Source organism: Nostoc sp. C96 (genome assembly GCF_059384975.1).
This window is the reverse complement of the sequence record NZ_CM182020.1, coordinates 2,710,415-2,768,085: the sequence shown is the minus strand read 5'-3', so window position 1 is coordinate 2,768,085 and position 57,671 is coordinate 2,710,415. Positions and strand designations below refer to the sequence as shown.

At 42.1% G+C, this 57,671-nt stretch carries 53 protein-coding genes (1 of these 53 cut by a window edge); 35 read left to right on the top strand and 18 right to left on the bottom strand.

All coding sequences use genetic code 11. The annotated features are described in order from the left end of the window. The 7 genes from cysE to AC504W_RS11915 form a co-directional block, all read left to right on the top strand. On the top strand, nt 1–391 hold the 3' portion of the coding sequence (cysE, locus tag AC504W_RS11945; RefSeq protein ID WP_494877889.1) for a serine O-acetyltransferase. The gene continues 371 nt to the left of window position 1, outside the view; only the last 391 of its 762 coding nucleotides appear in the window; its start codon lies off the left edge, out of view; its stop codon occupies nt 389–391. Nucleotides 392–450: 59 nt separating this feature from the next. Next, a complete protein-coding gene (locus AC504W_RS11940; RefSeq protein WP_494877888.1) occupies nt 451–684 on the top strand; it encodes an Asr1405/Asl0597 family protein in 234 nt (77 codons plus the stop codon). A 124-nt stretch (nt 685–808) separates the two neighbouring features. Next, nucleotides 809–1,006 carry a DUF2949 domain-containing protein gene (locus AC504W_RS11935; protein WP_015114101.1) on the top strand — a complete coding sequence of 66 codons (198 nt, stop codon included), beginning with the start codon at nt 809–811 and terminating at the stop codon, nt 1,004–1,006. Between the two features lie 388 nt (nt 1,007–1,394). Beyond that, the gene (nifV, locus tag AC504W_RS11930) at nt 1,395–2,528 is read left to right on the top strand and encodes a homocitrate synthase (protein WP_096576459.1); all 1,134 of its coding nucleotides are present in this window, start codon (nt 1,395–1,397) and stop codon (nt 2,526–2,528) included. Then, the gene (locus tag AC504W_RS11925; RefSeq protein ID WP_096576457.1) at nt 2,515–2,802 is read left to right on the top strand and encodes a nitrogen fixation protein NifZ; all 288 of its coding nucleotides are present in this window, start codon (nt 2,515–2,517) and stop codon (nt 2,800–2,802) included. The genes nifV and AC504W_RS11925 overlap by 14 nt, the downstream gene beginning before the upstream one ends. Continuing rightward, the gene (gene nifT, locus AC504W_RS11920) at nt 2,777–2,980 is read left to right on the top strand and encodes a putative nitrogen fixation protein NifT (protein ID WP_494877887.1); all 204 of its coding nucleotides are present in this window, start codon (nt 2,777–2,779) and stop codon (nt 2,978–2,980) included. Before AC504W_RS11925 ends, nifT begins: the two co-directional genes overlap by 26 nt. A 137-nt stretch (nt 2,981–3,117) precedes the next feature. Continuing rightward, entirely contained in the window at nt 3,118–3,657 is a 540-nt protein-coding gene (locus AC504W_RS11915) for a (2Fe-2S) ferredoxin domain-containing protein (protein WP_494877886.1), read from the top strand. A 74-nt stretch (nt 3,658–3,731) separates the two neighbouring features. On the opposite strand, the gene AC504W_RS11910 is transcribed toward AC504W_RS11915, so the two are convergent. The 3 genes from AC504W_RS11910 to AC504W_RS11900 form a co-directional block, all read right to left on the bottom strand. Beyond that, nucleotides 3,732–4,112, bottom strand: a complete 381-nt coding sequence (locus tag AC504W_RS11910; protein WP_494878636.1) for a thioredoxin family protein — start codon at nt 4,110–4,112, stop codon at nt 3,732–3,734. A 187-nt stretch (nt 4,113–4,299) separates the two neighbouring features. Beyond that, nucleotides 4,300–4,791 (bottom strand): hypothetical protein, encoded by a 492-nt coding sequence (locus AC504W_RS11905; RefSeq protein WP_494877885.1) that lies wholly within the window; start codon nt 4,789–4,791, stop codon nt 4,300–4,302. Between the two features lie 196 nt (nt 4,792–4,987). Continuing rightward, nucleotides 4,988–7,540: a penicillin acylase family protein gene (locus AC504W_RS11900; RefSeq protein WP_494877884.1), complete on the bottom strand. Its 2,553-nt coding sequence runs from the start codon at nt 7,538–7,540 to the stop codon at nt 4,988–4,990. Between the two features lie 256 nt (nt 7,541–7,796). On the opposite strand from AC504W_RS11900, the gene AC504W_RS11895 reads away from it, so the two are divergent. From AC504W_RS11895 to AC504W_RS11880, 4 genes are read left to right on the top strand one after another with little or no spacing between them, the layout of a single operon-like run. After that, the gene (locus AC504W_RS11895) at nt 7,797–8,651 is read left to right on the top strand and encodes an ABC transporter ATP-binding protein (RefSeq protein ID WP_494877883.1); all 855 of its coding nucleotides are present in this window, start codon (nt 7,797–7,799) and stop codon (nt 8,649–8,651) included. After that, a complete protein-coding gene (locus tag AC504W_RS11890) occupies nt 8,608–9,465 on the top strand; it encodes an ABC transporter permease (RefSeq protein WP_494877882.1) in 858 nt (285 codons plus the stop codon). Before AC504W_RS11895 ends, AC504W_RS11890 begins: the two co-directional genes overlap by 44 nt. A gap of 19 nt (nt 9,466–9,484) precedes the next feature. Further along, a complete protein-coding gene (locus AC504W_RS11885) occupies nt 9,485–9,964 on the top strand; it encodes a MarR family winged helix-turn-helix transcriptional regulator (protein WP_494877881.1) in 480 nt (159 codons plus the stop codon). Further along, the gene (locus AC504W_RS11880; protein ID WP_494877880.1) at nt 9,924–11,192 is read left to right on the top strand and encodes an MFS transporter; all 1,269 of its coding nucleotides are present in this window, start codon (nt 9,924–9,926) and stop codon (nt 11,190–11,192) included. Before AC504W_RS11885 ends, AC504W_RS11880 begins: the two co-directional genes overlap by 41 nt. Nucleotides 11,193–11,526: 334 nt before the next feature. Here the strand turns inward: AC504W_RS11880 and AC504W_RS11875 are convergent, their stop codons facing one another. From AC504W_RS11875 to AC504W_RS11845, 7 genes are all read right to left on the bottom strand, one after another. Further along, the gene (locus AC504W_RS11875) at nt 11,527–11,793 is read right to left on the bottom strand and encodes an NIL domain-containing protein (RefSeq protein ID WP_494877879.1); all 267 of its coding nucleotides are present in this window, start codon (nt 11,791–11,793) and stop codon (nt 11,527–11,529) included. Nucleotides 11,794–11,961: 168 nt separating this feature from the next. Then, nucleotides 11,962–12,837, bottom strand: a complete 876-nt coding sequence (gene cysW, locus AC504W_RS11870) for a sulfate ABC transporter permease subunit CysW (protein WP_103126282.1) — start codon at nt 12,835–12,837, stop codon at nt 11,962–11,964. Continuing rightward, nucleotides 12,824–13,705, bottom strand: coding sequence for a sulfate ABC transporter permease subunit CysT (cysT, locus tag AC504W_RS11865; RefSeq protein WP_494878634.1), 882 nt, complete (start codon nt 13,703–13,705; stop codon nt 12,824–12,826). The genes cysW and cysT overlap by 14 nt, the downstream gene beginning before the upstream one ends. Nucleotides 13,706–13,864: 159 nt before the next feature. Further along, entirely contained in the window at nt 13,865–15,013 is a 1,149-nt protein-coding gene (locus AC504W_RS11860; RefSeq protein WP_494877878.1) for a sulfate ABC transporter substrate-binding protein, read from the bottom strand. Nucleotides 15,014–15,435: 422 nt separating this feature from the next. Beyond that, entirely contained in the window at nt 15,436–16,902 is a 1,467-nt protein-coding gene (dacB, locus tag AC504W_RS11855; RefSeq protein WP_494877877.1) for a D-alanyl-D-alanine carboxypeptidase/D-alanyl-D-alanine endopeptidase, read from the bottom strand. 158 nt (nt 16,903–17,060) lie between these two features. After that, the gene (locus AC504W_RS11850) at nt 17,061–17,273 is read right to left on the bottom strand and encodes a hypothetical protein (protein WP_494877876.1); all 213 of its coding nucleotides are present in this window, start codon (nt 17,271–17,273) and stop codon (nt 17,061–17,063) included. Between the two features lie 8 nt (nt 17,274–17,281). Beyond that, the gene (locus AC504W_RS11845; RefSeq protein ID WP_494877875.1) at nt 17,282–20,524 is read right to left on the bottom strand and encodes a WD40 repeat domain-containing protein; all 3,243 of its coding nucleotides are present in this window, start codon (nt 20,522–20,524) and stop codon (nt 17,282–17,284) included. A 299-nt stretch (nt 20,525–20,823) separates the two neighbouring features. Between AC504W_RS11845 and AC504W_RS11840 the strand changes: the two genes are divergently transcribed. Both AC504W_RS11840 and AC504W_RS11835 read left to right on the top strand, forming a co-directional pair. Beyond that, nucleotides 20,824–22,707 carry an ArsA family ATPase gene (locus tag AC504W_RS11840; RefSeq protein WP_494877874.1) on the top strand — a complete coding sequence of 628 codons (1,884 nt, stop codon included), beginning with the start codon at nt 20,824–20,826 and terminating at the stop codon, nt 22,705–22,707. A gap of 45 nt (nt 22,708–22,752) precedes the next feature. Then, the gene (locus tag AC504W_RS11835; protein WP_494877873.1) at nt 22,753–23,037 is read left to right on the top strand and encodes a hypothetical protein; all 285 of its coding nucleotides are present in this window, start codon (nt 22,753–22,755) and stop codon (nt 23,035–23,037) included. Between the two features lie 85 nt (nt 23,038–23,122). On the opposite strand, the gene AC504W_RS11830 is transcribed toward AC504W_RS11835, so the two are convergent. Together AC504W_RS11830 and AC504W_RS11825 are read right to left on the bottom strand one after the other, a co-directional pair. Further along, nucleotides 23,123–23,356, bottom strand: coding sequence for a hypothetical protein (locus AC504W_RS11830; RefSeq protein ID WP_494877872.1), 234 nt, complete (start codon nt 23,354–23,356; stop codon nt 23,123–23,125). A 116-nt stretch (nt 23,357–23,472) separates the two neighbouring features. Continuing rightward, nucleotides 23,473–23,940: a pentapeptide repeat-containing protein gene (locus tag AC504W_RS11825; RefSeq protein WP_494877871.1), complete on the bottom strand. Its 468-nt coding sequence runs from the start codon at nt 23,938–23,940 to the stop codon at nt 23,473–23,475. Between the two features lie 243 nt (nt 23,941–24,183). Here AC504W_RS11825 and AC504W_RS11820 point away from each other — a divergent pair, with 243 nt between their 5' ends. Continuing rightward, entirely contained in the window at nt 24,184–25,221 is a 1,038-nt protein-coding gene (locus AC504W_RS11820) for a PDDEXK nuclease domain-containing protein (RefSeq protein ID WP_494877870.1), read from the top strand. 50 nt (nt 25,222–25,271) lie between these two features. Here the strand turns inward: AC504W_RS11820 and AC504W_RS11815 are convergent, their stop codons facing one another. Beyond that, on the bottom strand, nt 25,272–25,589 hold the full coding sequence (locus AC504W_RS11815) for a hypothetical protein (protein WP_494877869.1): 318 nt from the start codon (nt 25,587–25,589) through the stop codon (nt 25,272–25,274). Between the two features lie 116 nt (nt 25,590–25,705). Next, nucleotides 25,706–25,957, bottom strand: a complete 252-nt coding sequence (locus tag AC504W_RS11810) for a gas vesicle protein GvpG (protein ID WP_494877868.1) — start codon at nt 25,955–25,957, stop codon at nt 25,706–25,708. A 212-nt stretch (nt 25,958–26,169) separates the two neighbouring features. Between AC504W_RS11810 and gvpN the strand changes: the two genes are divergently transcribed. From gvpN to AC504W_RS11725, 17 genes are all read left to right on the top strand, one after another. Then, on the top strand, nt 26,170–27,339 hold the full coding sequence (gene gvpN / locus AC504W_RS11805; RefSeq protein WP_494877867.1) for a gas vesicle protein GvpN: 1,170 nt from the start codon (nt 26,170–26,172) through the stop codon (nt 27,337–27,339). Continuing rightward, nucleotides 27,336–27,683: a gas vesicle protein gene (locus AC504W_RS11800; RefSeq protein WP_494877866.1), complete on the top strand. Its 348-nt coding sequence runs from the start codon at nt 27,336–27,338 to the stop codon at nt 27,681–27,683. Before gvpN ends, AC504W_RS11800 begins: the two co-directional genes overlap by 4 nt. Continuing rightward, the gene (locus tag AC504W_RS11795; RefSeq protein ID WP_494877865.1) at nt 27,670–28,104 is read left to right on the top strand and encodes a gas vesicle protein K; all 435 of its coding nucleotides are present in this window, start codon (nt 27,670–27,672) and stop codon (nt 28,102–28,104) included. The genes AC504W_RS11800 and AC504W_RS11795 overlap by 14 nt, the downstream gene beginning before the upstream one ends. Before the next feature lie 145 nt (nt 28,105–28,249). Beyond that, nucleotides 28,250–29,020 (top strand): gas vesicle protein GvpF, encoded by a 771-nt coding sequence (gene gvpF / locus AC504W_RS11790; protein WP_494877864.1) that lies wholly within the window; start codon nt 28,250–28,252, stop codon nt 29,018–29,020. 148 nt (nt 29,021–29,168) lie between these two features. Continuing rightward, complete coding sequence (locus tag AC504W_RS11785; protein WP_494877863.1) at nt 29,169–30,992, top strand: AAA family ATPase; 1,824 nt, start codon at nt 29,169–29,171, stop codon at nt 30,990–30,992. A 157-nt stretch (nt 30,993–31,149) separates the two neighbouring features. Next, a complete protein-coding gene (locus tag AC504W_RS11780; protein ID WP_494877862.1) occupies nt 31,150–31,839 on the top strand; it encodes a GvpL/GvpF family gas vesicle protein in 690 nt (229 codons plus the stop codon). Nucleotides 31,840–32,079: 240 nt separating this feature from the next. Then, nucleotides 32,080–32,301: a gas vesicle structural protein GvpA gene (gvpA, locus tag AC504W_RS11775; RefSeq protein ID WP_073640805.1), complete on the top strand. Its 222-nt coding sequence runs from the start codon at nt 32,080–32,082 to the stop codon at nt 32,299–32,301. A 78-nt stretch (nt 32,302–32,379) separates the two neighbouring features. Further along, the gene (locus tag AC504W_RS11770) at nt 32,380–33,078 is read left to right on the top strand and encodes a gas vesicle protein GvpC (protein ID WP_494877861.1); all 699 of its coding nucleotides are present in this window, start codon (nt 32,380–32,382) and stop codon (nt 33,076–33,078) included. Between the two features lie 436 nt (nt 33,079–33,514). Next, nucleotides 33,515–34,825: a response regulator gene (locus tag AC504W_RS11765; protein ID WP_494877860.1), complete on the top strand. Its 1,311-nt coding sequence runs from the start codon at nt 33,515–33,517 to the stop codon at nt 34,823–34,825. A 107-nt stretch (nt 34,826–34,932) separates the two neighbouring features. Further along, a complete protein-coding gene (locus AC504W_RS11760) occupies nt 34,933–35,295 on the top strand; it encodes a response regulator transcription factor (protein ID WP_096576401.1) in 363 nt (120 codons plus the stop codon). Nucleotides 35,296–35,309: 14 nt separating this feature from the next. After that, the gene (locus AC504W_RS11755) at nt 35,310–35,828 is read left to right on the top strand and encodes a chemotaxis protein CheW (RefSeq protein WP_494877859.1); all 519 of its coding nucleotides are present in this window, start codon (nt 35,310–35,312) and stop codon (nt 35,826–35,828) included. A gap of 51 nt (nt 35,829–35,879) precedes the next feature. Next, the gene (locus tag AC504W_RS11750; protein ID WP_494877858.1) at nt 35,880–41,120 is read left to right on the top strand and encodes a GAF domain-containing protein; all 5,241 of its coding nucleotides are present in this window, start codon (nt 35,880–35,882) and stop codon (nt 41,118–41,120) included. A 16-nt stretch (nt 41,121–41,136) separates the two neighbouring features. Next, nucleotides 41,137–44,265 carry a hybrid sensor histidine kinase/response regulator gene (locus AC504W_RS11745; RefSeq protein ID WP_494877857.1) on the top strand — a complete coding sequence of 1,043 codons (3,129 nt, stop codon included), beginning with the start codon at nt 41,137–41,139 and terminating at the stop codon, nt 44,263–44,265. Nucleotides 44,266–44,294: 29 nt separating this feature from the next. Further along, nucleotides 44,295–44,690: a four helix bundle protein gene (locus AC504W_RS11740; RefSeq protein WP_323200729.1), complete on the top strand. Its 396-nt coding sequence runs from the start codon at nt 44,295–44,297 to the stop codon at nt 44,688–44,690. A gap of 246 nt (nt 44,691–44,936) precedes the next feature. Beyond that, entirely contained in the window at nt 44,937–45,962 is a 1,026-nt protein-coding gene (locus AC504W_RS11735; protein ID WP_494877856.1) for a chemotaxis protein CheW, read from the top strand. 199 nt (nt 45,963–46,161) lie between these two features. After that, entirely contained in the window at nt 46,162–47,415 is a 1,254-nt protein-coding gene (locus tag AC504W_RS11730) for a GAF domain-containing protein (RefSeq protein ID WP_494877855.1), read from the top strand. Nucleotides 47,416–47,559: 144 nt separating this feature from the next. Beyond that, nucleotides 47,560–49,767, top strand: a complete 2,208-nt coding sequence (locus tag AC504W_RS11725) for a hypothetical protein (protein ID WP_494877854.1) — start codon at nt 47,560–47,562, stop codon at nt 49,765–49,767. 83 nt (nt 49,768–49,850) lie between these two features. Here AC504W_RS11725 and AC504W_RS11720 read toward each other — a convergent pair whose 3' ends face one another. Continuing rightward, nucleotides 49,851–51,779, bottom strand: coding sequence for a heavy metal translocating P-type ATPase (locus AC504W_RS11720; protein ID WP_494877853.1), 1,929 nt, complete (start codon nt 51,777–51,779; stop codon nt 49,851–49,853). Between the two features lie 90 nt (nt 51,780–51,869). On the opposite strand from AC504W_RS11720, the gene AC504W_RS11715 reads away from it, so the two are divergent. The 3 genes from AC504W_RS11715 (at nt 51,870) to AC504W_RS11705 (ending at nt 54,491) form a co-directional block, all read left to right on the top strand. Continuing rightward, nucleotides 51,870–52,619, top strand: a complete 750-nt coding sequence (locus AC504W_RS11715) for a glucose 1-dehydrogenase (RefSeq protein WP_494877852.1) — start codon at nt 51,870–51,872, stop codon at nt 52,617–52,619. Nucleotides 52,620–53,101: 482 nt separating this feature from the next. After that, nucleotides 53,102–53,539, top strand: a complete 438-nt coding sequence (locus AC504W_RS11710; protein WP_494877850.1) for a hypothetical protein — start codon at nt 53,102–53,104, stop codon at nt 53,537–53,539. Nucleotides 53,540–53,858: 319 nt separating this feature from the next. Beyond that, the gene (locus AC504W_RS11705) at nt 53,859–54,491 is read left to right on the top strand and encodes a glutathione S-transferase family protein (RefSeq protein WP_494877849.1); all 633 of its coding nucleotides are present in this window, start codon (nt 53,859–53,861) and stop codon (nt 54,489–54,491) included. A gap of 76 nt (nt 54,492–54,567) precedes the next feature. Here the strand turns inward: AC504W_RS11705 and AC504W_RS11700 are convergent, their stop codons facing one another. Beyond that, complete coding sequence (locus tag AC504W_RS11700; RefSeq protein ID WP_494877848.1) at nt 54,568–55,287, bottom strand: dienelactone hydrolase family protein; 720 nt, start codon at nt 55,285–55,287, stop codon at nt 54,568–54,570. Between the two features lie 79 nt (nt 55,288–55,366). Beyond that, the gene (locus AC504W_RS11695; RefSeq protein ID WP_494877847.1) at nt 55,367–56,038 is read right to left on the bottom strand and encodes a phosphoribosyltransferase; all 672 of its coding nucleotides are present in this window, start codon (nt 56,036–56,038) and stop codon (nt 55,367–55,369) included. Between the two features lie 560 nt (nt 56,039–56,598). Here AC504W_RS11695 and crcB (AC504W_RS11690) point away from each other — a divergent pair. Then, nucleotides 56,599–56,982 carry a fluoride efflux transporter CrcB gene (crcB, locus tag AC504W_RS11690; protein ID WP_494877846.1) on the top strand — a complete coding sequence of 128 codons (384 nt, stop codon included), beginning with the start codon at nt 56,599–56,601 and terminating at the stop codon, nt 56,980–56,982. A 52-nt stretch (nt 56,983–57,034) separates the two neighbouring features. Here the strand turns inward: crcB (AC504W_RS11690) and crcB (AC504W_RS11685) are convergent, their stop codons facing one another. After that, nucleotides 57,035–57,448: a fluoride efflux transporter CrcB gene (crcB, locus tag AC504W_RS11685; protein ID WP_494877845.1), complete on the bottom strand. Its 414-nt coding sequence runs from the start codon at nt 57,446–57,448 to the stop codon at nt 57,035–57,037. Between the last annotated feature and the right edge of the window lie 223 nt (nt 57,449–57,671).

The window sequence follows — 57,671 nt, the reverse complement described above, 5'->3', positions numbered from 1 at the left end:
GGGAGACTACACGCTAATTTACCAAGGGGTGACTCTCGGCGGAACTGGGAAGGAAAGCGGGAAACGTCACCCAACTGTCGGTAAAAACGTTGTGGTTGGTTCCGGTGCGAAGGTTTTAGGGAATATTCAAATTGGCGATCGCGTCCGTGTGGGTGCAGGTTCGGTTGTGTTGCGTGATGTCCCTGCTGATTCCACGGTTGTCGGCGTTCCTGGACGGATTATCTCGCGCAAAGACAATCATCAGTCTCCCTTGGAACACAACAAACTCCCAGATGTGGAAGCCACAGTCATTCGTTCCTTACTTTCTCGCATTGAGCAACTTGAACAAAAACTCAAAAGTTACGAGTCAGTCAGTAAGTCAAAAGTTAAAAGTCAAAAGGCAAAAGAATGAAGCATAGTAACTAATTTTACACAAAATCCCAATGACTAATAACAAAGGACAAATGACTCATGACCAACAACACTTTAGGTGAGCAAATTTTACAGATTCCGTTGAGCGATCGCTGGCGAATCTACCACCGTTTGCAAGAGTTGATGATTCCTTGTGCTTGTCCCCCCGATGGTTCTTTACGGGTACAAGTCAACAGTTTACTCGCCGCAATTTTAGTCCGCAGTACCGTTATGCAATGTCTAGCTCCTCGTCAAGAATTAGTTAATTGGTTAGAACATTGCTGGTATTTATAAACCTGCGTTTGCTCACAGCAAAAAATCAGCCTCTGTAATATCGCTTGTTCTGATTTTTTCAGTCGCTTAAATTGCATTCACAACCTTTAATTCTTCTCTATACTTATCTGTTTCTGCCCTAATTATGTCCACCCGCACAAAAGAATCAAAATTCATCAATTTTTTACATACAGAAATCGAACTGACTAATGCAGATATTGCTGTAGCGCTGCGACACAAAAAATTTGATGATGCACCATTACCCATGCTGCTTTGGCAATATGGATTGGTTAACTTACAACAGCTAGAACAAATTTTAGATTGGCTGGATGAGCAGCCATGAAGGACTTTCCAATTTCCAGGCGATAGGGATTCGCCAACTTTTACTTTTTGGCATAAATGACTTGTAATTATTGGGAGATAGCACTATGATTTCCAGCTTAATTTGTGGCTTTGCCTTCTTATTAACATCCAGTCTAGTTAATACCTATCTAGGCTATCTCCTACTCGAAAAAACTTTGTCTGACAATAGTAAAAATGGCGGTTAAATTATACTGTCGTTTTGTTTTCTGCCATACAGATGCAATATCTTAATCTGGGTAATATTAAAGAATGATGAAGACAAAATATTAATTGTATTAATTTATAGCATTTACCTTTACTTAGCGTTGCGGAAAACAGTTAACGCTCCAGAAAGAATATTAAGAAAAATACCTATGAGGCTGTTTGAAATGAGTGAAATCATCATTAATGACACTACATTACGCGATGGCGAACAAGCAGCAGGTGTTGCTTTTACCTTAAAAGAAAAAGTGGCGATCGCCAAATTTCTTGATGCTATCGGCGTGCATGAATTAGAAGTCGGTATCCCAGCAATGGGAGAAGAAGAAATTCGTGCCATCTCAATCATTGCTGACTTGGGATTAAAAGCCAACCTTTTGGCTTGGAATCGTGCTGTAATTTCTGATATTAAAGCTTCCATCGCCTGTGGAGTGCAGCGAGTCCATATTGCGATTCCAGTTTCTGGTATCCAAATCGCTGCGAAATTTCATGGACAGTGGCGAGTAAGTCTGCAAAGACTCAAAGATTGTATCAGTTACGCACGCGATCGCGGTCTTTGGGTGGCTGTCGGTGGCGAAGATTCTTCCAGAGCCGATGAAAACTTCTTGTTAGATGTCGCTCTGTATGCTCAAGAATGGGGTGCATCTCGCTTTCGCTTCTGCGACACCGTAGGAGTTCTCGATCCTTTCACCACCTACAAAAAAGTTAAACGGCTTGTTTCTTGGCTGTCAATTCCTGTCGAAATCCACACCCACAACGATTTCGGCTTGGCGACAGCTAACGCACTAGCCGGAATTAAAGGTGGAGCCACATCTGTTAACACCACCGTTAATGGGTTAGGTGAAAGAGCAGGTAACGCCGCTTTAGAAGAAGTTGTTATGGCCATCAAACGCATCTATGGCTTAGATATGGGGATTAACACACCCCGTTTGTTGGAATTATCCCAACTCGTAGCCGCTGCTGCTGGTGCTGGCGTACCACCTTGGAAAGCTATTGTAGGCGAAAATACCTTTGCTCACGAATCGGGAATTCATGCACACGGCGTACTCCAAAACCCCAACACCTACGAACCCTTTGCACCGGAAGAAGTCGGTTGGGAACGACGTTTAGTCGTTGGTAAACATTCTGGCAAACATTTAGTATCTAACTTGCTTCAGCAGCATGGAATCTTTCTCAACCCCGAAGAAACCCAATCTGTTTTAGATGCAGTTCGCCAGCAATCAGTTAAGAAAAAACGTAGCCTCACAACAGAAGAACTTTTGAACTTGGTAAAAGAACAGAGGTATTCTCATGCAACCCGATGAATATGAATTAGAGTCAGAACCCGATTTTGAAGTTGGCGAAAAAGTCAGACTCCGCAAACAAATTAAAAACGATGGTACATTTCCCGGTAGAGAAATTGGCGAAATTTTAGCAAAAAAAGGAGATATTGGTTACATCGCAAGTATAGGTACTTTTCTACAACGTTCCTATATTTATGCTGTGCATTTCTTAGATAAAGGAATCGTTGTTGGTTGTCGCAAAAAAGAACTAGAATCTGCTGAGGAAAATCATGAAGGTAATGCTACGGATGAATGATGCTGGTAATTTAACAGTCTACGTCGCTAAAAAAGATTTAGAAGAAGTAGTAGTTAAACAAACAGACGGTGAAGCTGGAAAAATTCTTACCTTAGCCAATGGTTGGGAATTAGAATTCCCCGAAATACCTGATGTAGCAAATTTACCTAAAACTGTAGAAGCTAAACGCTTGGCTTAAAATTACAAGTCAAAAGTAAAGAGAGAAGGCAAAAGGTAAACACCAATTTTTCCTTCTTCCTTTTTACTCTGCATGAGCAACAACGCCCCAAAAGCTTGGGGTTAATTATTTCTTAGTGGAAATTTTGAGTAGTTAACATGGGTGACAAATATCTCAAGTTATCGGAATTGAACCTAGAAGGGCAGTTCCTAGGTTTTGCTGGTATTAAATCAGGAAAAGCTAAATATCTGCAATTAGCAATTGCTTCCGGTAATTTGCATATTAAATTACCAAAAGAATTGCGTAGTACTTTGCCATGTAGTTTAATTCCTGGTGAACAAATTCGCATTTGTGGTGTGACTAAAGTCAATACCCATACAGGCAAGATTAAAATTAAAGCACATCAAATTACACAACTTAATACTTGCCCAAATCAAGAATTATCACCGCCACCACAAGCAAAAATTATGGTGTGTCAAAAATCTGGTTGTGTGAAACGCGGCGGTAAAGGTTTATTATCAGAAATAGAAAAAACTTTGTGCGATCGCGGTTTGTTAGATAAAGTAAAAATCGAACACACAGATTGTCAAAAGCGTTGCAGTAGCGCACCTAACTGCGTTTTACAACTCGGTAAAAAGAAGTATAAAAAACTTCACCCAGAAGCGATCGCATCACTCCTAGAAAATCACTTAACCTAAGTTAAATCTTCTTGTCAAATGTATATATCACTAAATAGGGGTAAAAGTTTTACCCCTATTTATTTTTGGTGTTGTCAACTAGCGATATCTTTATTGACTTGATGATCTTTACAGGTATTATGTTTATTAATGTAGGTAATTTTAATTTCTTCAAGTGCTAAACGTAAGTCTTCCTTACCTCGAAAATCTTCTAAGCGATGTTGGATGCAGGCATTTTCTATCAATATCAAAGTCGGCAGCGATTTTAAGCGATAAGTATTACTAAGTTGGAAATTTTCATCAGCATTAATCTCAATTACTTTAATTTTTTCACTAAACTTAGCTTTAAATTGCACCACCAAAGGCCACATAATTGTACATAAACCAGACCAAGGTGCAGTAAAACATACTAATACAGGAACGTCAGATTCTAAAACTTCCTGTGTAAAACTCCTTTCATTTACCTGTATAAATATCTTTTCACTGCCAGATAATGCGGTTTCTGCTTTGGCTTCATTTGCGGGTGTATGATCTGTGTGCATTACTTCTGCAACTTCAGGGAGTAAATGTGCAACTCCGAATAATTTTCCTAAAGAAGATGTTTTCAGAAAAGCTTGTCTTTGAGTGTGAGTCATCATCTCTTTTGACCCGGCTTTAATTTCATCACTGCTCATATAGCTTTGATCCTCCCCATTGGCTTTCATGTCGCTGACAGAATTCTGCTGCTGCTGTTCGTGAGAATCTGAAGCCATATAAATCTTCTCCAGGAGTGCTACGTGCGAAACCAAGATATTCCATCTGCACTTTATCTCTGTAGTATGACACAGCTGTATCTAGAGCTTCTAAAATAACGAGAGGATCATCTGATTGTGTTTGACAAAACTTTAAAGCAACCTGTGTTGCATACCATATTAACCATTTGCCAATCGGTTCCATAAACCTCCCAGCAACATCTCCTCGACTTGTAGGGTGTGCTTCTATGTGTTCTATCTCTAAAAATCTGGGAGGAACAGAATTGGGATAAAGATATGGATAAAGACCATAATGCACTAATCCCCAAACTTGATCCTGGTAAACGAGTTTGACTATATTTTGACACTCGAAGTTAGTATTTTTCCAGAAATTCCCCCAGTTACAAGACCAATTATTTGGCATATCATCTATACTGGCTGGAGAAAGAAAAGCAATATCCTGAGCCAGTGAGTTTATTTGGACGTTTACTTGATAGCACCCAACGTGAGTCAATTAACTTTGATAATTTTTAAGCACGGTTGTAAACCCATAAATTATACCGTTAGTCAGTTAGTACTTAATAGTTATCTTTCTAGAGTATAAAAAACTATTGATTGCATCAACCCTGAGATTTAGGCATTAACTTCAAAGTTTTCGCTGTATTACCTTTAACAGTCTTACTTTCCCAAAGCATAGGATGATACTCAATTTTGCGCCAAGGCTCGACCATATCTGTATAATGCTGATGAAAAGCGTGTCCAGATTGTCCGGGAGCATGGATAGCGAGTGATTGATCCAAATTGCTCAAATCTACTATCATCCGTAGAGAAGGAATATCTGTAACTTGAAAAGATTTATCGGCTCTCCAACGATTCGCATTTACAGTTTCGCCATTACCCGCAGTTGCAAAAGCACCGCGATTAAATAATGCTTCAATTGGTGAAACTCCAGATTTACCCAATGTTGCATGGCGGAAAGTAATAGTATGCAGTTTCCCCCAATTCCATTTCTGCGGATTTTTGCTTTGAATACTTTCTAATTCTGTCACCGCATTTGTAAAGGCTTGCTGCAAAATTTGGTCGCGGTTTTCTATTTGTGGCGTTTTCCGATTATCCCACCAAAAACTATGAGGTTGAGTTGCTAAATTTTGTACTACAGCATACCAGCGATCGCTCCCATCAGGATAAAATTCATTTGGCAACTGATCATGAAAAGTAGCCGCTAACAAATGTTTCCAAAATACTTCAAATAATGCTGCTGCTGGCGATGACATTTCTAGCTGAAAATTCCAATTTATTAACAACTTTCTGGCTGTTTCTAATTGCGGGTTAGCTAAAGAGATATTCTGCAACAAGGGAACTAAAACTTGGGCATTTAAATTCTTATTATCACCTTGAATTTGCTGGACATCTTTCACAGCAATGGGTTGAGTTTGTTGGTTAATCATTTCCGTAATTCGCGCCGCCCGATAACCATAAACCCAATCGGTTGTAACTACATACGGATATTTATCTGCTACCAAATTGTTAGCTGTGGCAATATATCCTTGTTTTGGATTAAAGCTATGAGGTAACTTTTCAAAATCAATATAGCTTTGCCATTCATATTCATCCGTCCAACCAGCAACCGGATAACGCCCATCTCCCTTAGCGCGAATTGGCATTTTACCGGGCATTTGATAGCCAATATTGCCATCAATATCTGCATAAACCAAATTTTGGGCAGGTACATCAAAATCCTTCGCAGCAGCACGAAATTCTTGCCAATTTTGGGCGCGATTCATTGCCGGAATTGAGTAAGCTAATCTCGAAGGTTCTAAAGCTGTCCAACGCAAAGCCACTGCATATTGTGGCGGTAGGTTGATTGATGGCTGCGGTGGAAATTTTTGCAAATTTGGTGAAACATCCGAAAGAATTGGCCCGTGTCGAGTGTAGCGGACTGTATGCACAATTGGCAGACTCCCGGCAACTTGTATTGTTTGTGGCACAAGCCGCATATCTACCCATTTACCATTAACTTCGTACTGGTTGGGATTTTGGGGATTGATTTTCTCAATATATAAATCCATCACATCAGATTGTACGTTAGTCACACCCCAAGCAATGCGATCGCTATGACCGATAATCACCCCTAACATTCCCGCAAAGGAAAAACCAGCTACGTTATAAGGACATTCCGCACTCTTGTTTATACAATGCAATCCCACCTCATACCAAATAGAAGGAATCTGCACAGCTAAATGGGGATCATTTGCCAAAATTGGTTTCTTGGTGGCGGTACGTTGACCAGATATTACCCAGTTATTGGAACCAATACCTATTCCTGTTGCACCTATGAGTTTTTCCAACGCCTTGATTGGTGGGATAGTTGACTCTAAAGTAGAAGCGATCGCAATTGGGAAATTAGGTGGTAAATCTTCTTTGACTTTATCAACTTGATCAGTTTGCAACTCCGGCAAAATTACAGGTAAATTTTTTGGATAAGGTGGAAAAAGTTCTTCAACTTGTTTTGGTGTCAGGCTTTTCAGCAAAATAGTCCGTTCAATTTCACTTTGAAAATTCCTCCCCAAATCGTAAGCCATTACCTTACCCCAAGTTAAAGAGTGTAGAGGTCGCCAAGGTTCAGGTTTATAGCGGGGATTAAGTAACTGCAACACAGCATATTCTAAACTCAAGGCACTACCTTGATGTTCTGCCAAATAAGCATTTACTCCATCAGAATATGCTTGCAAACCTGCTTGCATTTGCCCATCAATTTGCTGAATTTCTTGCTGTACTACCCTGTCCCACCCCATTGTTCGCAGATATCTATCTGTTTCTACCTGAGACTCACCAAAAATTTCTGCCAGCCGCCCAGAACCGATATGTCGCCAAAAATCCATTTGCCAGAAACGGTCTTGGGCGTGTATATAACCCTGCGCCATGAATAAATCATGGGTGTTGGCTGCATATATATGCGGAACTCCCCATTGATCCCGCTGGACTGTCACTTCTGCCTTTAATCCAGCTAGTTGGATACTGCCATTTTCTTGAGGAAAAGAACGCCGGACAGTATAAATGGCAAATCCTCCTACCAATAGCCCCAGTAATAGCAGAGTCATTACAGCAATTTGCAGTCCTTGGCGGAACCAAGGTTTTTTTCTGCCTTTGATATATGAGTAGCGTGGATTCATGGAGGAGTTCTGCCAATTTTATTACTGGAACAAATTGTCCTGGTAATTGGCAGTTTGCGGAATTTTTCTTTTCAATCGTTTACATCCTTCATCAATAATTTTTTTCTCACGCAGAAACACGCAGAGTAAGAGTTTAAGGGAGAATAAATTCTTTCCTCCTGACCTCAAGTCAATTTTTATGCCATTAGCTATTGACAGGAATATATTGCAAACCTAATATTTAGGTTATCTAAATATAAAAGAGTACATCAAACTTGTGACAAGACTGATAGGAAAAGCAGATCGGTCGGAAACACCAGCCAGCACACCGAAACCGATTATTTTAGAAACCCAAGGACTGACACGCCATTTTGGTAAAGCTACGGCTGTTAACAACATCAGTATCTCTGTAGAACAGGGTGAAATTTTTGGCTTACTAGGGCCGAATGGGGCAGGTAAGAGTACAGTTATTAAAATGTTGACAACTCTGTTACCTCCCAGTGCAGGGAAAGCAACTTTAGCTGGCTATGAAATCACCCATCAATCGATGGCTGTCAGAAGAGTGATTGGCTATGTACCGCAAGCTCTTTCTGCTGATGGTAGCCTCACAGGTTACGAAAATCTGTTGATATTTGCCAAGTTGTATGAAATTCCTAGCAAATATCGAGAGCGATACATTAAAGAAATTCTGGCATTTATGGGTCTAGCCGATGCCACCCACCGCTTAGTGCGAAATTACTCTGGTGGGATGATTCGCAAGTTAGAAATTGCCCAATCAATTTTGCATCAACCGCAAATTTTGTTTTTAGATGAACCCACTGTCGGACTAGATCCTCTAGCACGGACTCAGGTTTGGCAATTGGTACAAAAACTTTGTAATGATTTCGGCACAACAATATTTTTAACCACTCACTTTTTAGAAGAAGCCGATAATCTTTGTGACCGAGTGGTAATTATGCAGCACGGCGAAGAAATTACCAAAGGCGCACCCAAAGACTTAAAAGCCTCACTAGATAAGCCGAATGCAACTTTAGATGATGTCTTTATTCACTACACAGGCGACCAATTAGTATCAGGAGTTAACTACCGTGACACAGCAAGAACCAGGCGTACTGCTCAACGGTTGGGTTAGAACCAAAGCTATTCGCAAGCATAATTTTATCTCTGCAATTAGTGAGTTAGTCTTCAAAACATTCGCGATCGCCGAATTAGAAATCCGCAAACTACGTCATGATCCTACTGATTTAATCGTTAGAGCCGTCCAACCAGCATTATGGTTACTGATATTTGGGCAAGTCTTCGCCAAAACTAGAGCCATTCCTACAGGCGGAAATCTGCCTTATTTAGATTTTATGACAGCAGGGATTCTCGCCCAGAGTGTATTATTTGTCGCTATTTTCACTGGGGGAATGACCCTGATTTGGGAACGGGATTTAGGGATTGTGCATAAATTCCTGGCGAGTCCTACACCCCGCGTCGCTATGGTATTAGGCAAAGCGGTGGCTTGCGGAGTCCGGTGCTTATCTCAGGTATTTATTATTTACGGATTGGCACTGTTATTAGGGGTAAAGCTCAATTTGTATCCCTTGGCAATTATCAAAGTCTTATTAATCGTTCTCATGGGTGCAAGTTGCTTTTGCATTTTTTCTCTAATTATTGGCTGTTTGGTGAAAACCCGCGAACGTATGACCGGAATTGGGCAATTATTAACCATGCCGTTGTTTTTTGCCAGCAATGCGATTTATCCCATTTCCTTAATGCCGAACTGGCTAAAATTTATTTCCCATATCAACCCCTTAACTTATGAAGTTGATGCTTTACGCGGCACAATGCTACTTAATGGCACAAGTCTCTATGGGTTTGGGTTGGATTGTACAATTCTCCTACTAACATTAATAATATTAACCCTCATCTGTGGCAAACTTTATCCACGGGTGGCGATGTAAGTAGGAGAACAACTAGCCCATGAAGCTTGATAAACCCTCACATGGTGCGACTTCTGAAGAATGTGCTGCCAAAGTAATGGAAACAGTTCCATTAGTGATGCGGTTTATTAGGAAGGAGATGCGAGCGCATAACGCCGGATTCTTGTCAATTCCCCAGTTGCGATCGCTGGCATTTATCAATCGTAATCCTGGTGGTTCACTATCTGGTTTGGCAGAACATCTCGGTGTCACCTCTGCAACAGCTTCAGCAACAATAGAACGGCTAGTACAGCGCAACTTAGTGCAACGTGAACACCATCCCCAAGAGCGACGGCGGATAGTTCTCAACTTAACTGACGAGGGAAAGTACCATCTCCAGCAATCCCTCAATCATACTCGCGCTCAAATTGCTGACATTCTCAATAGTCTGTCAGCCGAAGAATTTTCCCAGATAGAACAAGGGTTAACCTTCTTAAAAAATGTCTTCGATCAAACGGAAATTCACTCGCCAGAAGAATGAGCCTGGACAACATGATCCCTTTGCGGCTTTGAGATTTCGAGACTATAGATTATTTACCATTGGGCGTTTGCTGCTATTTACTGGCTCGCAAATGCAGACTGTAGCGATCGGCTGGGAACTTTATGAACGCACCGATTCAGCTTTAGCGTTAGGCGGTGTGGGACTCGCCCAAGTCTTACCCATTATTGCCCTCACCTTAATTGCCGGAGATTTGGCCGATCGCCGCGATCGCAAAATCACTGTTTTATCTTCAGTCATCTTACTCGCTCTTTGTTCCCTCACTTTAGCTGTACTTTCCTATACCAAGGGTGCGATATTTTTAATTTATGCTTGCTTGATGTTATCTGGTGTAGCTAGGGCATTTCTCAAACCTGCGGGTGATGCTTTGATGTGGCAGTTAATACCTGTAAGTGCCTTTACCAATGCTGCGACTTGGAACAGTAGTAGTTTTCAGTTAGCCGCCGTTATTGGCCCCGCCTTGGGTGGATTTGGCATTGCTTTGCTGGGAAGTGCCACAGGCGTATATATATTAGCTGCGATCGCGGCTTTTTTCTGTTTCTGTCTCACCGCGGCAATTAAAGAGCAACCAAATACCCGCACTAAAGAACCAATTTCTCTGCAAGCACTCTCCGCCGGGATGAAATTTCTCTGGCAGAATCAATTGATTTTAGCCGCCATTACCCTAGATATGTTTGCGGTGTTATTTGGCGGTGCGATCGCCCTACTACCGATTTTTGCCAAAGATATTTTGCGCGTCGGGCCAGTAGAATTAGGCTACCTACAAGCGGCTCCTTCCATTGGGGCGCTAATTATGGCGGTGAGTTTGGCGTATCTACCACCATTACGCAAAGCCGGCCCAGCTTTACTCTGGTCAGTAGTTGGCTTTGGTGTTGTCACTATTATTTTTGGTCTATCGCGTTGGTTTTGGCTATCTATACTTATGTTGGTATTGAGTGGCGCGTTAGATAGTATTAGTGTGGTGATTCGCCATACTTTAGTCCAAATTAGAACACCCGATCATTTGCGTGGTCGGGTGGCAGCAATTAATAGCGTATTTATCAGCGCTTCTAATGAATTGGGCGGTTTTGAATCTGGTTTAGCTGCTGCCATATTTGGCCCTATTGCAGCGGTTGTTGGTGGTGGTGTTGGCACTATTCTAGTCGTACTGGCTGTAGCTAAGATTTGGCCAGGTATGCTTAAACTTGGGGCATTGGAAGAATTGGATTAACGTGAGTTATGGCGATTAAAAACCTCTCCCTTTTTCGTCAGTAATTGAGGATATTTCAGCCCCTCTCCGCATCGGAGCGAAAAGTTTGCGCGTCCGGGTTTACCGGCGCAAAACTTTTCAAGACAGAGGGGTTGGGGTGAGGTAATAAAAAACTTGTCGAACTCATATCAAATTAAGTCAACTTATACCAAATTAAAAAATGATTGCGACAGATGGATGATCCAAAAACTTACCAATCAACCCTTACCCAATCCAAAATCCGTCTTGAAAAGTTTGCTCAAGTCGGGAAACCCGCCCACGCAACTTTTCGCAAAATCTAAAATCCAAAATGGTATTACCAGTCAGCTATTTTGCTATCGTCCCAAACTTCTAGTTGTAAACCTTGGAGATAGCTTAATCCATCCTGAATTTGTGGATCAATTCCTTTGAGTTCTAAGTCGAACCAACCATCACCTACAGCATTAGCTCTCAGAATTGCCGCAGTGATATTTACAGTCAAACCATAGTCTGAAATTAAGTGAGAAATTACAGGTTCTTGATGATAATCTTTGGGAATTCTTAGGCGTATCCGTTTAGATTTCAGGGTATCTTCACTAGCCATATCGAAATCAGCCTTTGATTAATAGAGAACAATAAAAGTGCTGAGTTACAGAAGTTTGCTCAACGCGGGTAACCCGCGCACGCAAGTTCTCGCTGAGTCTTAAGTTCCATTTCCTATGCCCTATTTTTAAGGCAGAAAGCTAAAGGTGAAAATTTCACACTTCAGACTTTATTCAACATCTTTGATGCGAGTTTTGCGTTCTAAAATTTCCTTCAGTATCAAGGTGACTACTGCTAAAAGTCCCAACAGTACTGCGGCTGAAAAGGCGGCTTCAGTTTCATACTGTTTGTAAGCATCTTCCACAAACAATGGTAAACTTTGGGTTTTGTCAGCAATGTTACCAGAAACTACAGAAACAGCGCCGAATTCGCCCATTGCTCTGGCGTTGGTCAAAATTAAACCGTAAAGTAATCCCCAACGAATGCTGGGTAAGGTGACGCGCCAAAATATCTGCCAATCTTTTGCACCCAAGGTTTTAGCTGCTTCTTCTTGGTCACTACCAAATTCCTCTAACACAGGAATGACTTCTCGCGCCACAAAGGGCATACTGACAAAGGCTGTCGCTAACACCATACCAGGAAAGGCAAAGATAATCTTAATGTCGTGGGCTTGCAGAAAAGGGCCAAACCAACCATTGCGACCGTAGAGTAAGACAATCATCAACCCAGCAACTACGGGGGAGATGGAAAATGGCAGATCGATAATACTTAAAACTATGGCACGACCAGGGAATTTATGTCGCGCGATCGCCCAAGCTGCACACAAGCCAAATACTGTATTTAATGGCACAGCAATCAACGCCAGTATTAACGTCAGCCAAGCTGCATGAAGAAAGGCAGGGTGTGTTAGGTTGGCAAAAAACGGGCCTATTCCCTTTTTAAAGGCTTGAAAAAAAACGTTAATTGCTGGGATGTATTGAATTAAGGCTAAATATGCAATAGCAATACCAATTAAAAGGGTGGGAACCCAACTATTCTGCTGTTTGGGCTTGGCTGCATTGGTATTAGACCCAGATGAGTGAAATCTTGGCTCATTTACTGTCATATCTTCTTGCCCACGCTTGTAAGAAATTAATTGCCAATAGTAGTATTAAAGAAATTGTCAGTAACACCATACCAATCACAGTAGCGCCAGAATAGTCATACTGCTCTAAGCGTTGAAAAATCAGTACTGGTGCAATTAAATCTTGATAGGGTGTGTTAGAAGAAATAATGACTGTTGAGCCATATTCACCAACCGCACGGGAAAAACCCAAAGCAATACCCGTTAAAATTGTTGGGAATAATGGTGGTAAAATCACTTTCCAAAATGTTTGCCATTGAGAAGCACCCAAACACCAAGCAGCTTCCTCAATGTCATGTTCCATTTCTTGCAGTACTGGTTGCACAGTTCTAACAACAAAAGGTAGGGAAATAAAGATCATTGCCACTGCTACACCCAACCGAGTGAAAGATACTTTAATTCCCAATGGTGCTAGAAGTGAACCAATCCAGCCATTATCGCTGTACACTGTTGCCAATGTTAAACCAGCAACGGAAGTTGGTAGGGCAAAGGGTAAGTCTACGGTGGCATCAATTATCTTTTTGAAGGGGAAGTCGTAACGCACCAAAACCCAGGCAATTAAAGTTCCAAATACACCATTAAGCAGCGCCGCTCCTATAGATGTGACAAAAGTGACGTTATAAGTAGCTAATGCAACATCGCTGGTAGCAATTTCCCAAAACCTTGCCGGAGGTTCGGTACTGGCTTTTAAGAACATCGCCACTATTGGCATAAATAACATAAATGTTAGGTATACCAAAGTAATGCGCCATGTCCAAGGCAAATGAATTAACTGATTTAGGAATTTCTTCCAGAATGGAGTTGGAGAAGCAAGATGTTGATGTGGAGATGGAGAAGAAGATACAGCCATAAAAATTTCATTGATCATTTGTCATTGGTCATTTGTCATTGGTCATTTGTCATTGAAAAATAGACTTATCTAAAAATTAGGTTTATATCCTCGCTATGAAAGCTCTGATATTTATTTACAGATAAGTCCATTGATTCTTGACCATTGACTATTGACTATTTACCGTTTCTTTTGGGCTTGAATCTTGTCAAAAACACCGCCCTCAGCAAAGAATTTCTTATCAATTTCACTCCAACCACCGTAATCTTGTACTGTGCCTAAAGTTTTGACGTTGGGGAATTTGTCTTTCACTTCTTTAGTTTGAGCAACAGTTTCATCAACTGGGCGGAATCCTAATTTAGCAAATTCTTGCTGGGCTTCTGGTGTGTAAAGGTATTTTACAAAAGCTTCGGCAACTTCACGGGTGCCATGCTTATCAACATTTTTATCAACCACAGCAATTGGGTTATCGATAGAAATATTGACATCAGGGACGATGTAATTTACTTTTTCTCCCTTTTGTTCTGCTAAAACAATTTCATTTTCGTAGTTGATTAAAGCATCACCTTGACCTTGCTTGAAAAATGCGTCAGTTGCTTCCCGCGCATCTTTAGTCAACAGCGGTACATTGTTATAAACTTTGGAGACAAATTCCGTCGCCTTTGCGTCATCTCCACCAGTTTTAATTGCTGAATTCCACAGCGCGAGAAAATTCCACTTAGCAACACCCGATGTTTTTGGATCAGCTGTAATGAGTTTTACGCCATCTTTGGCTAAATCTGTCCAAGTTTTGATGTTTTTTGGATTACCTTCACGAGTTACGATCGCCGCAACAGATTTAGAAACAATACCATTATTGGGAACTTCTTTTTCCCATCCTGGCTCAATCAGTCCGGCTTTCTGAATCTTTTGCGTATCTCCAGCCAGCGCCAAGTGAACCACATCGGCTTCCAAACCATCGATGACGGCGCGAGTTTGAGAGCCAGAACCACCATAGCTTTGTTTAAAAGTGACGGTTTGGTTATGCTCTTGCTTCCACTTTTCGACAAACTTGGGAATGATGGCTTCGTGTGCTGCTTTAGTTACAGCAAAAGAAACTAAGGTGACTTCAACGTTTGATTTGTTAGCTGCAACTGGACTAGCAGAAGGAGTTTCAGTGCCAGAATTACTGCTATTTCCACCAGAGCAGGCGGCCAGCGCCACGCTCAAAATAGCTCCTACCAATGTGAGCGATACAAAACCTTTGAGCGAATTGAGCCTGAACCGATATGGTTTGTGCTGAGTAGTAAATTGCTGCGATCGCTTCAGGGGACGCTGCCAAAAATTCATTCCGTGGCTCCTCTCAATCTACGGTAAATTGATGTATATATGGTTATATAAGATTTATGTTACTGGATATTTGCACGGATTAATTCTGTTTAATTGCAAACTCAACAAAAAATTCATATTCTCTATCGAGAATAGGGAGATTGTAGCAGTTTGGTGAGCGATTAAAAATACTTACACAAAAATCTTGGATGCTAAGAGGGGTATAAAGATGTGAGGTTTTGCTCACTCTCTATACCCCTTTGACCAAACTTGATATAGTTTGGGTTAATTGCGCCTATTTACTTTGGCAGAACCGCACTTGAAAACATATTGCGCTTACGATCGCTTTTCCTCCGCCAGGTATTTGGTACTCATGGCTATTGTTAAAATAATATTTGGTTGGGTTTGAAAACGAAACCCAACATTCTCAAAATTTTATTAGATTAACAACGCCTTAGCTGTGTTAGCAATATAACAACATCATCCATAGCTTGCCTGATCGTGCTGGCTGGTTGCTCAGATTGATTCACAATGATACTAAAAGCTAACGGCTCAAATTGTGGCGAATCTATATATCCTGACAGAGAAATTGCACCTTTTAAAGTTCCGGTTTTAGCTTGGACAATGCCTTGAGCCGATGTGTTGCGAAAACGCCCTTGTAAAGTACCACTAACTCCAGCGACAGGTAAAGAAGCCCGAAAAACTTTGGCTTCTGGTGATGCGGCGATTAATTGTAAAACTTGTACCAAAGCTTCTGGACTAATTAAATCTTTCCGCGATAGTCCTGAACCATCCACCACACTATAACTATTGGGGTTTACGCCTAATTGAGTTAATGTTTCTTGCATAACTTTTAACCCAACATCAGCAGTATTTTGATTTTCTGCTATTTGTTGTGTGTGGGCTAAAGTTCTTAATAAAGCTTCAGCAAATAAATTATTACTGTTTAAATTCATATCCTTAATCAATTCAGACAAAGGTGGAGATTCAATTGTTGCTATTTCGCGTTCATTAGTACCACCACTGGCAGTAGATGTTTGCTGCACAGAGATTCCCTCTGCTGCTAAACTTTGACGAAAGTGACGTAAAAAATTTTGTGTAGGGTCAAATACTGCGATCGCATTAATATCTGGTTGTGAATTTACAGCCAGTTGTCCTTGCAAATACAGCACAGCGCCTTTTAAGTCACGCTTAACTTCTACTAACCCTGGTTCATCTTTTTGCGCCGTGACAGAATTATTTTCAACTCGCCACTGATACGCCTCTGTAGGATCAGCCCATTTAATTTGCAGTGGTTTTCCTATAGCTTGGGGTAACACTGTTAATACAGCAGCATTTTCATTCAAAATCAAACTATTGACTGGTGCGCCATAATAAGCTTGTACATCTTCCCATTGCCAACTAGGATTTATCAAATCTCCTTGAAAATAACTATCATCAGCAATTAAATTATTGACTTGAGTAATGCCCTGTTGACGTAATTGCTTGGCTAATAGTGTTAATTGAGCATTTTTTAAACTGGGGTCTCCTCGACCAACTACACGCAAATTACCATCAGCAACTTGATAAACAGAGGTACGAATGCGAAAATCTGCGCCTAATTGCTTCAGCGCCGCAGCTGTCGTCAACAACTTAGCATTAGAAGCAGGTGTAAAGTATTTCTCAGCATCGTGGCTGTAAAGCGTTTGCGTAGAAGCTAAGTTTTTAACTAAAATTCCCCAACGAGCGCGGCTAAATAAAGGACGATTGATTGCAGAATCTATAGATGTTCTTAGTTCAGCAGGACACAGTGATTTTGTGGTAGTTGCAGGGGGAACTGGAGTTTGGGCTGTAACTGCTTGTTGGGTAATTCCAGTCTGGGTTCCCAGCAACAGTAGCAGCAAACTCAGGGAAATTTTGCGAGAAAACATACTTAAACTTCTACATTGAGAACTGACAGTTATATTATTTTGTAGTGTTTGGCGATCGCCGCAGCCAGTATACTAAACGTATTAAAATTTACTAAGGAATAAATAGCCTACTCACGCCTAAATAATTTTCAACATAAAGTACAATCTCGATCAGGCACTCAACACACTGTTCTCGATATTTTCTTTCTATATATGCGGTCAACATTTGCAAGAGTAATTACAGGTAGAGATGTTGGCAGACTTTCTTGACGTATCACTTGTTCTAAAGAATCTTCTCCCTTCATACTGCGATTCGCTATTAAGAGAATCATCTGCTTTTCTTGAGCAAATCGCCAAAACATCCTATCGCTGCTGTCTATTGAACAAATCATAGTTCAAGTTATTGATTATCTGTGTGTACTGACTGCCAAGCAAGGCGATGTTTCCAGTGTGATGTAAAATTAAGTTGAATTGCTTGATTGAAGTTCTCCAAAGCTGGTAAATAAAGTTTATCTTTTAACTTGACTGCACCTTGGTTGTTCAACTTTTTAAAGCATTGTGGATTCCATACATATTTTTGACAAGTTTGGTAGGCAATTTCTGCATCACTGCCATTTTCAGGATTTTGAAAGACTGGATGATAATTTAACCTGTTACAGCAAACTTGCAACCACTCTTGCCACCCACAGTGCCACAAGCGCGCTGTTCCATCAAGACTACCACTGGCAACCAGTTGACCATCAGGGCTAAAAACTGCGGAATTTACCCAATACTCATGTCCGCGCCAAGGTTGACCAATGGGGTTGCCTTCAATATCCCACAAGCGCACTGTAAAATCATTGCTGGCACTCACAATCCAGTTGCCATCAGGACTAAAGGCAACAGAATTGACTTCTTTTTCATGCCCGCGCCAAGGTTGACCAATGGGGTTGCCTTCAATATCCCACAAGCGCACTGTAAAATCATTGCTAGCACTCACAATCCAGTTGCCATCAGGACTAAAGGCGACAGAATTCACTTCTTTTTCATGTCCGCGCCAAGGTTGACCAATTGCGTTACCTTCAATATCCCACAAGCGCACTGTAAAATCATTGCTAGCACTCACAATCCAGTTGCCATCAGGACTAAAGGCGACAGAATTCACTTCTTTTTCATGTCCGCGCCAAGGTTGACCAATTGCGTTACCTTCAATATCCCACAAGCGCACTGTAGAATCATTACTGCCACTGATAATTAGTTTGCCATCCGGACTAAAGGCGACAGAATTCACTTCTTTTTCATGTCCGCGCCAAGGTTGACCAATTGCGTTACCTTCAATATCCCACAAGCGCACTGTAGAATCATTGCTGGCACTAACAATCCAGTTGCCATCAGGACTAAAGGCGACAGAATTCACTTCTTTTTCATGTCCGCACCAAGGTTGACCGATGGGGTTGCCTTCAATATCCCACAAGCGCACTGTAGAATCATTACTAGCAGTAATAATCCACTTGCCATCAGGACTAAAGGCGACAAAATTGACCCAATTCTCATATTTGCGTTGCGATCGCCCGATGACCCGATCTTGTAGTATTTGATCTAGCTCCCACAAACGCACAGTTTTATCGCTACCACTGATAATCAGCTTGCCATCGGGACTAAAGGCTAGGGAATTAACCTGTCCTTCATGTCCCCGCCAAGGTTGAGTTATGGGGTTGCCATCAATATCCCATAAGCGTATTGTGCGATCGCAGCTACCACTGACAATAAACTTACCATCAGGGCTAAACGCGACAGAATTTACGCGCCCTTCATGCCCGCGCCAAGGTTGACCGATGGGATTACCTTGGATGTCCCACAACCGCACTGTAGAATCACTACTACCACTGATAATAAACTTGCGATCGGGGCTAAAGGCAACGCAAATAATTTTTGCCTCATGTTTGTGCCAGGGTTGAGCGATGGCGTTACCTTGTAAATCCCACAAACACACCGTTCCGTCAAAACCAACACTGATAATAGAATCGCTATTTGGGCTAAAGGTGACGGAAATAACTCCTTCCTTCTGTCCGCGCCAAGGTTGAGTAATGGCGTTACCTTGTAAATCCCACAAACACACCGTTCCGTCAAAACTAACACTGACAACAGAATCGCTATTTGAGTTAAAGGCGACGGCAATAATTCCTTCCTCATGCCCCTGCCACTGTTGAGTAATGAAATTACCTTGTAGATCCCATAAACACAAAATTCCGTCAATACTGCCACTAACAATAAACTTGCCATCAGGACTAAAGGCTAGACAATTCACCTCTTGCTCGTGTCCCAGCAAAAATTGAGCAGTAGGATTAGCAATGATATTCCACAAGCATATAGTAGAATCACTACTGCCACTGGCAATAAACTTGCCATCAGGACTAAAGGCTAGACAACTTACCTCTTGCTCGTGTCCGCGTAAGCTATTTGCTTCTGTAGGTGTGTTCGTTGCTTCTTTTAAACTTCCCAAAACAGGAGCTAGAAGCTGGTTTGGGTATTTCTCTAGATTCTCACCCATTGTTTGAATTGCCAGTACCAAACCTTCTAGCGGTTGGACGGGAAGTAAATTCAAAACCCTAGCGGATTGTTCGCGCAGTTTTGATTCAGTCAGTGCAAGGTTTAATTTTTGAATCTCTTGTTCCTTTTCTTTCAAATGGGAATCGTACCATCCAAGACTAGGATTAAGAAATTGATTAGCTTGTTCGCTGAAATCACCAAATATTTGCTCTTTTAGTTCTTTGTAAGTCTTTGTTTGTAGAACCCGGTTTTGAATATTTTCGCTTTTCCAGAGTACATCTAGAGTGTATTGCAGAAGTGGTAAAGAATCACCTTGTTGGTGAAAATCATGAATAATTTGCTCAATTAGTCCTGGTTCACAGGTAACGCCGTTTCTAGCAGCAGGTTCAGCGATCGCTAACTTTAATTCATCATCGCTCATTCTAGTCAGTATACAACTATAGCGATCATGGATGTTCGCAAGTTGCGGATACTCACTAAATCTATCCAAAAAATTAGATTGCATTGTTAAAACAATTTTGACAGAGCTATCCTGCTGCTGGATTAATTGAAACAGATTATTAACAAATTTGTCACGTTCCGGCTTTGGAGTTTTCGTAAATAGTTTTTCAAATCTATCAATAAAAATCAGAACGCACTCATAATTTTGTTTGAGTAAAGTGACAATTTTAACTAAGGTATCTTCTCTAAAGTCTTGACTAAAGTCCGCTATTTTTAATTTTCTTGTATATGTAAAATCAAGACATTTATATAGAGATTTAAAAGGATTGCCCTCTGGCTGAAAAGTTATATTAATTAAAGAATTTTTATAATAGCCTAAATGAGGAATTAAACCTGCTATAATTAATGATGACTTGCCACTATATGCTTCTCCTAAAAGCAAAAACACATCATCTTTTTTTAAGCGATCGCTAATCTCAGCAATCCACTTCTCCCGACCAAAAAATTTGTCTTTATCTTTAATTTCAAAAGTTTTTAACCCTAAGTAGGGAGAGTCTAGTTTGAGTGGACAACGATGAATGTCCTCAGACTTACTATCAGAAAAAAAGTTGTATTCAGAAATACCTTGAACATTACATCCAATATTTATATCGCCTTCATAACTGCTAACCATCTTATCTCCTTGCCTTTGGACACCCCTGGCTAAATCTTTCCCTCAGTTATATAGCATTTCTTAATCTGTTGAGGTACTAAGTACATTGCTAATAAACTTGGCTAAACCTTTGCGTACCTCTGCGCTTTCCTCTGTACTCCTCTGCGTTTAAAAATATTGGTTCTATAGCTCACTAAACTAGGAATTGCTATAGTTCCTCGTCCAATCGTAAAAAATTAAGGTTTTAAATAGCTTTATTCAGCAAAATTACTTAAGTAAATTTCAAAAATATGTAGTAACTTTATCCTAAAACGCCGGAAATGACAAACGAGATGGAACTTTTTGATAACCTACACCTTGCGATGTTTAGCGGCAAAGGTGGAGTCGGAAAAACAACAATCTCCTGCACCTTTGCATATCGTTGGGCGCAGAAATTTGTCAACGAGAAAATTCTTTTAATCTCAACCGATCCGGCTCACTCTCTTGGAGATGTCTTACAAGTTAGCGTTGATGACATTCCTCGTCCCATAGCGGAACTACCCAATTTACTAGTAAGGGCGTTGGATGCAAAGCTTTTGCTACAAAAGTTCAAAGAACGTTACGGTCAGGTTTTAGAACTTTTAGTGGAAAGAGGTAGTTTTGTTGAAGGCGAAGACTTGCATCCAATTTGGGATTTAAATTGGCCTGGACTGGACGAGTTGATGGGTTTGTTAGAGATCCAACGTCTTTTCAACGAGCAGCAGGTTGATCGAGTAGTAGTTGATATGGCTCCTAGCGGTCATACTCTCAACTTGTTTGGATTGATGGATTTTTTAGACACTTTCCTCCACTCTCTGGAACTGTTTCAAGAAAAGCATCGGTATATTAGTAAGACCTTTGCCGGGAGTTACACACCCGACCGCGCTGACGAATTTTTGCAAACGCTGAAAGCTGAACTTTCCCAAGGTCGTCGTCTCCTTCAAGATCCTAAGCATACAGCTTGTTTGTTAGTTGCGATCGCCGAACCAATGAGTTGGTTGGAGTCAAAACGATTCCTAGAAGCCTTACAAACCATGCAGATGCCTTGCGGAGGGTTGTTTGTCAATCAAGTCCTTACCAGTGCAACTGACCGCGATCGTTACCAAGAACAACAACCGCTCATCGGTGAGTATACGGCTCTTGCTAACGGAAAGCCGATTTTTATCGTGCCGCAGCAAGATCGGGAGCCTTTGGGAATTGTAGCTCTCAGCCATCTGATCGACCAAATCCATGTTCCTCAGCTTGAACCGCCATCTCCTATCGATCTACTCCCAGTTCAATGGCCGGAAACAATTCCTCCTAGCTTTGGAGATTTTCTCACCCAAGGTCGCCGCCTGTTACTAATTGGTGGTAAAGGTGGAGTAGGCAAGACCACAGTAGCAGCAGCCATTGGTTGGGCGATGGCTCAAAAACATCCAGATCGCAAAATTCGTATGGTTTCTATCGATCCTGCTCATTCCTTAGGTGATGCCTTTGGTCTGAGTTTAGGACACGAACCGTATCAAATAACTCCTAATCTTCGAGGTCAGGAAGTAGATAGCGATCGCATTCTCGATCGATTCAGAGCCGATTACCTGTGGGAACTGGCCGAAATGATGAGTGGCGAAACCCAAACAAGCGAAGCCATTGAAATGGCCTATGCTCCTGTTGCGTGGCGCAAAATTGTCGAGCAAGCTTTACCAGGGATTGATGAAATGCTTTCCCTGTTAACAGTAATGGAATTGCTAGAGCAACAAGAAGAAGACTTGATTATTTTAGACACTGCTCCTACAGGTCATCTTCTGCGTTTTCTAGAAATGCCAACTGCACTAGCAGACTGGCTAGCCTGGATTTTCAAACTCTGGATCAAGTATCAAAATGTCCTTGGTCGTACAGAGTTTATGGGGCGTTTACGAATTTTACGACAGCGCGTAGTCAAAGCCCAAAAAGTGCTAAAAGACCCACAGCAAGCAGAGTTCATTGGAGTTACGCTTAACCAGACTAGTGTACTTGCTGAACAACATCGCTTGTTCAAATCTCTGCAAGAAATAGGTGTAAGCCAGAATTACCTTGTTCTAAACCGCTTTACTTCTACAGCCACCATTAATTGCGATTTTCCAGGTTTGACAATGGTTCGCTTACCAGCGCTTCCTCGCTCAGTTCAGCCTTTAGAACGCATCCAAGCAGCCGCCAACTGTTTATTTTAACGGCTAATTAGACTAAATACTTTCATACCCAAAGAGAAATTTATTATGCATCGCACTCCAAATCGCGGACAAATTCAAGCCAAACTTAGCTCAATGCCTCCTCAACGTTCACAAGCAAGAGTTTACTTAAATGCTTACAAAATGATGTTGGAAAAAGAGCGTTTAGAGCAGGAACTACAGAAACTCGAAGCACGCCGACATCAGATTCAGCAGCGTCTTGCTATTTTAAATAGTCAAATCATTGCTGAAGAAGACATCACCGATCAGCAAGCAAATACTGACTTAGAGGACAATACACCAAAATTCAACACCATAACATTGGAATATTAAGTACTAAGATTTCATCTGCCAATTGTTCGCAAGGAAGTTGCGAACAATTGGCTTTTAGAATCCTTACCAATCAAGCGTTTTAGTGCTATGGATAAAGCAGTTTTTTAGCTTTTTCTTTTAGTTCTTCAGGACATTCATTAAGCAAAGCTTTCTTTACATCATCTTTTAAGCTTCCTGCCTCAAGCCAATCTGTTAAATTGCACTTCCACATATTTTCATCAAAAAAACGTTTTACCCTCCCATCTTCATATAATGTATAATCATTATCTTTGTCACAAGTTCCCAGATAGACTGTACATATCTCTTTTGATTCTGTCATTTTCGTTTTACCGGATATTCTTGATGGAATCTACAAAATTTATCAAACTATTTCTGGTAATGGTAAATTAAATAAAACTTTTGCCCATATCATTCTCATTGCCTTCGCTCTCTATTTTAGGAAATCAAATCCTGTACAGAATAGTGTGAAGTATGCAAACTACCATCTAGCATAGTTGTTTTGAAAAATATAACATCAGTAAAATTTGCTTTATCTGTAATAGCACCAGTAAAGTTTGCAAGGCTACTATCTGTTTTTATAGCTTCTACTATATTCCCGATAGTTTCTTCGTAAGGACTCAAATCAGCACTGCTTAAATTAGCCTCAATAAAATACGTTGATAATAATTTAGCTCCTTTTAATTTAGCCCCTACTAAATTAGCTTTCTCAAAATTAGCTCCTGTTAAATTGCATTTATTAAAGTTAACATTAGCTAAATTAGCACCTGTAAAATTTCTATAAGAAAAATCTTGTCCAGAAAGGTCAGCATCACTAAGATCGGCTTTAAAGTTTGGATCTAAGTCCACTCTATTGTTCCACTCCTCTCCATTTTGCAGTAAGCTCAAGTGTATTTTGTTAGTCATTTTTTTACATAAAATAAGTACAATTGTACTATAATACAATTGTACAGTCAAGCATATATTGTGGGTAACTCGCCAGCTTTTACCAATAACTTTGGCTTTCAAATCACCAGATGCGATCGTATAAACTTGTGTAGACGTTAATATATTTAAATGTTTACAAGTTGACAAGTTAGATCGCAAACAAGTAGAAAGTACACTGTTGGGGCAATAATTTATCAGTAAGCTGGTAAAGAATTAACCGAAATGGACAATTATGACAATTTCTTGCGGGGGCTAAAAGAACGCATACGCAACGCCCAGGTACGAGCGGCATTATCTATTAACCGCGAATTGATATTGCTCTATTGGCAAATTGGGCGAGATATTCTTCTTCGACAACAACAACAGGGATGGGGAACAAAAGTTATCGAACGTCTTGCCAGGGACTTAAAAGAAGCCTTCCCGGAGATGAAAGGATTCTCAGCACGTAACCTGAAGTATATGCGGGCTTTTGCTGAAGCTTACCCAGATGAACAAATTGTGCAGCAGGCTGCTGCACTAATTCCCTGGTTTCATAACTGTGTAATTTTAGAGAAAGTGAAAAATAATTTTGAGCGAGAATGGTATATCCAGAAGACCATAGAAAATGGTTGGAGTCGTAATATTTTAACTCTACAAATAGACAATAGACTTTTTGAGCGTCAGGGAAAAGCTGTCAATAACTTTGATGCTATATTACCCTCTTCTCAGTCAGACATTGCTAGAGAGACTTTAAAAGACCCTTACGTTTTTGATTTTTTAACTTTAGGAGAAGCAGCACAAGAACGAGAAATAGAAAAAGAGCTTGTTAAACATATTACCCAATTTCTTTTAGAATTAGGTATAGGATTTGCCTTTGTTGGACAGCAATATAATTTAAAAGTTGGAAATGAAGATTTTTATATAGACCTGCTTTTTTATCATGTAAAATTACATTGTTTTGTAGTAATTGAACTGAAAACAGGTAAATTTAAACCTGAGTATGCAGGAAAAATAAATTTTTATCTTTCGGCTGTAGATGATTTACTTAAATCTCCTATAGACAGTCCTTCAATTGGTTTAATTTTGTGTGCAAGTAAAGATAATATTATTGCTGAGTATGCACTGCGTGATGTCAATAAACCAATTGGTATTGCTGAATGGCAAACTAAACTTACTAAATCACTGCCCAAAGAGTTACAAACAAATTTACCAACTATTGAGCAGTTGGAAGCAGAATTGGAGAATTTGTCTGTAGAAGTAGATAATGAAGAAAAGGAGTAGTAGTGTAGGTTAATCTACAATGCTTGCTCGAATATTTTTTAAACTCATCATTATACTGTGCCGCAAGCCCCAGACTCATTAATCCGAAAAGCATAATGGATTTTGCCTGGATGCTGTTTGCGACACCGTAATGAAACTACTTCTAAATCTTTATCAACAAAATATTCTCCACTATCCGGTTCAACTGCAACAAACCAGTTGTAGTGAGTTTCAATTAATTCTGATTTGACTAGATCAAAAATAGGTTTACAACGTTGGTAAAAAGCCTCGCGTTCGGCTTCATGTCGTGCTTTTTGTTCTTCATTCCACTGAATTTCGGGGAATATTCGTCCCCTACGTGCGGTACGAGTGGGTTTGGTTTCAGTCATGGCTGATTATATTCGGAATCGCGATACTTATATTTTCTCTCATCCACACATCGCAGATTCAATTCGATGAAAAAAGCCTCGCGATCGGGGGTGTAGTTCCTCCTCTGCCTCCTGCCTTACTCTTGTGTGCGATCGCGTTCTTGCTTTTCTGCTTCCAGAATTGCTAATAAAAGCGCTTCTTCCTGGATTTCAAACTCTTCTTCCGCAATTTCTCCCATATCAAAAGCAAGTTGCAGTGCAAGAAGCTGCTTGCTGAGATTTTCTTTATCATCAATTTCAGTACTTGCTTGTTCTAAAATTTTTTCCCCAAGCCATGTTACCCCCATTAATGGGCCGGTAATCGGTAATAGTAAAAAGCGCAGAACCATATTAGTTTACACCCGTGTAGATTTATTAAAGCTGTCCTCGCAAGACCGTAATCATGCTGATGACATAGATATTAAACATTACTAGTCTTGTGTTGATGCCAAAATGTGTTGGATTTGAGTCCAGTTAAGGCTTATTGACATCCGTATTTTATATATCCGATGTGCAAAAAATTACTTTTTTAGAAAATTACTATTTAGGAGGTACTTAGAGCTTGACAACAGTATTAAATGCATCTCCCCAGCGATTTGTCAATACCCCTGCTGTTCAACGCGTCGCTCAACGTGCTTTGCGCTATCTACAGTCAGGTTTTTCAGTACATTTACGTGGTGCGGCTGGAGTCGGAAAAACTACTCTGGCAATGCATCTAGCTGATTTGCTCAACCAGCCTATCATCCTCTTATTTGGAGATGATGAGTTTAAAACCTCAGATTTGATTGGCAATCAATTAGGTTATACCCGTAAAAAGGTTGTTGATAACTTCATTCACAGCGTTGTGAAAGTTGAGGATGAACTTCGACAACATTGGGTTGATGCCCGATTAACCCTAGCTTGTAAAGAAGGATTTACGCTGGTTTACGACGAATTCAACCGATCGCACCCGGAGGTAAATAACGTTTTACTTTCCGTACTTGAGGAGAGGTTGTTAGTCTTGCCAACAAACCAACATCGAGCCGAGTATATCCGGGTTCATCCCCAGTTTCGGGCAATCTTAACATCAAATCCTCAAGAGTATTGTGGAGTCCATGCAACTCAGGATGCTTTGATGGATCGTGTTATTACCATCGATATGCCTCCACCTGATGAACTAACTCAGCAGGAGATTGTAGTTCATAAAACAGGCATAGATTCTGAGAAAGCAGACAAAATCGTGCGCTTGGTGCGGATGTTTTGGAGTCGCTCTGGCTCTGGACAAGGCGGTGGATTACGTTCCTGTCTGATGATTGCTAGAATCTGCCACGAACACGAAATTTCTGTAAACTTTGAAGAGCCTAACTTCCAAGATATTTGTGCTGATGTCTTGCTTTCTCGCACGAATCAACCTCGTATGGAAGCAACTCGGCTACTGGAAGAGGTTTTGCGTGAATTGTATCATAGTACAAATACTCAATCTCAGCCAGCAGAAGAGATAATACCAGACAGCCAAAATCAGATTGTATTGGAACAACGAGTACCTTACGAGCATGAAGTCTATAACTACCTGTGCAAATCTCCGGGAAGGCGTTTCTCTGATTTGGCAGCAGAATTAGGGATCGATCGCAGTCAAATTGTGGCTGCACTCAAGTCTCTCAGAGAGCAGGGAGTATTATTGCAAATGCAAGGCACTGAACTGCCGAACATATCACAAGTGGCTTTTGATTCTGGCCATTTAATAAACAAATGAGTACTAATACTAATCGGGGAGTGATCACAGCAACTCAAGGTTCTACCTTGGCAGATATTCTCGAACGAGTTCTAGATAAAGGCATTGTGATTGCAGGAGATATTTCTGTTTCCGTCGGCTCCACAGAACTACTCAACATCCGAATTCGTTTGTTGATTTCTTCTGTTGATAAAGCCAAAGAGATTGGAATTAATTGGTGGGAGAGCGACCCCTATCTTAATAGTCAAGCTCGTTCCTTATTAACAACTAATCAACAACTTCAAGAGCGTGTTGCCAGTCTAGAAACAGAACTGCGATCGCTCAAAGCACTCAATCCTATTCATCATCAGAATGCAGGCGATTAGCAAATCAAAAGGTTCCGATTCAGGTTTAGCACCGTTGTTATTGACGGTTGTTGAACTGATACGCCAGCTCATGGAAGCTCAGGTGATTCGGCGCATGGATGCTGGCATCCTCAACGACTCTGAGTTAGATCGGGCTGCCGAAAGCCTGCGACAGCTTGAACAACAGGTTGTTAAGCTTTGCGAGGTATTTGATATTGACCCAGCGGATCTAAATATTAACTTGGGTGAAATGGGAACTTTACTTCCCCAATCTGGAGGATACTACCCTGGTGAAACCTCCAGTCAACCCTCTATTCTAGAACTCCTCGATCGCCTATTAAATACAGGTGTGGTGGTTGAAGGTGACTTGGACTTAGGACTGGCTCAATTAAACTTAGTTCATGCCAAGTTAAGGTTAGTACTCACTTCTAAACCCCTGTAATTTATTTATCTAGCTACCTAAATATAAATAACTAGATACTTTTAACACGGCTAAAATCGCTATATTCCTTCTCTGTTCCCTATTCCCTGTTCCCTGTTCCCTTCCTTAACTAGATAACTTACATTCTTCTTGGTAATACATTCTTATGAGTTACGGCTTTTACATTTATGGTATTTTGACCTTGCCTGCTCCAGAAAACTTAAATTTAGAGGGCTTAGATCGGCAACCCGTACAAATAAAAATTTTGGATGGTTTTGCAGTAATCTACTCTGAAGCACAGCAGGAGCGTTATTTGGCAAGCCGTCGTAACCTGCTAAGTCATGAGAAAGTCCTTGAGGAAATCATGCAAGCAGGCGATGTCTACGACGGGCTACGCCAACGCAATTTACTACCCGTGCAATTTGGACTTTTGGTTGCTAGCTGGGAAACGTTTTCACAACAATTAATTCGTCCTCATCAAGAAGAATTGACGCAATTGCTAGCAAAGTTATCAGGTCGCCGAGAAGTTAGTGTCAAAGTTTTTTGGGATACCGAGGTAGAAATTCAGGGATTGTTAGCAGAACACCCAAATCTCAAAACCGAAAGGGATAAGCTAGCAGGTCAACCTCTGAGTATGGAGCAGGTAATCCAAATAGGACAAGCCATCGAACAGGGAATGAGCGATCGCAAACAAGGCATTATAAATTTATTTCAAGGCACGCTCAATTCCATTGCGATCGATGTGGTGGAAAATAGTCCCCAAATGGACACAATGATTTACAACGCAGCCTATCTAATTCCTTGGGAAGCAGAATCACAATTTAGCCAACAGGTTGAAGCACTCGATCGCCAATTTGAAGAACGTTTGCGAATTCGCTACAACAATTTCACTGCCCCCTTTAACTTTGCTCGTCTGCGATTATTCAGTTCCAACTAAACAGCAATAAAAATTGAAAATCAAAGATTATTGAAACTTGGGAATTTTTGGGAAATTAAACTTTTCTTACTTTATAGCAACAAGACACAACAAGATTTTTCACCCAGTCCCCAATCCCCAATCCCCAGTCCCTATTTAAATAAAATCAATGGACGACATATTTAAAGGATTTGAACAGTTATTAGAAATTGCCAAAGCTTTAGAAGAAAAAGTAGAGAAAGGAGAGTTAAAAACTTCTATTCAAATTCGCTCTCATAATCTCAGTAGTATTCCCCGACAAGGCAGTATTCCGAGAAAAAATAGTTCCAGCCGAGTCCGATCTAATTCCACCGATGCAGCTACACCAATGGATGATGCTGATGTCACCCCCCCATCAGCTAATAAGAACTCAAAAGCTTCTTGGCAAGGTGTCGGCGGCTTGGGTGATGTTCTCAAGGAAATCAGAGAGTTAGTTGAAATTCCCCTAAAACGCCCAGATTTATTGGCAAAATTAGGATTAGAGCCTCCGCGTGGGGTTTTGCTAGTTGGCCCGCCCGGTACGGGAAAAACTTTAACAGCCCGTGTTTTGGCAGAAGAGTTAGAGTTAAACTACATTGCCATTAATGGCCCAGAGGTGATGAGCAAGTATTACGGGGAAGCAGAAGCTCGTTTGCGAAGCATTTTTGAGAAAGCAACTCGTTCTGCTCCCTGTCTGATATTTATTGATGAAATTGACAGTCTCGCCCCAGATCGCAGCCAAGTGGAAGGTGAAGTTGAAAAAAGACTAGTGGCGCAGTTGCTTGGGTTAATGGATGGGTTTGCCAAAACTGAGGGCGTACTTGTATTAGCAGCAACAAATCGTCCCGATTACCTCGATCCTGCACTGCGTCGTCCGGGACGCTTTGATCGCGAAGTTCATTTTCAAGTTCCCGATCGCAATGGACGATTGGAAATTCTCACTATTTTAACAAGTGCCATGCCCTTGGAGACTTCGGTTGATTTAGGAGCGATCGCTGATTTGGCTGTCGGTTTTGTCGGTGCAGATATCAAAGCTCTTTGTCAAAAAGCAGCCTATATTGCCCTGCGTCGTCAAGTCCCCTCGCTCAACAGTCCCATTCCTGAGAACATGACTATCATGCAGCAGGATTTTCTCGAAGCAATTAAGGAGATAAAACCCTCAGTTCTCAGGTCTGTAGCAGTTGAAGCACCAAATGTCAGCTGGGATGATATTGGTGGTTTGGATGAGGTGAAACAAAAACTTCAAGAATCTGTAGAGGGCGCACTTCTATATCCCGAACTATACGAGCAAACCAAAGCCAAGCCTCCGCGTGGGATTCTGTTGTGGGGGCCGCCGGGAACGGGAAAAACATTACTGGCAAAAGCGATCGCTTCCCAGGCTAGAGCTAACTTTATTGCTGTCAATGGCCCGGAATTACTCAGCCGATGGGTAGGAGCCGCAGAACAAGCAGTCAGAGAACTCTTTAGCAAAGCTCGACAAGCAGCGCCTTGCGTTGTGTTTGTAGATGAAATTGATACCCTAGCACCAGCACGGGGACGATTCACTGGCGATTCTGGAGTTAGCGATCGCGTTGTCGGTCAACTGCTCACCGAATTGGATGGATTGCATGAATGCCCGAAAGTATTATTAGTAGGAGCAACCAACCGTCCAGAAACCCTCGATCCTGCCTTGCTCAGAGCCGGAAGATTGGACTTACAAATCAAAATCGATCTACCAGATCGAGCCAGTCGATTAGCGATTTTAGGAGTTCACAATCTAGATCGTCCCCTGGTTGATGTCGATTTAGAAACCTGGGCGACAGTTACCGAGGGCTGGAATGGGGCAGATTTGGCTTTATTGAGCAATCAAGCTGCTTTAAGCGCAATTCGTCGCTACCGCGCCCAGGGATTAAGCGACTCTAGCCTAATTCAGATTACAAATGATGATTTCCAAGTTACATATCAGATGCTTGCTAATCAACACCAATCTGAATAGTAGACCTCTTGCAAAAGTTCTTTTTGGAAGAGGTGGGAAAAGGGAAAAGGTTAAAGGGAAAATAACAAACCTTTCCCCTCTTCCCCTTTTCCCGACTTCTGCAAGAAGTCTAGTCTCTGCCTCCTCTCAACGATAAACATTCACGCCGACCTAACTTATGTCAATATACGCCTATGCTCTTCTAGTACCGATCGCATCACCGCTTGTTCTCCCTGTAGGGATGGAAAGGAATACTGAACTCGTTTATTCTTCTGGTTTAGCCGCGATCGTAGAGCCGGAAATCTCACTGGAAGCATTACAAACGACGGATGAGCGTTTGCTTCAATCTGTATTAACCCACGATCGCGTAATTCGAGAACTTTTTCAACAAACTCCCCTTCTTCCCCTACGCTTTGGGAACGGTTTTACCTCGCAAGAAACACTGCTCAATCATCTAGAAAAGCACCAACAGCAATATCTAGAAACCCTAATTCACCTAGCAGATAAAGTTGAGTACACTTTAAAAGCTACACCCTGTAATTTGTCTGATGCGTCTGACACTATTGATGCTAAAGGAAAAGCCTATCTATTAGCTAAAAAACAACGCTACCAAACACAGCAAGCATTTCAAGCACAACAATGCGAACAGTGGGAACTCTTGAATCAGTTAATTCTCAAAACCTATACAAACGTTACCTGTGAGACTCGACAGCCAGATGTGCGACAAATCCACTTTTTAGCACAGCGCAACAATTCAACGGTCAGTACGCAGCAATTTCCCCTTTGGCAAGTACAATCATCGCGCTGGCAATTGGCACTGAGCGAACCTCTGCCACCGTATCATTTTCTCCAAAATACTCTCATATAAATTTATAAAAAATAATATTTAAAGCTTGTCAAGAAAAATCATCTCATCTTGATTTTTTCTTTTATTTTTGTTGTCTAAAAAATATTGTTAACTTTTTAGTATTTTTTTATTTTCTTTTATTTATCTTATGTTTTTGGGAACACTAAACTCAGGAAGAATAAAACACATTGTGTAAGTTTTACCTACTGCTCGCGCGGAGCAAGTTGAAACCAATAATTAGAGTTGTGAGAGGAAAAGAAAATGGCTGTTGAAAAAGTTAACTCATCTTCAAGTCTGGCTGAAGTTATTGACCGCATTTTAGACAAAGGAATTGTAGTTGATGCTTGGGTGCGTGTTTCTTTAGTTGGTATTGAACTGCTAGCAATAGAAGCTCGGATTGTTATTGCTTCAGTTGAAACTTACTTAAGATATGCAGAGGCAGTTGGTTTAACATCTCAGGCTGCTGTTCCATCTGCTGCTTAACACCACATTAAAAAAGGGAGTCTTAATTTATGGCTCCCATTTAATGTTTCTAGTTAACAAAATAGGAGATTTCAGCTGATGGCTCTCAAAAATTTATGGGAAAAAGAGCGATCGCAGCGATTGCAAATAACTGCTGAACGCCGCCAACAAGTTAACCAGTGGAAACAGCTAACTCAACAAGAATTGCAGCTGCAAGCAGATTTGCTTCATCAAGAATTGAGCAGTTTTGTTAGCAGCCTACACAACAACAGAAAGTTACAACAGCAGCAATTTCAGCAAGAGATTGTAGAACGGCAATTAGAAATATTGCAAATAAAAACAGATGTCTGCCAACGCCAGCAAGAATACCGTCAACAACGGGCAGCAAAGGCTCAGGCATTGTTCCAAGATTTGCAAAGTTTTCGGGCAACTTTACATAAAAATGTTTGGGGCGAGCGCACTCATGAACAACTAGTTGCCCCACCTCCTGCTAAAACAGAGAAATTAGTGGCAACAGTTCCAAAATGGGCAATGTCTCGTTCTGCAATTAAAACCTCTGGTTTTCGTCCTGCCGTCAATACCATGACTAGGAAAGTGCCTGCGTCAAATACAGATACTCTTAGATCCAAAGTGCAGCAATACATTCAGCAAGCTGAAGGAGCTACTCTGATAGAAATTGAAGAGGTGATAGGCTTAAGCCGGGTGCAAGCGATAGATATCCTGCGCTCCTTGATCAAACAAGGGATACTAGAACAACGCGATCGCCAATACTTTATTCGGCAACAAGCAATTTCTTAATAAACTTGATTCAAGCTGACTTTTTATATTTGCAGACTAGCAATTAGGTGATCGTTTGTGCCTTTTTTATTCAGCAGGTATAGTACACAATCGATAAGCATTAAAGCTGGTCTATGCTTTGTAGTATTCAACATTTCCATCTTTTCAAGGTCTGTATTGCAACTATATCTATACAAGCAATATTTTCAATATATGTAACATTGTCAAAGTAATATATATAACTTATTGCTAATTAGAAAAAGAGCTTAAATTTTTGTTCGAGCTTCTGACTTTGAACTTTAAAAATATTCGGATTGGAAATAACAAGTTGGGGTAGATAGATCGAGGTTTTGAACTGTGCTATTGGCGATCGCACGATGAGGTTAATAAGCTGGATTGTTTGAGAAATTCTAATCTAAATGCAAAACTCAAGATATATGAGGAGGTGCGATCCATTGTGAATCAATTGATCGAGCAACTTCAAACTAAATTATTCACAGGCAGACTGAATCTTGGAGCCAAGGACGGGCCGAGTTGGACGCTATATTTTCGTTTAGGACGATTAATTTGGCAGGCTGGCGGTTCTAATGCCGATGAGCGATGGCGACGATACTTGTCGCAGTACTGTCCTCTTCTGGATGTGGCAAAGTTGGAAGGGCTTGTCTCTCCCCAGGAAAGTTATCGAGAGTATTGCATTCTTGCTAAATTGCGAGAACAAAAATTAATCGAACAACAACAACTTGTTAGCCTGATTACAAGCTTAATAGCTGAAGTTCTGTTTGATATAATGCAGTACATTGAAGCCACAAGAATTGCCAACAATCCAGCAGGGCAGTTATCACCTACTACCGTTGTTGGTGCAGTTCCTGGGTTTCTCTTAGCTGTAATACCAACTGAGGAAGTTTTAAAACAGGCTACACAAGCCTGGCAAGAATGGCGAGATGCAGGACTGGCAAGTTACTCACCCAATGTATATCCTGTCATTGACAAACTTGAACTACTCCAAGGACAAGCATCCTTTAAACAGATTATTTCTCTAGTTGATGGCACAAAAACTTTACGAGGTCTAGGGCAAAAAACCAATCGAGATGTCTTAGCTTTGACTCGGTTCTTGATGCCATTAGTAAAAGCAGGAGCGATCGCTTTTTCACCCAGTCCAAGCCCTAGAAAGGTTGGGATTAGCCAGGAAACTGGCAACGCGTCCAGTGCAGTTAATAATCCCAATTCTTCACCCAAGACAGAAGAGAACACTGTTATCCAAACTGCACCCCCAGCGACTAGCAAACAAATTGTCAGTCCGTCTAGTACAGTTAATCATCTCAATTCTTCGCGGAAGATAGAAGAGAACACTGTTATACAAACTGCACCCCCAGCAGCAAGCAAAGCAATTATTGATGTCTCAAGACCTTTAGTAGCCTGTGTAGATGATAGTCCGGTAATCTGCCGCAGTTTAGAGGAAATTCTCACCCATCAAAATTATCGTTTTGTTGGTATTCAAGACTCATTGACGGCAGTTTTAAAGCTCATTAAAAGCAAGCCCGACTTCATTTTTTTGGATCTTTTGATGCCAAAAGTAAATGGCTATGAAATTTGTTCTCAAATCCGTAAAACTCCAAGTCTCAAAGATGTGCCGGTTGTCATCTTAACTGGGAAAGATGGAATAGTAGATCGGATGCGAGCGAAATTAGTAGGGGCAACTGACTTTTTGGGTAAACCTGTAGAGGCAGAAAAAGTTCTCAATATGCTTCACAAGTATTTAACCGTTTAGGTTAGACAAATCCGAATTTCAATCTCTTTCTCTGCGCCTGGAGCGTCTAGGCGTGAGACAAAAAAATATTTATATAGCAACACTCAACGTGTTTAGGACATTAACAGATGAAAAAAGTTCTTTTAGTTGAAGATAGTCTCACAGAATCCGAAAAGATGACACGTTTCTTAGAGCAAGGAGGATATTCAGTTTATGAAGTTCGCAGTGGTGAAGAAGCTCAACTGCGGTTAAAACAACAAAAACCTGACTTGATATTACTGGATTTGATTTTGCCAGGCCAAAGTGGATTTGAGTTCTGCCGCAAGTTGAAAGCCGATCCGATAACAAAAGCAATCCCGGTAGTGATTTGCTCAACGAAAAACACAGATGTTGATAGAACTTGGGGCAATATGAGTGGAGCCGATGCCTATTTAGTCAAACCTGTAGATGAAAATACCTTGCTCCAGACTGTTAGTAAATTTATTCGCTAAAGGAAACTGGGGCAATGGTACAGGGCAATGATAGCTTTAGAGCGCCACCCATTCTGGAAAACTCTCCCCAAGGAAACAACCAGAGGTTTTTAAGATTTCCGTTAAATGGAAAGGTAAATGGCTTACTTCCACTAGCCGATTTGCGGGGAGTAATTCAAGTTGCACTTACAGAGATTTTACCAGTGCCGCAGACCGCAGAATTCTTGTTAGGCATCATGAATTGGCGGGGAGAAGCTATCTGGATGCTTGATTTAGCAGGTTTACTGGGAGCAACTCACTGGTGTCGGCGAGAGAATGTACGCAACTCTGGTATGGCGATGCTTGTTCAAGTCCAGAATCAAACTGTCGGGCTGTTGGTAGAGCAAGTCAATACCATTGAAGTTTACGATTCCCAAGAACGGTTAGCGATTTCGGCATCGATGTTACCCGCCCGACTCAAATCTTTCTTACAGGGTTACTTTATGGATGCTCAAGGCAGCCCTTTGATGTTAGTTGACACCCATACTGTGATTCAAGCTCTTCAGTCTCTTTAACACTCTGCATTCTACTTATTAACTCAGACAACTTTAATAGCAAGAAAGATTATGGTAACGCAACCCAATCTTAGACCTAACCAACCACACTCAACTTCAAGCAACGGTCATCAGGACATCAGTAACGGGCATACCGTTGGTTTACCTACACAACAGCAAGTTATTTCTACTTTAGAAGAATTGCGAACTGAACTAGATCAAGCTGATTGGGTGGAAACAGGGCCATTGCGAGACAGAATCCGCAAGTTAAAAGAATTGGTAAGTGTGTTGCCATATCAAGACAAAGGAGATGGATTAGAGGTAGAGCAAGTACAGGCGATCGCCAGCAAAATTCGCCAATTTTCCGATCTAGATACCTTGCTTGCTACTGCTGTTATGGAGGTACAGAGCGCCCTGCAAGCCGATCGCGTCGTGCTGTATGAGTTTACAAATCCGACGCTGGGGATAGTTGTTGCGGAGGCGATGAGGGATGGCTTTACCCCAATGCTGAAGGAAAAACTGCCCGCCGTCACTTTTGGATTGGGTTCTGCCAAGGTTTGTCAACAAGAAAAATTAGTCGCGATCGCCGATACCTATACTGCAAGCTTGTCTCCTTACCAAAAGCAGCTTGTAGATCGGTTTCAGGTCAGAGCTTGTTTGAGCTTGCCAATCTTAACAAAAGATGGGGTTTGGGGTTTGTTGGTAGTGCAGCAATGTACTGCACCTCGCCAGTGGCAGAATGCGGAAATTAAGTCACTAAAATTACTCGCGCAGGAATTAGAAGCCCAACTGCAAGTTGCCGCGATTCAAGCTACATTGCAACAAGAAGTAGAAAAAGACCAAATCCTTACCGATGTAGCGAGTAAAATTCTCCAGTCCAAAGATGTGGATACCATCTTTCGCATTGCCACTCAAGAAGTGCGACAGTCATTAAAATGCGATCGCGTGGCTATCTATCGTTTCAATCCTGACTGGAGTGGGGAATTTGTTGCTGAATCTGTTGGATCTGAGTGGGTTTCTTTGTTAGAAGAACAGCGAAACAACCCTGCAATTGTCAAGAACGTTAACTATTGCAGTGTGAGGAACTTTGCAGAGGAAGGGGGATTGGTTGGGACAACCGGGCGATCGCACGATAGCTACATTCAGCACACCCAAGGCAAAACCTTCCATCGCGGACAGATTTATCGAGTCACTAATGATATTTACAGTGCTGGTTTTTCTGACTGCTACATCAAAGTTTTAGAAAGCTATCAAGCCAAAGCATATATTATTGTTGCCATCTTCCAGGGAGAAAAGTTGTGGGGCTTGCTGGCTGCTTATCAAAATTCCCAGTCTCGTCAGTGGAGAGATAGTGAGGTGCGACTGATGGTGCAGGTGGCATCTCTGTCTAGCATTGCTATTCAACAGTTGCAATATCAGCAACAACTTTATCAACGCTCTGAAGAGTCAGCCAAACTTGTTGAACGAGAACGTACTGTTTTCGGCATCATTGAAAAGATTGGGCAAGCAACGGAACTTCGTACCCTTTTCCGCACTACAACCCAAGAATTGCGGCGATTTTTAAAATGCGATCGCGCGATCGTTTATCAATTTTATCCCGACTGGAGTGGAGAAGTTATCGCTGAATCTGTGGCTAGTGGTTGGTCGTCCCTGTTGGATATTCAGGAACAAGAAACCATTCTAAAAACAGGCATGGTAACTTCCGAGCGTTGCCATGTCAAGGAGTATGGCTCCCCTGGGAAACTCGATCCCGATACATATCTCAAGGAAACCCAGGGTGGAATCTACGCCAAAGAAAGGCGCTTCCGCAAAGTCAATGATATTTATGCTGCTGGTTTTTCACCTTGCTATGTAGAAGCATTAGAAAAATTCCAAGCCAAAGCATACATCATTGTTCCCATTTTTCGCGCTGGTAAGCTTTGGGGTTTGTTAGCAGCTTATCAAAATTCTGACGTTCGCAAATGGACTGAAGAAGAGACTGGTGCTTTGTTGCAAATCGGCGAATCTTTGAGTATTGCTCTTCAGCAAGCTGAATATATCGAACAGCTACGGTTAAAAAATCTAGAAATGACCCAAGTAGCTGAAGTAGAAAACGCCATCGCCCGAATGACGGATAGAATGCTTCATTCCCAACACCCAGAAACAATTTACCGCACTACCTTGGCAGAATTGCGGCAGTTGTTCAAATGCGATCGTCTAGCAATATATCGCTTCAACGCTGACTGGGGTGGTGAATTTATTGCCGAATCTGTAGGAAGTGACTGGGTACCTTTGGTTGGCCCCGATATCAAAACCGTATGGGAAGACGAACACTTACAACAAACCCAAGGCGGACGCTATCGCAACAATGAAACTTTTGTCGTCAATGACATCTATACTGTTGGTCATGCCCAGTGCCATATCGATTTGTTAGAGCAGTTCCAGGCTAAAGCCTACACCATCGCCCCTATTTTTGCTGGCAACAAACTTTGGGGTTTGCTAGGAGCTTACCAAAATAGCAGCCCGCGCCAGTGGAATTCCGAAGAGGTGCGATTGCTGACCAAATTGGGCATTCAGTTGGGTTTAAGCGTGCAGCAAGCCGAGTACATTGAAGAATTGAAAACGAAGAATGCTGAGTTAGCGCGAACAGCAGAAGAGGAACAAGTGCTGACGGCGATGGTAGAAAAAATCCGTCAGGCACAGGATACAGACACAATTTTCGAGAATGTGCTGCCAAGTTTACGCAAACAACTACAATGCGATCGCCTAGCAGTATTTCGCTTTCATCCCGACTGGAGTGTGGAGTTTATTGCCGAATCCGTCAAAGATCAATGGTTGTCTTTAGGTGTTTCTGACATCAAAACAATTTGGATGGACGAACATTTACAAGAAACTCAGGGCGGACGCTATCGCAATCATGAAACCTTTGTTGTGAATGATATTTACACTGTCGGTCACGTTCAGTGCTACCTAGAGATATTAGAAAAAATCCAGGCCAAAGCTTACATGATTGCTCCTATCTTTAAGGGCAGCAAACTCTGGGGCTTTTTAGGAGCATACCAAAATACTGGCCCTCGGCAGTGGAAATCCAAAGATGTGCAACTGTTGCGAAAACTAGCTGTGCAAATGGGTATAGGCTTGCAGCAGATTAAGTATATCGAACAGCTCAAGAACAAGAATGCAGAGTTAGCCAGAACCGCAGAAGGGGAACGAGCCTTGACAAGGCTGGCAGAAAAAATCCGCCAAGTTCAAGAGCTAGATACGATTTTCCGCAATGCCCTACCAGAGTTGCGATCGCATTTGGAATGCGATCGTCTAGCCGTGTATCGCTTCAATCCAGATTGGGGTGGGGAGTTTATTGCCGAATCCGTAAGTCGGGAATGGGTGGCTTTGGTTGGCCCCGATATCAGGACTATATGGGAAGACGAACACCTCCAACAAACCCAAGGTGGACGCTATCGCAACAACGAGACGTTTGTGATAAATGACATTTACACTTCTGGTCATGCCCAGTGCCACATAAAAATTCTAGAGCAATTCCAGATGAGAGCTTATATCATCACCCCGATTATTGCTGGAAACAAGCTCTGGGGTTTGTTAGGAGCTTACCAAAATAGCGGGCCGCGGCAATGGCAAGATAATGAAGTCAACTTGGTAACGAAAATCGGCACGCAATTTGGAGTTGCCGTCCAGCAATCGCAATACTTACAACAAACTCTAAGCAAGAATGAGGAACTGATCAAACTGGCGGAACGGGAAGTAGCAAACGCCCGATTTTCCTATCGCCTGCCAAGTCGCTTAACAGAGATGGCCCAAAGTCATAGTAATGTTCTGGAATTTGTCCAGTTTGCCACCCACGAACTTCGGCAACTGCTGAAAGTGGATCGAGTTGGAGTTTACCGTTTTGAGCCTGATTGGTCTGGAGAATTTGTAGTTGAGTCTGTGACTGGGGATTGGCCTAAGCTTGTGGGCACTAGCCTTGCCAGAGTTAGAGATACCTATCTCCAATACAACCAAGGAGGGCGTTATGTCCGCAAAGAAAGTTTGCGGGTTGACGATATATATAGTGTCGGTCATGACGAATGTCACATCCAATTGTTAGAGATGTGGGGAACTAAAGCCTACATGATTTCTCCGATTTTTCAAGAAAATCGGCTCTGGGGGTTGATGGGAGTTTATCAAAATAGCGCATCGCGCCAGTGGGAGCAATCCGAAGAGGATGTTCTCAACCAAGCCAGCGTCCAGATTGGTCTTGCCCTCAATCTTGCAGATTACCTAACACAGGTGCGTACTCAAGAGCAGCAACTAGCAGAAGCAGCAGAGCGCGAACGCACCGCCCGCGAAAAACTCCAACAAGGAGCTATCCGCGTTCTCATGGCTTTGGAACCATCCTTCAGAGGCGATCTTACCGTTCGAGCGCCCCTATCTGAAGATGAAATTGGGACGATCGCCGATGGTTACAACACTACGATCCAAAGTTTGCGAGATTTAGTGCGACAAGTGCAGATTGCTGCTGGCAAGGTGAGTGAAAATTCCAGCAATAACACTACCTCTGTAGTGAAACTATCTGACCAAGCTCAACAGCAGGCAGAACGCCTCGAAAACGCTCTGGAACAATTACAAATGATGGTAACTTCCACCCAGATAGTCGCTGCTGATGCTCAAAAAGTCGGACAGGCGGTGCAAAGAGCTAATAACACTGTCCAAGCTGGTGATTCGCTGATGGAAAGAACCGTAGATGGCATTTTGGAAATTCGGGAAACCGTTTCGGAAACAGCCAAGAAAATTAAACGCCTCGGTGAAGCTTCTCAGAAAATCTCGAAAGTAGTGAGTCTGATTGAAAACTTTGCCACTCAAACTAATTTGCTGGCGCTTAATGCGGCGATCGAGGCTACCCGTGCCGGAGAGTATGGCAAAGGCTTTGCGGTGGTTGCAGATGAAGTTCGTTCTCTGGCTTATCAGTCGGCTAGTGCCACCACAGAAATTGAGCGACTCGTGCAAGAAATTCAAGCTGGCACTAACGAAGTTACCGAAGCAATGGAAATAGGGATTAGCCAAGTTGTCCAAGGCTCGAACTTGATCGATGAGACTCGTCATTCCCTGAGTGCGATCGTGGTAGCTACCAACGAAATTGGTGGGCTGGTACAAGGAATTACCCAAGCAGTTTCCCATCAAAGTCAGCAATCTCAGATGTTGACAGAGGCGATGATGGATGTTTCGGCGATCGCCCGCAAGACTTCAGAAAGTGCCATCCACATTTCCGAGTCTTTTGAGGAACTACGGATGACTTCACAACAACTGGAAACCAGCGTTAGCCAGTTCAAAGTTGACTAATCTCGCAAAACATGTTATGAAATCCGATTCCACAAATCAAGAGCAGGCTTTTCTTGCTGAAGCGGCAGAGTTGTTGCAAACCATTGAGCAGAATCTGATCGGTTTACTTGATGAAAAAACAATAGAAAAAGTTCATGCCTTGATGCGAAGCGCCCATACTATCAAAGGGAGTGCTGCCAGTGTTGGGCAAGAAACTATTCAGACAATTGCCCATCATTTGGAAGATGTATTCCAAGCGTTATACGCTCCAGAACTGGAAATCGATCCAGAATTGGGTGCTTTGCTTCTAGATGCTTATGAGTGCCTGCGAACTCCATTGAGTGCAGCCTTGATGGGCTTATCCTGTAATGAGGCAGAAATACTCGATCGAACTGCCTCAATCTTTGCTCAACTTCAACATAAACTAGGCGACTTTTTTGGTCGTGAAGCTCCGCTTCCCAGTTCGGAAGAACTTGGCTTTGATGTCGTAGAGTCAATCTTTTCCGGGAGTGTACTCCAGGACTTGCAACAGCTGGAAACTGACATTCAAAGCCAAGATCCGCAACAAATTCAAACAACACTCAACTCCCAAGCAGAATTTTTTGTCGAACTAGCAGCATCTTATGGCTTATCTGGATTGGAAGAAATTGCTCAGGCGACCCTAAACGCGCTCAAAGCACATCCAGACAAAGTATTGCAAATCGCTCAGGCGGCTTTAGAAAATTTTAAAGCAGCTCAAACAGCAGTACTGGCAGGCGATCGCACTCAAGGGGGAGAGATATCTCCACAATTGCGAGAATGGGCAGAAATAACTACTCCTGTCGCAGAACCGCAAGAGCAGCCAGTTGCGATCGCTACTCAACCAACACAAACGACTACAACTGAGAATCAGCCATCTCCCCTCCTCAGTGCCAGCGAAGCGGAATCAATTTGGTCGTTTTTCCCGAAGCGGACTGATAACTCCGTACCGAAAACACCGGAGGTACTGGCACCTATTTCTCAGGATTCGGTAGTAGCCCCCTCTGCCATAGAGCGGATTTTACAGTCAATCTGGATCGGAGATCCCCAGACATCCTGCCGATACTCAGACTCAGATCGGCCAGCCTCTCCACCACCACCAAGCCTCCAGGCTCAGTCATCGGCATCACTTCCCAGTATCCGAGTCGCGATAGAACAGCTCGATCGCCTCAGCCATACAATTGGGGAATTGCTAATCAGCGAAAACCAACAAAACCTGCAATCTAACCACATCCACAAAGCAGCTCAAGAGACTCTACTACAGTTTTTGTACTGTCAACAACAACTGAGTAAAGTTTTTACTTGGTCGGATCGGCATCTGCTGCTTCCCGAACGCAAGCAGCGACATATACATGGCTCTCCACGCTCAGTTCCAACTAACGAGGCACAATCCAATTTTGATGCCTTAGAAATGGATAACTATAGCGAGTTGCACATTCTCCTGCAAAATCTTACAGAAGACATGGTGCAATTAGGAGAACGGATTGAGGCTGTTAATGGCTTAGTTCAGCAATCTCGCTTCAGTCTCGGAAAGCGCAAGCAACTGCTTTCAGGAGCGCAGGAAGATTTGCTGCAAGCCAGAATGGTTCCACTGGGAACAGTGTTGAATCGATTACCCCGCCTCCTGCAACAGATGGTAGCAACTTATCATAAGCCTGTTGAACTCAAGCTTGGCGGTACGAAGGTACTGGTGGATAAAGCCATTTCTGAGCAGTTGTACGATCCTTTGCTGCACATGATTCGTAATGCCTTCGATCACGGCATTGAACCAGTAGAAACTCGCCGCCAGCAGGGTAAACCAGAAACCGGAACAATTACAATTAAAGCCTATCATCAAGGCAACCGCACTACTATTGAGGTACGGGATGATGGTCGAGGCTTTAACTGGGAATCCATTCGTCAACGAGCTATAGAAAAACACCTGCTGACTTCCGAACAAGCCGCCTACGCCTCAGAAGACCAACTGGCAGATTTATTATTTGAACCAGGCTTTTCTACCGCCAAGCAGATTGGTGAGTTATCTGGCCGTGGTATCGGCTTAGATGTCGTTCGTACTCAATTGCAAGCTTTACAAGGTTCGATTGTGGTGCGATCGCTTTCAGGGCAGGGAACCACCTTCATGCTGCAATTGCCCCTGAGCTTAACAACAGCACGCTTGCTCGTTTGTCAATCTCAAGGGATTACTTATGGCTTGCTGTCTGAAGGAGTTAGCCAGGTTTTATTACCGCAGCCAGAGCAGATTCAAGTCCAGCAATCTTTACACGGGCAAGGCAGCCAAAAATTCTGGCAGTGGGGAGAAGGGCAAAGTCAGCAACTAGTTCCCATCCGATCGCTTGCCAATTTGCTGGATTACAAATATCCTTTATTCACCCAAGACCACAATTTAAACCTAAGTCCTTTTCCAGTCAAACAACGGAACACCGTTGAACCTCTGCTGCTGTTGGAAACAGAGCATCAATACCTGTGTTTGCAAGTCGATCAGATTTTAGTCGAGCAGGAATTAGTAATTAAATCCCTCGGCAGAGTCCTGACTTTACCTAGTTACATCCAAGGCTACAGCGTCTTGGGAAATGGTAGTCTTACCCTAATCGTTGACCCGTTGGAGTTAGTTCGGCAAACTTGGGAGACAGATATGATGCCGACTTCCCCGGCATCAAGTCTTACAACTAAACTATTGCCCGCACCTGAGCCTGTTCTTACTCTAGAGGCGCAGCAATCCACAACTATGCAACCGCAGCAACAGCCGATGGAAGTCAATACAGCCGTTGCTCAACCTAACCGATTGACGGTGTTAGTGGTGGAAGATTCGGTTGTACAAAGGCAAAGTTTGGTGCAGACGCTCCAAAAAGCCGGTTATCAAGTGTTGCAAGCAGGCGATGGTCGAGAGGCGATCGCTCAACTCCTGCAACACGGTGATGTCGATCTAGTGATTTGTGACATTGAAATGCCACGTATGAATGGATTTGAGTTTTTAGAACACCATCGCCAAGACGAGCGTTTGTCCGGGATTCCTGTGGTGATGCTGACTACTCGTAGCGGCCAGAAGCACCGCCAATTAGCTTTAGCTCTAGGAGCGAAAGCTTACATGACCAAACCCTATTCAGAACAGAGCTTTCTAGCCGCGATCGCTGAATTGGTTAATGGGTAAAGGGGAAAGGGTAAAGGGGAAGGGAAGGAATGGAAAGGAAAAAAATTGAAACTTTTGAGGATTTAAAAGTATGGCAAAAAGGTATTGACTTAGTTAAGCAAATATACTTAAGGACTAAGGAAGGTGAACTGAGTAAAGACTTTGGTTTAAGAGATCAGTTAAGACGTGCAACCGTATCAATACCTACAAATATTGCAGAAGGATTTGAACGATATTCTCGCAAAGAATACTTAAACTTTCTAAATATTGCTAAAGGGTCTGCCGGTGAAGTTCGCAGTCTTTTAAGAGTAGCGTTAGAAGTGGGCTATCTAGACCAACCAACTTATACACAACTTTCTAATCAAGCTATAGAGTTGAGCCGTATGCTATCTAATCAAATTCAATCTATAAATCAGTCAATGCCCTTCGGACAGGGAAAAGGTTAAAGGGGAAAGGGAACCCCATAACTCAAGTTAGGAGCTTGAAGTAAGGATGCTTCAATTCTCGCGCAATAGTCTGGCATTGAATCTTTTTCCCCTCCATAAATAAAGTTTAGGGGCTTGCACCCTTTACCCTTTACCCTTTCCCCTTTACCCTTTCCCCTTTACCCTTTACCCTTTCCCCTTTACCCTTTCCTCTTTCCCCTTTACCCTTTCCCCCTTACCCTTTCCCCTTTACCCTTTCTATTATTTATGCTTAACACTCCCTTTCCGTTTAAGCGATTATCTGGCGCTGTGAGCGAGCGCGACTCATTACGAGTCGTTGTTTTTGCGATCGCAGACTATTTATTTGCCCTGCCAGTTGGGGCAGTTCTCAAGGTGATGGCTTGTCCCCCTATTAGCAGTACGGTTGAAAGTGGTATCGGGATGGTTGATTTGGGAGCGCAAACGATCACAATTGTGGACTTGCGCCAGAAGTTCATTCAGCAAGTACAAGGCCAACAGGCGGATCAAGTTCACTCTCCGGTTGACACTTCAGGGCGCTTCTTACTTCTGACTCAAACGCGGACTGGGGAAATTTGTGGCATTCCTGTGGACAAGCCCCCTGCCTTAATCGATATTCCTTTATCATCTGTGCGTCCGGTGCCTTGGTCTTATCGGCAAGTGGCGGAGTTAAGCTGTGTGAGCCACATGGCTGTTTTGCCTGTAGCACCAAACGAGGAACCACTCAAAGTACTTCTTTTTGGCATGAGCCAGATATTGGCTGATAAGTTGGGGTTGCCCGGAACAACCCCAACCTTGGCTCCTGGATTGACATCAGGCGAACAACGGCAAAGATTTCTCCGTTTTCCCTTGGGGAATCAAGGAAGTGGATTGCTACCATTTGGCTCAATAGTGGACATGATTCATCTCGCTAGCCAAGAAATTTCCCCAGCCCCGGCCTTACCAAGTTGGATTTTAGGTTTCTATAATTGGCAAGGACAGATGCTGCGGCTGGTTGACTTGGAACATTTGCTTGGTTATGCGCCGCTTTTGAAGCGGCAGTCACGACCAGAAAAGCCAATGGTTCTGGTTCTCGAATTGCAAAATCAGGTAGTCGGGTTTTTGGTGGCTCATGTCTACGATGTAGAGTGGCAGGATTTACAGCAAGCACAATCGGCACCAACCGACTTCTCCCCAAACAAACTACTAAATTTTGTTCGAGGTATTCTGCCAGGCGATCGCTGGATTTTAGACACCAGAGCGATCGCCCAGACATTGCAATGGCAAACCCACTGATAGGAGGCAGGGGGCAGGGGGAGGGGGGCAGGAGGAACTTAAAGGTACAAATCTCAGCCGCAAGTGGCGTGAAAGCTTCCTTACTCCTTTTCCCCGTTGGTTGAAACCTCACCCGCAAGTGGCGTGATTTTTCCCCCTGCTCCCTTGCTCCCTGCTCCCCTGCTTTTTTATTTGACTTGATGCTGCCAAGGAGTTTTCTGTGACGATCGCAACTTTAGACCCTAATTTTGAAACCCAGCCTGACAATCAAATCCAGATAGAAGAAATTTTGGCTAATGTGGCTGTACTCAAAGCAGTCTTTCAATCTGCTAAGGGGCCAAAGGTCGCTCAATTGCAGCACAAGGTAAGTCAAATCGAAGCTTTTATCCAAGCTTTGGCTAAGGATTCGCCCAGTGACAATGATGACAATGTGCAAAGGGCTTTTCAGTTCCAGCGAGAACAAATGGCGGCAATTGCTCGGCAAATGCAGCAGGCAAAAGGCCAAACTGCACTTTTGGAAACTACAGTCACCGCCGTGCAAGATGTTCTCAACGCCGATCGCGTCCTGATTTATCGCTTTGAGGAAGATAATCGCACTCGAGCGATCGCTGAAGCCATACAACCGGGTTGGACATCTCTGCTTAACCAATCCCTACCGATAAATTTGTTTGTTACTAAACCTGATTTTAGTAACCCAACTGAAGTATTAGAATTAACTCCGCGCCAACAGCAATTTTGGCAACGCTTTCAGGTGCAAGCGAGTCTGTGCTTACCTTTGATTGTCAAACAACAGCCCTGGGGTTTGTTAGTTATTCAGCATTGCCTTGCACCCCGACAATGGCAGGAAACAGAGTGCAGTTTGCTGCAACAAGTAGGAATGATGTTGACAATTAACTTGCACTCGGCTGAAATAGTAACTCCACCTGCTCAACATCTGTCATCGCCTCCCAAAAAAGCTGAATCTTTCGATCGCTCGCAGTTACTAGTGCCATTGCAGCAGGTGAGCCAGGCCGTACAAGAAGGAGTAAGAATCGCCGAGCAAGAGCGCGAGTATTTAATGTCTATTCAAGATACTGTTGCTTTTACAAATAAACAGCTGCAATACCTTGGTGAATTTTGCCAGCAAGCTTCTGGCTTTGTTGGCCTTGTAGAAGGTTTGAGTAGCAAGATTCAGATTTTGTCCTTGAATACAGCTATTGAAGCAACAAAAGCTAGCGAGCAGGAACTAAGTCTGCTAGCTGCTGCCGAACAGGTAGAAATTCTCGCCCGCCAAGCCCGCGAAAGCACGCTCAATATAGAGGAATGGTTTCAAGAACTCCAAGTGGTAGCAGCAGACGTTGCTTCTGCTATCGAACCGTGCGATCGCCAAATCAGTGCAGGGCTGGAGTCAATCGCGCAAATCCAGGAGCAATTTAAAGCGATCGCTGACATCGCTGCTTGTACCCTCAAATCAATAGACCTCTTGCAAAAGTAACTTTTGTAAGAGGGGAGAAAGGGAAAAGGTTAAAGGAAAAAGGGTTTTTATGAGCCGCTTTCCCCTTTACCCCTTACCCTTTTCCCCACTTCTGCAAGAAGTCCAATGTCGAAGCCATAGAATTGTCACAAACCAGGAGTTTCGATGAGTACCGATTTTGTCGCCCAACCGCAGAACGACGATCGCTTCCTAGAAGAAGCGATCGATTTGTTACTGTTCTTGGAGCAGGAGTTGCCTAACTATACAAAAGACAGTAACCCCGGTACAGCTTTGGCTCTCATGGAAGCTGCTGGCTCTCTACATTCGATTGCCATCGCAGCCGAATTAGATACGATTGCGATAGTTGCGGCTGCACTAGAAGAGATTTTTCAGCTTTTGCATCAGTATCGGGCAACTATTGACGGCACAATCGCCTCTCTGTTGTCGGAAGGATTAGATTGCCTACAAATGCTGCTGATGGCATTTTTAACAGCCTCGAAAATTGACGAAGTAGAAATTCTGGAGCGGATGTCTGCCATTGTTGCTCGTTTACAAGCAGAGTTTGGCAATTCCCAGGAAACAAACCTTGAGACATCGGGACATCAACCAGTTATTCAGTTTGGCGAGTCCTTGGACGAGGTAGAATCTTCCGTGGCTCTACCAGAGCAAGTTATGGTTAAAGACAAGGAACTAATAGATGAAACTAGCCCTCAGTCTGGCAGCCTTTATCACGTAGATACCGAGCAGCTTCCCGTTAAGGTAGGGGAACTAGCAAACCAGGAGGATTATGGGGAAGAAGATTTTCAAGCTTGGTTGGGAGATTTTTTCCTGCCTGCTGAAATATCTGAAGCATCCCTAGTTAAATCTTCGAGCGATCGCCATACACTCTCTTTGCAAGAATTCATTCCCTCCATTGTTGCAACCAGCATTCCAGCCACCACACCCATAAATATTCAACATCTCGAACAACTAAACGCACTGATTGCAACATTACTAATTAACTATAATCAGCAAGCTTGTCAGGAAGAACAACAGCAACATACTATCGGGCAGTTGCTCCGACAAGTTAAACGATTACAACGCCTGTTGGACAATCTACAGGAATGGTCAGGACGTTTAGCAGCAATTTCAGATACCCTTTCTCCTCTAGCTGCTTCTCGCTCTCAGCAATTGAACAGTACTCTGCAATCTGTTTTGGCTGAAGCGTCTGTGGTGGTATCAACTGTTCATTCTTTGAATAACAATTATCACGAACTCAAACAAGAACTCATACAGCAGGAAAAGTTACTGAATCGTTCTGCCAATTTAGTCAAAAAAGTTACAACTATTCCTTTAAAAGAAGCTTTAGAACCGTTGCATCAACTTTGGTCTCAGTTACAAGCTCTACAAGATAAGTCTGCTAGACTACATTTACAAATTAGCGATATCCAAGTTGATCGCGCGTTGAGCGATCGCCTCCGTCTCCTTCTGTTGCATATAAGTTGCTATCTGCTAGAGCAAAGTATTGAGTCTTGCCAAACACGCCAACAGCTAGGTAAAAATAGCAACGGTATGATTGAAATTCAAATCTATCAGCAAGGAAATCAACTAATTATTGATGGCTGTGATGATGGTGCAGGACTTAACTTATCTCAAATTTATCAACAAGCTTTAGCCCAAGGATTCGCTCTGACAAAACCAGGGGATGTCTTACAAGTTACTGAGCTGGTACTTGAACCAGAGGTTTCATCTATTTTGTGCGATCGCGCTGCCTTAGAATTAGGAGCAGAGTTAACTGAAGTTTGCAAGCAATTAACAGCTATTCAAGGAAGAATAGTATTGAAGTCTAAAGCTGGACATGGTACAGCCTTCTCGCTGCAAATTCCTCTGGAGCAAAAAATTGCTCAACTGATCGTCTGTCAAGCCAACTCTAGACTCTATGCATTTGTAGCCAATTCCGTAGAGCAAATTTGTCTATCCCAGTCCGAACAAATTCTGCAAACTCAAGCGGGACGTATGTTATTTTTGCAGTCTTCTGACACCAGCGGCTTCCGGAGTGGCGATTACGAGAATCAAACAACAGAAATGCTCGTCCCTATCCACTCATTAACTGATGTACTGGTTTCTCCTAACTACCTTTCCAGCCCAGTCACCACTTACAGTAAAGATACACTAAATGGTTTCAAGCAGGATAAGCCGTTATTAATATTTCGTTATTTAGACAAATTATGTGCTTTAGAAGTAGATTGCATCATCGGTAAGCAATCCTCTACAATCCATCCTCTAGGAGAAACAATCCCAGTTGTTCCTTATATCCAAGGAACTAGCGTTCTTGCTAATGGGCAACTTAGCTTGGTTTTGGATGGTCGCCTTTTGACAAAATCTGTAACTTAAACTGTCTTGATTTTTAATGTTGCAATTGAGCAGCACACTTTTCATGGTGAGTGGAACTATCAGATCGAGCCAAGAACAATAACCTAATTGTTCAACTTATTTTTTCCTGTCAGCAGTCGCAAGCCGTTAAGGGTAACTAACACTGTAGAGCCTTCATGGCCAATTACACCGATGGGTAGGTTAATATTCCCCAAAAAGTTCGCCAACATTAGCAAAATAATTGATGTGAGGGCAAAGGTGATGTTTTGTTTAATGATAGATTGCGATCGCCTACCTAGTTCCATTGCGACGACTATTTTTTCTAGTCTGTCTGCTATTAAAACAATATCTGCGGTTTCTAGTGCAACATCACTACCCGCACCACCCATTGCTATTCCTACAGTTGCTTGAGCTAAGGCTGGTGCATCATTAATTCCATCGCCTACCATTGCTACAGTGTGATATTGTTTCTGCAAGCTGCGGATGAGGTTGAGTTTATCTTCTGGTAAAAGTTCTGCGTATACCTGGGTGATACCGACTGCTTGGGCGACGGTTTGGGCTGTACGCTGGTTATCTCCCGTAATCATGACGATTTGTTCTACACCTAGCTGACGCAGATGGCGAATTGTAGCGGCGGCTTCTGGTCTAATCATATCTGCAATAGCGATCGCTCCCATTACTTGTGTATTTTGGGCTACCCAAACTACAGTTTTTCCCTCATATTCCCAACTATGAGCCAAATCTTGGAGTTTTTGCGGTAATTTTGTCACATATTGTTGAACAAAAGCTGCATTCCCCAGTGTAATTTTTTGGTTGTTGAGCGTCCCCACAATACCTTGTCCGGGTATCGCTTGGACATCTGTACCACGTTCCCAGTTTAAATCACTGGCTGCTTGAACAACGGCTTGAGCAATGGGATGTTCAGAAAAGGATTCTAATGCTGCTGCTGTTGTTAACACATCTACTTGTGTATATTCATCAGTTGCAATTACCTGAGATACTTGCACTTGTCCTGTAGTTAAAGTACCAGTTTTATCAATTGCGATCGCTCTGACTTTACCCATTTTCTCTAACTGTGCGCCATTTTTGAACAAAATCCCCTGTCTTGCACCGTTGGCAATGCCTGATAATAATGCTGGCATAATTGCTGCCATCAAAGCACAAGGAGAAGCCACTACTAAAAAAGTTAAAGCGCGATAAATCGTCGTTTCCCAGTCCCACGCCAAAATAAACGGTGGCAAAATTGCGAGTAATATGCCAACTACAACAATTACCTTGGCATATCCCCGTTCAAATTTGGCGATAAACTCTTGAGAAGGTGGTGCTGATTCTTGCGCTTCTTCCACTAACTTAATCACGCGCTGAATCAAATTGCTCGCTGCTGGTTTGTGAATTTTTAACTTCAGCGCCCCATAACCGTTGAGTGTCCCAGCAAAAACCTCCTCGCCGATTGTCTTTTCTACAGGTAAAGATTCTCCAGTAATCGCCGCTTGATTAATGGTGCTGTAACCAGAGACAATGATGCCATCTGTAGGAATTAACTCTCCTGGTTTGACAACTATTTCATCCCCTACTTTTAATTGACTGATGGGTAACATCTGTTCCTGTCCCTGATGCAGCACCCTGGCTGTATCCGGTGTTAAACTCATCAAGCTGCGGATACTTCTTTCTGTGCGCCCCATTGCATAACCTTCTAACGCACCGCTAATCGCAAAGATGAGAATTAAAATTGCCCCATCAATAATTAGGTGATATTCTCTGCGCCATAAACCTAAACTAGCTGCACCAACCGCCGCCACAATCATCAGCAAATCTACATCAAGTTCTTTCTCTTTAATTAATGTAGTTATTCCCTCACGGGCGCTTTCGTAACCACCAATAACATAAGCCGCGCTTAATAACAGTATTGCCCATCCCAGCCAACCTAGATGCAAGGCGAACCAACCAAAAAATAACAACACTCCACAAACCAATGCTGCTAATATATCTGCGTGTTCTTTTGTGTATTTAGTTAAATGCTGTGGGTAAAGCATGAGAGTGAAATCCTTGATGACTGATCTCACGGTAAACCTTGACATTAATGTTAAAGTCAAGCAATTGTTTTTCTACCAGGAGGTATTTTAATGGCTCGTCTGCATAATAAAACTGCTGTAATTACTGGCGGTACATCGGGGATTGGGTTTGAGACTGCGAAACAGTTTGTGACAGAAGGGGCGCGGGTAATTATTACTGGACAAGATGAAGGACGTTTGCAAACCGCAGCCCAAGAACTGGGTTCTCAGGTAATTCCGGTGCTGGCGGATGTGCGATCGCTTTCTCAACTGGATAATTTAGCAGCACGAGTCAAATCAGAATTTGGCGGGCTGGATATTTTGTTTGCTAACGCCGGAATCGGATTTTTTGCACCGTTAGAGGCGATCGACGAAACCTTGTATGATAACCAATTTGATATCAATGTTAAGGGTATCTTTTTCACTGTACAGAAGCTATTAGGATTGTTGAATCCCGGCGCTAGTGTCATTTTAAATGCTTCCTCAGTCAATGAAAAAGGTATGGCGATGGGCAGTGTGTATTGTGCGACAAAAGCGGCTGTACGTTCATTTGCGCGTAATTTAGCAGCAGAATTAGGCGATCGCCAAATTAGAGTCAACGCGATTAGCCCTGGTTTAATCCCTACTAATTTTCAAACCAAAATGCGCTTATCACCAGAAGCCCTAGAAAATTTTGGCAATTATATTAAGCAAACTGTACCTTTGGGACGCTTTGGTAAACCAGAAGAAATTGCTGCGGCGGTAGTTTTCCTGGCTAGTGATGAGTCATCTTACATGACTGCGGCAGATTTAGTGGTTGATGGTGGCTATATGAACATTTAGTAGTAGTGTCGCAAGACTAAAATAGTTGCAGTGCGATCGCGCTACCTGTCATCGGAAAAATTAGAAAAAGCCCCTAACTAAAATAAATAACACAGTCATGAGGTGCGAAGCCATGAGCAATCAAGAACTAGAGCAACAACTCCTGAGCCTCGATTTTGCAAAAAGGATTCGCATCCTTCAACTTTTGACTCAAAGCCTGGCAGTACCAAGAGCATCACAGGAACTTGCGATCAAAAAATTCTCAACTATCCACATATCAAAACACTTTGGTAAATGTGAGCGCAGATTTAATACATAGTCTGGCATGAGGTAGACACAAGCAAGCTCATCTAAAGCAGTTATTAGCAGAATTTGTCACTCTGTTGAAAGAGCGAATTTATCTAATAACTTTTGATGAAAAAACCTCTGTCTTTAGCACGATTTGGCACATTGCAAAAATCAAGTAAATCTAAGAATACTAAATCTCAAAGAGAAGGTATTCTATGTTAATGAAACGGCTTTCTGCTATTGGAAGTTGGATAGCTACAACAGTTATTTGTGTATCTGCGATCGCTTTTATTTGGCAAGGTGGATTTTTCACCAACAATTCAGCGATGGCGGCTCCTGCTGTCAACTTGATTGCATCGTCAGACGCAGGCGATAAAGTTCAAGAAAAAGCCCGTGAAGATGCTGGACGCGCTAAGAATTTTATTCGAGATACCGCAGATAAAGTTGAGCGCACCGCCAATAAAAATGCTAGTAAAGTTGAGGACGCAACAGATCATAGTGGTAACTTGATTGAGCGCAAAGCTAAGAGTGATAGAAACACTATTGAGAAAAGAGCCGAAGAAGATGCGGCTCGGACAGAGAAAGCTGTAGACAATACCAAGAATGCTATTGAACGCACTGTTGATAACATTAAGGATGCTTTCAGCAAATAGACATCATAATCTTACTTAATTTGTAAGATTTTATATGGTGCTTGTTCTGAGTTATTCCTGAAAAATAATTTTAGGATTACACAATCAATGTACATTGTTTATTCATTTCATTTGCTTGAGTTGAAACTTACGATGTACATTGATTAATTTTTTGTATTTTAACTACCTAAATAAACATTAAATCAAGATAAGAATAAACTGAAAAAAAGATAAATTTATGCTGAAATAAATAAAATAAAAGCTAAATAAATCAGAGCGATCGCATTTGTTGATAAAGTATCTTTGTCCTTATGGGATTTTTGCTCAAAAATCTAAAATTATGGCAAAGCTCACTGTTTACGGAACTCCCCTCAGTACTTATGTTCGTACTGTCCGATTGCTGCTTGAGGAAGCAAGTGTAGACTATACCCTCAAAGAAATTGATATCTTCACAGGCGAAAATCAATCACCAGAGTACCTAGCCAAAAATCCTTTTGGGAAAGTCCCAACACTGGAGATAGATGCAGAGGTGGTGTACGAAACTCCAGCAATTACCGACTACCTAAATACAGTTTTTGCTAATCAGCAGTTCAGTCCATCTGAAGCACTACTTCAGGCGCGGATGCGTCAGGTTATCACAATTATTGATAACTATTTCTATCCTAGTGCGATCGGAACAATTGTCATTCAACGCCTGATTGTGCCAATTCGGGGCGGTCAGCCAGATGAGGATAAAATAAAAAATGCTGTTGCACCGACACAAAAAGCTATACAAGCAATTGAAGCGATCGCTGTTGGTAGTCCATATCTGCTCGGTAGCCAGGTAAGTATTGCCGATTTCTACCTGATCCCCATCTTTATCTACCTGGCTCAAACTCCAGAGTACGAGGTAATTACGGCGCAAACTCCCAAACTGCGGACTTGGTGGGAGCAAGCCCAGCAGCTTGAGAGCGTCAAAAAGGTGTGTGCATAACCGCAGATAAAAAATACTCACAAATAGTTTTCTAAGGTAAAAACCCCCAGATTTATCTGTGGGGTCAATCTACAAGCTAATTCAGCGACAGGCTTTGTAAATTTGTTGCGCCTAAACCAGATGGTTTTAGGTAGTGTTTAAACCATTGACTCGCCAATCTTGCAACTGCTTCTAAAGCTCCAGGTTCACTAAATTGATGAGTTGCTCCAGAAATAATCTCTAGTTGCTTGTTGAATGCGGGGATATTTGCCAGTGCATCTTCATTCATTGCAATAATGGGCAAGTCATTACCACCAACAATTAACAAGGTTGGGGTGTGTACACAAGCTATGGCTTCACTGACTAAATCAGTTTGTCCACTACGGGAAACAATCGCTTTCACCGCCATTGGACGTGTTGCAGCTGCTAACAAGGCTGCACTAGCACCTGTATCTGCACCAAAATAGCCAAGTTTGAGATGACGAGTCAAAGGATTTTCTAACAACCAGTCTGTAACAGCTACTACGCGATCGCTCAGAAAGCTAATATCACTGCGAAAATGTTTGGTGCGCTGGTCTATCGCTTCTTCTTCTTTGGTGAGTATGTCTATCAACAAAGTTGCTAGTTTAGCTTCCTGACGTAGTATATGAGCAAGATAGTGGTTGCGGGTACTGTAACGACTACTAGCACTACCATGTGCAAACAATACAAGTCCTTCAGCACCAGCCGGAACAACCAATTCTCCTTTAAGTCTGGCTTTTGCCAGTTCGACAATGACTATTTGTTCTTCAACGTTGAGTAGTAATGTAGTATTCATAACTTCACCCTGATGATTAATTTAGATCAGCTTTTTTGTTATTCAGGTGTAATTGCACCTATCCTTTGTTGTGCTGTTTTTAAACGTAAGTTTTATCTGGATGATTAATAACTGACGATTGTGCAAGTAAAGACCTTACTTCTACATCGGTTGTTTGCGAAAAGTCTTCATACCAAAGACCGATCGCATACAATGACTCTGGCATAACTAAACAAACTACTTCGTCAACTTCAGCTTGCAACTGTTCGTAAGTTATCGGTGCTGCAACTGGTACAGCCACAACTAATCGTTGGGGTTGTTGTTGTTTAACTATGGCAATAGCCGCACGCATGGTTGAACCTGTAGCGATACCATCATCGACTAAAATCACAATATGATTTTTGATTTCTGGTAGGGGTCTATCACCTCGATAAGCGATATTGCGTCGTTTTAATTCCCGCAATTCTTTAGTTGTAACTTCGTCAATTGTGCGGCTATCAATCCCTAAACTGTTGACGACATCGTAATTTAACACTCGTACACCACCTGGAGCAATTGCACCCATCGCCAGTTCTTCCTGATCGGGTACACCCAGTTTTCTCACCAAACATATATCTAGTGGTGCATTAAGGCTGCTGGCGATTTGATATGCTACTGGTACACCACCACGGGGCAAACCTAACACTAACAAATTTTCACGGTTAGTATATGCTGTTAGTCTTTTGGCTAACATTTTGCCAGCTTCATGGCGATCGCGGAATTTACTTGTCATAATTTTAAGCTTCCGTCAAGAGGGACGCTGATATGGACAAAAAACACCTGCTATTTTCTTCACCTTTGTTTGCGTAGAAGATAATGCGGGTAAATTGCTAGTTCAGCTAAAACTTGAGCCAAGACACTTTAATTGATGAGACTTCTGGGCAAAATTCCAGTCATCAATTATTGAATAAATATCTGGACATTAATGCTCACCACAAAGCCTAAAAATATCTCTTTCCCAATCCCCACACTCACATCTGAACTAGCTATGCTATTATCTTCAGAAGTTAATTTTGATATATTTGTGAATCTAAGCGATCAAAACTTGAACATTGCAATAAAACTTAATGCGATTGATTGACATTTTTCACATTGTTATCACAGGTTTCTTATACCTTAATATTAGCTCCTCATCGCATTTGGTGTTGAAAGTTGATACAAATTACTGCAAAAATTTTATATGTTTAAACAATATCAGTCGAGTCTAGCACTGTAACTCTAGTGAACAACTTAATTCTGCATTTTGGCTAATTTTCAGACTATTCCATTCAATATATTTAGCTATCTACTTATATGAACTCTATAATTGAAGTTCCTCTGTTAATTAGTGTAGGAGCCATTCCTGGTGCGTTAAGTCGCTACTATCTAACTATATTATTTGGGCGCTGGTTCGGCATAGCATTTCCCTATGGAACCTTATTTATTAATGTGACAGGAGCTTTTTTGATGGGCTTTTTTGCTACCCTGGTATCTAAGTTAGCAATCCCTTCTAATCTATCTTTATTAATAGCAGTAGGATTTTTAGGCTCTTATACAACATTTTCAACTTATGCCCTCGATACTTCTAACCTCTTACGCACTAAAAACTATAAAGCTACTTTACTTTACTGGATTAGTACTCCAATCTTGGGATTTATGAGCATAGAAATGGGTATTTTTTTAGCCAATCTGCTATGAATTGATTGATTAACTTATGAATACTAAGTTCTTGTCTGGAGATTTTGATGAGTTAATATTCTTTTTTTCTCTCAATAAATTTAGCTATAGTATTGCCTAGTAGAAGACTGAGCAGTGAGAATAAAGGACTAATCAACCAGTAGACAAAACTAAGTTCTAATCTATTTTGTTGCAGCAACTTCACTACATCTAATTCATAAGTTGAGAAAGTGGTGTAAGACCCTAAAAAACCTGTAGTTACTAATAGCCGAATTTCAGGATGAATTGCAATTAATCTTCCCAGCGCCAGCATCGTCAAAAAACCCATAACAAAACATCCACTGATATTAATTATCAGTGTACTGTAAGGGAATTCTTGACCAAAAAACTGCGTAAACCACAAACCGAGATAATAGCGTGAGAGTGCGCCTGGTAATGCACCAAGACTAATACATACAGAGATACGAAGTACAGAATTTTGTAACATTATTACTAGTTCAACTAAATTAAAAGCTTAGTACGTTCTATCAGTATTATGGCTGTGCCAAATATAGGAAATTGGCATTTTCCCTCTCGTTGTAGTTGCTCTGTTAGGAATGATGGGTAATGAGTAGATCTGCGTAGTGTGCCGAGTTTACCAGGAATCTCAGCGCATCAGCCATCAAGATATTGAAGTTCTTAGTAAAATTATAGTTATGCTCCTCGTTACT

Bases quoted from the DNA above. Each gene is read 5' to 3' on its own strand.
- AC504W_RS11795 (WP_494877865.1), top strand. From the start codon at position 27,670: ATGCAGGCGATTAGCAAATCAAAAGGTTCCGATTCAGGTTTAGCACCG.
- AC504W_RS11915 (WP_494877886.1), top strand. From the start codon at position 3,118: ATGGGTGACAAATATCTCAAGTTATCGGAATTGAACCTAGAAGGGCAG.
- dacB (WP_494877877.1), bottom strand. From the start codon at position 16,902: ATGTTTTCTCGCAAAATTTCCCTGAGTTTGCTGCTACTGTTGCTGGGA.
- AC504W_RS11750 (WP_494877858.1), top strand. From the start codon at position 35,880: ATGGTAACGCAACCCAATCTTAGACCTAACCAACCACACTCAACTTCA.
- AC504W_RS11840 (WP_494877874.1), top strand. From the start codon at position 20,824: ATGACAAACGAGATGGAACTTTTTGATAACCTACACCTTGCGATGTTT.
- AC504W_RS11830 (WP_494877872.1), bottom strand. From the start codon at position 23,356: ATGACAGAATCAAAAGAGATATGTACAGTCTATCTGGGAACTTGTGAC.
- AC504W_RS11885 (WP_494877881.1), top strand. From the start codon at position 9,485: ATGAAGCTTGATAAACCCTCACATGGTGCGACTTCTGAAGAATGTGCT.
- AC504W_RS11720 (WP_494877853.1), bottom strand. From the start codon at position 51,779: ATGCTTTACCCACAGCATTTAACTAAATACACAAAAGAACACGCAGAT.
- nifT (WP_494877887.1), top strand. From the start codon at position 2,777: ATGAAGGTAATGCTACGGATGAATGATGCTGGTAATTTAACAGTCTAC.
- AC504W_RS11825 (WP_494877871.1), bottom strand. From the start codon at position 23,940: ATGACTAACAAAATACACTTGAGCTTACTGCAAAATGGAGAGGAGTGG.
- AC504W_RS11725 (WP_494877854.1), top strand. From the start codon at position 47,560: ATGAGTACCGATTTTGTCGCCCAACCGCAGAACGACGATCGCTTCCTA.
- AC504W_RS11700 (WP_494877848.1), bottom strand. From the start codon at position 55,287: ATGAATACTACATTACTACTCAACGTTGAAGAACAAATAGTCATTGTC.
- crcB (WP_494877846.1), top strand. From the start codon at position 56,599: ATGAACTCTATAATTGAAGTTCCTCTGTTAATTAGTGTAGGAGCCATT.
- AC504W_RS11925 (WP_096576457.1), top strand. From the start codon at position 2,515: ATGCAACCCGATGAATATGAATTAGAGTCAGAACCCGATTTTGAAGTT.
- AC504W_RS11880 (WP_494877880.1), top strand. From the start codon at position 9,924: ATGTCTTCGATCAAACGGAAATTCACTCGCCAGAAGAATGAGCCTGGA.
- AC504W_RS11835 (WP_494877873.1), top strand. From the start codon at position 22,753: ATGCATCGCACTCCAAATCGCGGACAAATTCAAGCCAAACTTAGCTCA.
- AC504W_RS11715 (WP_494877852.1), top strand. From the start codon at position 51,870: ATGGCTCGTCTGCATAATAAAACTGCTGTAATTACTGGCGGTACATCG.
- AC504W_RS11740 (WP_323200729.1), top strand. From the start codon at position 44,295: ATGGAAAGGAAAAAAATTGAAACTTTTGAGGATTTAAAAGTATGGCAA.
- AC504W_RS11785 (WP_494877863.1), top strand. From the start codon at position 29,169: ATGGACGACATATTTAAAGGATTTGAACAGTTATTAGAAATTGCCAAA.
- crcB (WP_494877845.1), bottom strand. From the start codon at position 57,448: ATGTTACAAAATTCTGTACTTCGTATCTCTGTATGTATTAGTCTTGGT.
- AC504W_RS11760 (WP_096576401.1), top strand. From the start codon at position 34,933: ATGAAAAAAGTTCTTTTAGTTGAAGATAGTCTCACAGAATCCGAAAAG.
- AC504W_RS11875 (WP_494877879.1), bottom strand. From the start codon at position 11,793: ATGGCTAGTGAAGATACCCTGAAATCTAAACGGATACGCCTAAGAATT.
- AC504W_RS11770 (WP_494877861.1), top strand. From the start codon at position 32,380: ATGGCTCTCAAAAATTTATGGGAAAAAGAGCGATCGCAGCGATTGCAA.
- AC504W_RS11815 (WP_494877869.1), bottom strand. From the start codon at position 25,589: ATGACTGAAACCAAACCCACTCGTACCGCACGTAGGGGACGAATATTC.
- AC504W_RS11850 (WP_494877876.1), bottom strand. From the start codon at position 17,273: ATGATTTGTTCAATAGACAGCAGCGATAGGATGTTTTGGCGATTTGCT.
- AC504W_RS11845 (WP_494877875.1), bottom strand. From the start codon at position 20,524: ATGGTTAGCAGTTATGAAGGCGATATAAATATTGGATGTAATGTTCAA.
- AC504W_RS11735 (WP_494877856.1), top strand. From the start codon at position 44,937: ATGCTTAACACTCCCTTTCCGTTTAAGCGATTATCTGGCGCTGTGAGC.
- AC504W_RS11705 (WP_494877849.1), top strand. From the start codon at position 53,859: ATGGCAAAGCTCACTGTTTACGGAACTCCCCTCAGTACTTATGTTCGT.
- AC504W_RS11940 (WP_494877888.1), top strand. From the start codon at position 451: ATGACCAACAACACTTTAGGTGAGCAAATTTTACAGATTCCGTTGAGC.
- AC504W_RS11710 (WP_494877850.1), top strand. From the start codon at position 53,102: ATGTTAATGAAACGGCTTTCTGCTATTGGAAGTTGGATAGCTACAACA.
- AC504W_RS11810 (WP_494877868.1), bottom strand. From the start codon at position 25,957: ATGGTTCTGCGCTTTTTACTATTACCGATTACCGGCCCATTAATGGGG.
- AC504W_RS11780 (WP_494877862.1), top strand. From the start codon at position 31,150: ATGTCAATATACGCCTATGCTCTTCTAGTACCGATCGCATCACCGCTT.
- cysW (WP_103126282.1), bottom strand. From the start codon at position 12,837: ATGACAGTAAATGAGCCAAGATTTCACTCATCTGGGTCTAATACCAAT.
- AC504W_RS11860 (WP_494877878.1), bottom strand. From the start codon at position 15,013: ATGAATTTTTGGCAGCGTCCCCTGAAGCGATCGCAGCAATTTACTACT.
- AC504W_RS11695 (WP_494877847.1), bottom strand. From the start codon at position 56,038: ATGACAAGTAAATTCCGCGATCGCCATGAAGCTGGCAAAATGTTAGCC.
- nifV (WP_096576459.1), top strand. From the start codon at position 1,395: ATGAGTGAAATCATCATTAATGACACTACATTACGCGATGGCGAACAA.
- AC504W_RS11800 (WP_494877866.1), top strand. From the start codon at position 27,336: ATGAGTACTAATACTAATCGGGGAGTGATCACAGCAACTCAAGGTTCT.
- gvpA (WP_073640805.1), top strand. From the start codon at position 32,080: ATGGCTGTTGAAAAAGTTAACTCATCTTCAAGTCTGGCTGAAGTTATT.
- gvpF (WP_494877864.1), top strand. From the start codon at position 28,250: ATGAGTTACGGCTTTTACATTTATGGTATTTTGACCTTGCCTGCTCCA.
- AC504W_RS11905 (WP_494877885.1), bottom strand. From the start codon at position 4,791: ATGCCAAATAATTGGTCTTGTAACTGGGGGAATTTCTGGAAAAATACT.
- AC504W_RS11755 (WP_494877859.1), top strand. From the start codon at position 35,310: ATGGTACAGGGCAATGATAGCTTTAGAGCGCCACCCATTCTGGAAAAC.
- AC504W_RS11745 (WP_494877857.1), top strand. From the start codon at position 41,137: ATGAAATCCGATTCCACAAATCAAGAGCAGGCTTTTCTTGCTGAAGCG.
- AC504W_RS11900 (WP_494877884.1), bottom strand. From the start codon at position 7,540: ATGAATCCACGCTACTCATATATCAAAGGCAGAAAAAAACCTTGGTTC.
- cysT (WP_494878634.1), bottom strand. From the start codon at position 13,705: ATGGCTGTATCTTCTTCTCCATCTCCACATCAACATCTTGCTTCTCCA.
- AC504W_RS11935 (WP_015114101.1), top strand. From the start codon at position 809: ATGTCCACCCGCACAAAAGAATCAAAATTCATCAATTTTTTACATACA.
- AC504W_RS11820 (WP_494877870.1), top strand. From the start codon at position 24,184: ATGGACAATTATGACAATTTCTTGCGGGGGCTAAAAGAACGCATACGC.